Source organism: Corallococcus sp. CA047B (assembly GCF_003612065.1).
In the GTDB taxonomy this organism is placed as follows: domain Bacteria; phylum Myxococcota; class Myxococcia; order Myxococcales; family Myxococcaceae; genus Corallococcus; species Corallococcus praedator.
In genome coordinates, this window is record NZ_RAWD01000017.1 from 1 (window position 1) to 57671 (window position 57671).

General features: G+C 70.4%; 20 protein-coding genes (1 of these 20 running past the window's edge). 11 read left to right on the plus strand and 9 right to left on the minus strand.

What is annotated here, in order from left to right:
• From D7X74_RS05030 to D7X74_RS05040, 3 genes are all read right to left on the minus strand, one after another.
• A partial coding sequence (locus D7X74_RS05030; protein ID WP_199741765.1) for a peptidylprolyl isomerase occupies window positions 1-522 on the minus strand: 522 nt, incomplete at its 3' end.
• A gap of 119 nt (window positions 523-641) precedes the next feature.
• Window positions 642-32849 (minus strand): Ig-like domain-containing protein, encoded by a 32208-nt coding sequence (locus D7X74_RS05035; protein ID WP_147446478.1) that lies wholly within the window; start codon window positions 32847-32849, stop codon window positions 642-644.
• Window positions 32850-32896: 47 nt separating this feature from the next.
• Window positions 32897-33802 carry a peptidylprolyl isomerase gene (locus tag D7X74_RS05040; RefSeq protein ID WP_120531769.1) on the minus strand — a complete coding sequence of 302 codons (906 nt, stop codon included), beginning with the start codon at window positions 33800-33802 and terminating at the stop codon, window positions 32897-32899.
• Window positions 33803-34104: 302 nt separating this feature from the next.
• Between D7X74_RS05040 and D7X74_RS05045 the strand changes: the two genes are divergently transcribed.
• A complete protein-coding gene (locus D7X74_RS05045) occupies window positions 34105-34992 on the plus strand; it encodes a peptidyl-prolyl cis-trans isomerase (RefSeq protein WP_158622185.1) in 888 nt (295 codons plus the stop codon).
• Window positions 34993-35080: 88 nt separating this feature from the next.
• Window positions 35081-35512: a hypothetical protein gene (locus tag D7X74_RS05050; protein ID WP_120531771.1), complete on the plus strand. Its 432-nt coding sequence runs from the start codon at window positions 35081-35083 to the stop codon at window positions 35510-35512.
• An 8-nt stretch (window positions 35513-35520) separates the two neighbouring features.
• On the opposite strand, the gene D7X74_RS05055 is transcribed toward D7X74_RS05050, so the two are convergent.
• Window positions 35521-36138, minus strand: a complete 618-nt coding sequence (locus tag D7X74_RS05055; protein WP_120531772.1) for a hypothetical protein — start codon at window positions 36136-36138, stop codon at window positions 35521-35523.
• Window positions 36139-36142: 4 nt separating this feature from the next.
• A complete protein-coding gene (locus D7X74_RS05060) occupies window positions 36143-36730 on the minus strand; it encodes a hypothetical protein (RefSeq protein WP_120531773.1) in 588 nt (195 codons plus the stop codon).
• A 144-nt stretch (window positions 36731-36874) separates the two neighbouring features.
• On the opposite strand from D7X74_RS05060, the gene D7X74_RS05065 reads away from it, so the two are divergent.
• Window positions 36875-37360 (plus strand): hypothetical protein, encoded by a 486-nt coding sequence (locus tag D7X74_RS05065; protein WP_147446479.1) that lies wholly within the window; start codon window positions 36875-36877, stop codon window positions 37358-37360.
• Window positions 37361-37431: 71 nt separating this feature from the next.
• Here D7X74_RS05065 and D7X74_RS05070 read toward each other — a convergent pair whose 3' ends face one another.
• On the minus strand, window positions 37432-39177 hold the full coding sequence (locus D7X74_RS05070) for a hypothetical protein (RefSeq protein WP_158622186.1): 1746 nt from the start codon (window positions 39175-39177) through the stop codon (window positions 37432-37434).
• Window positions 39178-39429: 252 nt separating this feature from the next.
• Between D7X74_RS05070 and D7X74_RS05075 the strand changes: the two genes are divergently transcribed.
• From D7X74_RS05075 to D7X74_RS42930, 4 genes are all read left to right on the plus strand, one after another.
• On the plus strand, window positions 39430-40314 hold the full coding sequence (locus D7X74_RS05075) for a sigma-70 family RNA polymerase sigma factor (RefSeq protein WP_158620249.1): 885 nt from the start codon (window positions 39430-39432) through the stop codon (window positions 40312-40314).
• 91 nt (window positions 40315-40405) lie between these two features.
• Complete coding sequence (locus D7X74_RS05080; protein ID WP_120531777.1) at window positions 40406-41377, plus strand: hypothetical protein; 972 nt, start codon at window positions 40406-40408, stop codon at window positions 41375-41377.
• Window positions 41378-41408: 31 nt separating this feature from the next.
• A complete protein-coding gene (locus D7X74_RS05085; protein WP_120531778.1) occupies window positions 41409-43322 on the plus strand; it encodes a serine/threonine-protein kinase in 1914 nt (637 codons plus the stop codon).
• Window positions 43323-43374: 52 nt separating this feature from the next.
• Window positions 43375-43539 (plus strand): hypothetical protein, encoded by a 165-nt coding sequence (locus D7X74_RS42930; protein WP_158622187.1) that lies wholly within the window; start codon window positions 43375-43377, stop codon window positions 43537-43539.
• A gap of 10 nt (window positions 43540-43549) precedes the next feature.
• Here D7X74_RS42930 and D7X74_RS05090 read toward each other — a convergent pair whose 3' ends face one another.
• The 3 genes from D7X74_RS05090 to D7X74_RS05100 all read right to left on the minus strand — a co-directional run bounded on the left by D7X74_RS05090 (window position 43550) and on the right by D7X74_RS05100 (window position 46532).
• Window positions 43550-45256 (minus strand): phospholipase D-like domain-containing protein, encoded by a 1707-nt coding sequence (locus D7X74_RS05090; RefSeq protein WP_120531779.1) that lies wholly within the window; start codon window positions 45254-45256, stop codon window positions 43550-43552.
• Between the two features lie 120 nt (window positions 45257-45376).
• Entirely contained in the window at window positions 45377-45985 is a 609-nt protein-coding gene (locus tag D7X74_RS05095) for a superoxide dismutase (RefSeq protein ID WP_120531780.1), read from the minus strand.
• A gap of 46 nt (window positions 45986-46031) precedes the next feature.
• Window positions 46032-46532 (minus strand): flavin reductase family protein, encoded by a 501-nt coding sequence (locus tag D7X74_RS05100; protein ID WP_120531781.1) that lies wholly within the window; start codon window positions 46530-46532, stop codon window positions 46032-46034.
• A 118-nt stretch (window positions 46533-46650) separates the two neighbouring features.
• On the opposite strand from D7X74_RS05100, the gene D7X74_RS05105 reads away from it, so the two are divergent.
• The 4 genes in view from D7X74_RS05105 to D7X74_RS05120 are tightly spaced (at most 30 nt apart) and all read left to right on the plus strand, a layout consistent with a single transcriptional unit that may run on beyond the window.
• A complete protein-coding gene (locus D7X74_RS05105) occupies window positions 46651-49008 on the plus strand; it encodes an AAA family ATPase (RefSeq protein ID WP_158622188.1) in 2358 nt (785 codons plus the stop codon).
• A gap of 30 nt (window positions 49009-49038) precedes the next feature.
• Window positions 49039-57078, plus strand: a complete 8040-nt coding sequence (locus D7X74_RS05110; protein WP_120531783.1) for a hypothetical protein — start codon at window positions 49039-49041, stop codon at window positions 57076-57078.
• A gap of 12 nt (window positions 57079-57090) precedes the next feature.
• Window positions 57091-57618 carry a hypothetical protein gene (locus D7X74_RS05115; protein ID WP_147444150.1) on the plus strand — a complete coding sequence of 176 codons (528 nt, stop codon included), beginning with the start codon at window positions 57091-57093 and terminating at the stop codon, window positions 57616-57618.
• 17 nt (window positions 57619-57635) lie between these two features.
• On the plus strand, window positions 57636-57671 hold the beginning of the coding sequence (locus D7X74_RS05120; protein WP_120531785.1) for a hypothetical protein. It continues 732 nt past the right edge of the window; the window shows 36 of its 768 coding nt (coding positions 1-36); its start codon is at window positions 57636-57638; the stop codon falls past the right edge of the window.

Below are 57671 nucleotides of genomic sequence, written 5' to 3' on the forward strand. Positions count from 1 at the left end.
GTCCCCGCCCCGCCCCGCGCTCACCGGATCCTCCGAGGCTTCGCGCGCCACCTTCTCGAAGTCCTCGCCCCCAGCGAGCCGCGCCTGGAGCGCGTTCATCCGGGACCACGCCCGGTTGCGCGTGGCTTCGTCATTCGCCGGGACCTTCACGAAGAGCTGCCGGACGCGCACCTGCCGGCGGGACAGCGCGTCGCGTGAAGACTCATAGCGCTTGCGGAGCGCCGACTCGGTGACCACCGACGCCAGGCGCTTTTCGAGCAGCGCCTGGGCCAGCACCTCGCGCTCCGCGGTCGCCACCCGCGCCTTCACGGCCTCGTCGTCCGCGAGGCCCTCGCGGCGCGCCTGCTCCGCCAACAGGGAGCGGGACACCAACGCGTCCAACGCCTGGGCGGGTGTGGGCCGCTCCCGCGCGCTCTGCGCGTCCACGTACGCGGCGACCTCCGCGCGCGTCACCTTCTGCTTGCCCACCTCCGCCACCACCTTCGGGTCTCCGCAGGCAACGAGCAGCAGCCCGGTCCCCATGAGCACCCACCCACGAAACCGACGCGGGGACGGAAGGGACGGCGACGAAGGCTGGGAGGAGTGACGGCGGTTCATGGGCTCGGAGAAGTCAGGAAGGAGGAACGGTGCCGTGCGGGAGGTCATGGGGCGGACACCTCACGGATGTTGAGGACGAAGTCGCCGCTCTCGCTGTCGCCGTCCACGACGATGACGACCCTTTCGTGCGCTTCCAGGTTCCACTCGATGCTTCGCGAACCCGGTGTGGTTCCGGAGGAGCCGCACGTCAGCAGATCATTCACACCGCAGGCAGGTGCCACGAGGGACAGCTCTGTTCCGACCCGAGAGTTGTTGGTGTTGAACTCGTAGCGGCCCTTCGCAGGTGCGGCCCAGAGGAACACCTTCTCGGGAGAGGTGCTGGAGGCATCACCACAGGTAGACGCGGTGAACGCGCTGACTCCGGAGATGACATCCGGTCTGCGCAGGGGAAGCGGTCCCGAAGGCAGGTCCGTCGTGGTGACCCCCCCGCAAGAGAAGGTCTCGCTGAACACTCCCGGGCCGAAGCAGGCCGGGTCCTCCGCATCCTCGAGCCCATCGCCGTCGTCGTCCTGCTGGTTGGAGCAGAGCACCGGCCCCGGAGGATCCGTCTCGTCGTCATCCTCGGGAGACATACACCCCGGGTCGTTCGGGAAGTCGACGAGCGCGTCCTCGTTTCCGTCGTCGTTCAGGCCGTTGGAGCAGGCCGTCGGCGGATGGATGGAGAGGCTGAAGTCCGCCGGACCGTTGGTCTCCACGACCATCACGACGTGGTCCCCCGCTTCCAACCAGATGGATCTGTCGAGCGGCTCCAACGAGTAGGTCTGGTAGCACTGCCCATCCAACGACGGGCCCAGGCATGAGTCGCGTCGCAGGGTGAGCGTCATGTCCTCCTCGCCCACGAGCCGCAGGCGATAGAGGCCTCGGACAGGCGCGATCAGGTCGTAGACGCGCTCCGGAGCGCTATAGCCAGAGCAGCTCTCCAGGGCATCCCCTGCGCCCCGGGTCGAACCCTGGATCTCCGTGGGCTGCGAAATGCTTGCCACGAGGGCGCCGCAGTAGAGCTCGCTCGTGTCCGCGGCGTCGAGGCACTCGGGGTCTTCGCCCTGGTCCCTCAGCGCATCACCGTCGTTGTCCTTGTCGTCACCGCACTCCGGGAGTTGCGGCGGATTGGACTCGTCGTCGCTCTCCGGGGAATCACAGCCCGGGTCGTTCGGATAGTCGATCGCAGCATCCTCGTCGGGATCGTTGTTCACCCCGTCGCTGCACCGTGGAGTCTTGCACCTGTAGCCCTCCGCCCCTCTGTTGGAGCAGAGCTGGTCGGACGAACACGCGAACCAGGGCTGCGCGGGATCGCAGCGCTCATCATCATAGATGCGGCCCCCGACCTTGAGCAGGCCGGTCCCGGTGCCCTCCACGACCAGGTAGAAGGGAGGATTGGTCGGATCGTCGTACGGAGGGCTGAGCTCGATCTTCAGGGGCCACTCTGGCGCATTCGAAGCCTTGGGCTGTGCGCAAGTCCGGCTGTTGTCAGGATGCGCGTCCGCACAGGTCCGTCGCACCCCGACCGCGGTGATGTGGGAATCGCCGTAGACGTCCAACCGCCCCCTTCCGGGCATCTTGACCCCCACCACCCGGTCCGTGGAGTCAGGGCTGCCACAGAAGAGGGCTTCGTCCTTCTCCGCGCCCGTGAAGTCGAGGGTGAGCGTGGAGCCCGCCATTCGCGCGGCGGCGTTGAAGTCGATGGGCGCGGCGCAGCTCTCCCCATCTCCACCGTCCTCGGAATCGCCGCTGGCGCTGGAGCAACCCGGATCATCCGGCCAGTTCTTCAGACCATCCTGATCATCGTCCTCGGTGTCCGTGGGAGCGCATGCCGGGAGCACGGTCGGCATCTCCTCGCTGTCGTCCCAGGGGAAATCACAGCCGGGGTGATTCGGATAGTCGAAGACGGGGTCTTCCGGGTCCGTGTTGTTGATGCCGTCATTGCACTGCGACAGATGGCACCGGTATTCGGGCTGGCCGGTGGAGAGGACCTGTCCCGTGGGCAAACAGCCACCCGTCGCGCACGTGAGGGTGGACTGATCGTCTGGGACACACCGAGCCCCTTCGCCCAAGGACGCGCCCGTGATGACCAATCCGTGACCGGCCGGCACGCCTTCGACGAAGACGCGGGCGTGTTTCGAGAACGCACCGGAGAACTCCCGCTCGTAGGCGCCTCCTGTCAAAACCCCATCGCTCGTGAAATTGCACGTGGGTGCACCCACGGGAGTGCATGAAGCCGGTTCCATGTCCTGGACCGCGATGCGTGGCAGTCGCGCGGTCCCATCCACTTCCCATGCAGCATGAAGCCTGAGTTCCGCCACGGGCCCGTCGAAGGGCAGCTCGTGCCACGATCCCGAGGTGAAGCTCCTGCCGCAGACCTCGTGGGCGGGCGCAAGGGCTTGCGACACGGGCCGCAGCTCGGTGGTCATCGGGATGGGAACCGGCGCGGCGCACGTCATTGCCGCGTCCTCCAGGTACACGGGAACCGTCAGGACAGCCTTGGCCTGACGCCCCCCGACGGCCTGCGCGCTCGCCCGAGCCGTCAGCACACCGGTGGTGGCGGGTGTGTAGGAGCCAGACAGCAGGATGTCCCCATACTCGGGCACCGGCGTCCCATCCTGCGAAGCGAGCGGAGTGCTCAGCCCATCCAATGCGAGCCGCAGCCAGTCGAACTTCGGTGCGTCGCTGAAGGTCGCCGTGAGCACGACAGGCATGCCTCGCAGCACATAGGACGTCGGCGTAACGATGCTCGCCGTCGGACCGGAGTTCGTGGTCACAGTCAGTGGGATCTTGAAATCACGACGGGCGCCCAGACCATCGACGGCGGTGCCCACCGCATACCAGGTGCCCGTGCGCGTCGGCGCCACGTTGGCGACGGACCTCGAACACGTGGGTTCGGTCACCGCCTCGCGACACGTGAGCGACGTGGTCGCGGGAATCAAGACGCCGTCGGGTGTCCTGACGCTCAAGTCCATGGACGCGATTCCATCCGGATCGCGTGCCGTCACGGTGACCGTGACGGGATAGCCCTCGGGGCTCCTGTTGGTGTTCGGGTATTCATCAAGGGTCTTGCCGATGGAGCGAACGGTGTTGATCTTGAAGCTCTTGAAGAACGCCCGCGTCGCGCTCAAGTCGCCGTCATCCACCGCGGTCACCAGGAAGCCGACGTAGTCGTGACCTTCCAGCGCAACGTCCGTCAGTTGCGGGAAGGTGTAGGAGGCCGTGAGTGTCCCGCCGTCGGTGACCGAGCCCAGGAGTTGGGAAGTACCGCCCGTCACGTGGGAGTCGTCGAGCCACTGGCCACCGACGATGGCCCGGGCCTCGAGGTGGCGGATTGCGCCAGCGCTCGGGCTTGCCGTGAAGGACAGACTGTAGGGCTGCCCGGGCTCCGCTTCGGACTGATAGCCCGCATCGTTGTACATGGACATGGACAAGTCAGGAGGATCGCGCTCCGGACCGACCACGTAGTCCCAGGTCCGCACGAACGGAGCTCCGCCCATGAAGTCCTCGACCACGGCCTTGAGCTGGACCCGGTGCCCCAGCATCTCCGGGGGCAGGGTCAGCGTGATGGGGAGCGAGTAGCTGCTCGGGTAGCTGCCAAGCTTCGACCCGGTGCCCAGCAATTGCCCATCCAGATACATCCGGAGGATGGAAGGCCCCGAGTCATTGACGTAGACGATGAAGGCATTCACCGCCGGGCTGATGCGCAGGACCGCGGGTACTCCCGACAGGCTCGGGGTGTCAGACGTGTCCGACTTCAGCTCCACCTCAAGGGTGGTGCTGACCGGCACGCCCCGGCTGTCCACGGCGGTGACGACGAGCTTGCCGGGCGGATTCGGCGACCGGAACACCGGCAGGCGGAAATCACCGACGAAGAAGCCCTGTTCGTAGAGCGGCGAATAGGGGTCCGTGCTGGCCGCGACCGACAGCGCTCCGAGCAACACGCCATCCAGGCTGGCGGTGACCGTATAGGGTGGCTCCCCATTGTCGACCTTCGCCTCCAGGCGGATGGGCTGGCCCGAATAGAGGGGCTCCGACCAACCGGCGCCCGTGAGGCTGGCCTCAAGCGTCATCTCCTCTGAAGTCACGGGGGTGCGAACGCGCACCGTCACCGCCGGGGACAACGCTTCAACTCCTTCCGGGCCACGAGCCCGCGCCTGGAGTTTGAAGCGCGTCGCCGCGCTCGCGGCCGACGGTACCTGCCACGCGACCCGGGGACGCTCCGCGTCGAGCCGCGACCACGGCCGTCCGTCGACGAGCAGCTCCGCGTCGTCCACCCGCAGGCCCGCCACGAGCGCATCGATGAGGACCCACTCTCCCGCATCCGCATCGACCACCGCCGAGGCCGTCATCAACCGCGCGGAGGCGGCGACCGGCATGTGCGGCGCCGGGAACACCTGGACGCCTTCCACCCCCGACGCCACCACCACGGTGGAGCCCACCAACGAGGCATCCCTGGCACCCGGGGCGGCCATCGTCGTGCGCCGCACGGGGGCCGAAAGGGTGCTCACATCCCAGGCCTCCACGCCTCCCTCCGTCACGACCAGCGCGAGCCGACCGAACAGCCGGATCCTCCGAATCTGTCCTCCGGCCGTAGCACCACCACCGCGCAACGCTGGCGTCGCCCCCGCCAGGTCGTAGACCCGGAAGGCCGTCCCTGCGCCGGCCACGACGACGTCACCGTCGAGCACCACCGCGTCCGCCGCACCCGGCACCGACGCGCGCATTTCCAGCCCGCCCTCTGCGTCCACGCCCACCACCGTGAAGCCCTGGGCGCCCAGCGCCACCGCCGCCCGGCGCTCATCGCCCGAGAGATCCACGGGCGCCGAAGTCAGCTCCAGCGTGCCCAGGTTCTGCGCGTCCGCGGTCGTCACCGTGAAGAGCCGATCGGGCCCCAGCGCCCAGAGCCGCTTCGGTGACACGTCGAAGCGCGACAACGCCCCCAGCGCGGCCAGCCGGCCCCCTCGGGTGGTCGTTCCCGCCCCTTCGAACGAGAAGAAACCCTGGGTGTCTTCGACCCAGACCGACAGCTTCTCCGGTCCCAGGATGAAGACATCGCGTCCGACCTGCACCGTCTGGCGCGCCACCGCCAGCGTGGAGAGCGGATTCGCGGCCGTCGGCGCGGTGGGGCGCTCCAGATCCATCAGGCGCGGTCCGTCCACGCTCGAGAGCCACCCACCCCGGCGCGAGGCCGACACCGACGAGACATCGAGCGACAACGTTCCCAGCGCGGTCGGAGCAGCGCCCACGCCCGGCACGGGGAGCGCGCGCACCCGCACGCCCGCGTCGGTGGCGGCCAGCAGCACCCCACCCGACACGGTGAGCGCCGTGGCGTCCAGGGGCTCCATGGCCACGAACGTCGGCCGCCATGGATCCCTCACATCCACGGACCGCAGCCAGCCATCCTCACAGGCCAGCCACGCCGTGCCCCCCGCGACCGCGACCGCACGGACCCCCGTGCCCAGCACGAGGCCAGGTCGCGCCAGCGTCTGCGGGCCATCGAGCAGGACCATCTCCAGGCCCTGATCCGTGCCCACCACCAGCCAGCCGCCCATCTGCTCCGCGGCCTTCGCGACGCCAGTCAATCTCCACAGCTTCGTTTGCGCGCTGTCATGCGCGACGTTGCCACGGATGTAGTTCACCCCCAGGTCGCGGTACGCCGCGAAGACATGATCCGCGGAGGCCGTCAGGATGGGCCCCTTGCCAAAAAGGTACGAGCTGGCGAAGACCGGGATGCCGGGCTCCCGCAGGTCCACGGTGTAGATCAGCTCATCGGTGCTCGCGAAGGCACGGTTCAAGCCGCCCACGGACACCACGGGATTGCGGGAGTAGTTCCTCGCGTTGCCCCGGAAGCGCGGCTGCTCCGGAACAGAGACGTCCACCACGTCCAGGCCCACGGCGCCACGCGCGATGAGCAGGTACTGCTCCATGAACGCGATGCTGGCCGGCTCCGACCCCAGGGTCAGCGTCGCCAGGGGCTGGAGCGTCGGCGCGGTGCCGTGCGACAGCCGCCCCAGGCTCACACCCGTGGGCGTCGTCACCGCGACCAGGTCTCCTCGAAGCACGAGCTTGCGTGCGTGGGCGAAGATGCCCGCGGAATCCGTCGACGGGCCGGGCAGCGACGGGGCCACCACCCTGCGCTCCTTCTCCTTGTGAACCGCCGGATTGCCAGCACGGTCCATCGCCGTCGCCACCACCTTGAGGAGGCTGCCGGCCGGAGTGCCCGCGGGCACCGTGTAGACCAGCGACGAGCCACCCGTGGCCACGGGCTGTCCCTCCAGGAGGATCTGAAGCCCCTGGGACTCCACCGCCACGTTGTCGGTGGCCGACATGCGCGCCACGACCGTGGATCCGGCCGCCACCGTCGAACCCGACGGCTCGACGATGAAGTTCGACTCGACGATGACCGGAAGGGTGCTGTCCGGCATCACCGTCACGTTGGCGCCCTCGGGCGTGCGGAAGAACCGCCCATCCTGCGTGATGGCGAGCGCCGACAACGGAACCGGCGCGTTGGAGCCAGCGCCGCCATCCCGCTCGCGCAGGATCGGCATGCGCAGGGACGTCGTGAACGGCGGGCCCTGGATGACCTGCTGCTCTTCTCCATCCACCGAGAAGTGGACCTCGACGCTTCCGGTCACCGGGGGGGAGAAGACCGCCGCGACGGGGAGGAGGCTCCCCTCCTGGACGGATCCCCCATTGTATTGGAGGCTGAAGGCCGGGGTCGCGCTTCCGACGAGCAGCTCCACGTCCTTCACGAAGGGCACACCCGGAACACCGCCCGAGTTCGCCACGGCCTTCAACTGGTAGTGGCCATCCAGACGCCGCGCGGCGCCCAGCACCGGCATCTCCAGCGCTGCCGTGAACACGGGCGGCATCGCCGTGGCGGTCGCGAGCACCGTGTCCAGGTCATCCGGATCCAGGAGCGTGATGACGACCGCGTCCACGCGGGCTGGAGATTCGGGCACCGCCACCACGGACAACAGGCCCCCTTCGACGCCCTGCGCGGGCGCCTGGAGAGCCACCAGGAGGGGCCCCCCCTCCGTCGCGGTCAGGGACACCGGGGTCCCATCACTGTCGCGGTTGCCCGCGTGGTCGCTCACGTGCAGCGACAACAACGTGCTTCCCGCGTCACGCGGCAGGTCCACCCGGGTGGGCAACCGGCTGTCGAGCACCTCGACGGTGCGCCCATCCACCCGCAGCTCCGCCGTGTAGGCGTTGAAGGGGTCCGCCTCGTCCGTCAGCGAAGGCGTCAGCGTGAGACGTCCGCCCGACACCGCCACCACGCCCCCATCCGGCGTACCGAGTGACACGTCCGGCGTGAGAGGCCCTCGCGCCAGGCCCAGGCGCGACACGGCCCGGGCGTCCGCCGCCAGCAGGTCGCCGCCCGCCACGGCCACGGTTCCCGCCACGGCCGGGAACTCGCCCACGCCGAAGGGGTGGCCCGCGTCCGGCACCGCGGCCGACCGCGCGTCGAACACGCGCGCCCCCTTCGCGGTGCCCACCACCAGCCACGAGCCGTAGCCCGAGGCGGACAACGCCGGCACATCCAGCGGCATCGCCCCCGTAGGCTCCAGCACCTTCGGATCCGCCTGCGCGGCGCGGAAGCACTTCACGAACGCCGGCCCCACCGCGCACGGCTCTCCGCCCACGAGCGCCACCCGGGTGGCTCCCGTCGCGGTCTGCGTCGAGCGCAGACGGTCAGGCGCCTGGAAGACACCCACCTCCAGCACCTCCAGCCGTCCTGCCTCACCCAGCACCGCGGCCACGTCGCCGTTCGCCGCGAGCGCGAGGACGGGCCCCATGGGCCTGCGCGAAGCGAGCTCGCCCCGCGCGGTCCAGGTCTCCACGCCCTCGTCCGTTCCCACCATCAGGCCGCCCCGCACCGGCACCACCGCCGAAGGGGCACGCCGCAGCGTCGCGGTCGTCGCATCGGACAGGTCCGACAGTTTCAGGAACGCCAGCGCGCCCTTGCCGGAGCGGCGCAGCGCCACGGCCAGCCGGTCCTCCACGAACGCGAGGCCCACCGCCTGGCCTGTGAGCGCCCGCGTCGCCGTCACCTCCAGCGTGGAGCGTGAGCGCAGCTCGACGCTGGACCCCGCGGAGTCCACGCGCAGCACCGCCCAGGTATCGCCGCGAACCGCCACGCCCGCCACCGCGGCCCCCGTCGCTGGCCGCACCGTGGCGGCTTCCCGGGCGAACACCGCCAGTTGACCCATGCGCTGGCCCACCAGGTTGCCCGCGCCGTAGTCCGTGGCCTCCGCCGAGGCGACCACCGAGGCCCCCTCCCCGCCCAGGGGCAGTTCGAAGGCATTCACGCCCACGGTGGGCACGGAAGCATCCGCGACCCTCACGGCGGTGGCCATCGCCACGCCCCCGTCCGTCCCGACGCCCGACACGTGCAGCGTCGAGCCACCCAGCCACAGGGGACCCACGGGCAGCGTTTCCGCGGTCAACAGGGGATCGCCCCAGGAGTTCCTCACTTCGACTTCCTGGAGGGCAGGCTCGCTCTCCTGGCCGTCGACGTCCACGGCCACGGCCCGCAGCCAGATGCGGCGCGATGTCCCCCGCGTCTCCGGCACCGTCACGGTCCGGATCCACGGAGGCTGGACGAGGACCTGCTCCTGTCCGTCGATGGACAGCCGCACCCGATCGATGGCCACGCGCGACGTCGCGGTCAGTTCCACCTTCAGGGTCTGCCGCTCATAGGCGTAGGCGTTGGTACCCGCGGGGCTCAGGAAGGCGACGAACGGCCGCGCCAGTCCCTCTGGCTTCGTCACCGTGAGGTTCACGTGGCGGGACTCCACGTTGCCTCGCGAGTCCTTCGCCGCCACGGTGAACCGCACCGACGTGTTCGACGACACGGTGGGCGCCACCCACCGCACCGTCGACGCGGGACCCTGGAAGGACGCGATCTGCCGGGGGGCCTCCGTGCCCACCGCCTGCGTGAAGACCACGGAGGACAAGGCGTTGCTGTCGGTGATGGACGCGCGCAGGTCCACCACCGTGCCCGAAGCGATGCGCTGACCCTCCACCGGCGACAGCCAGGACACCTGGGGCGCCTGGGTGTCCGGCGTCACCGTCACCTGGATGACCGCCGGGTCCGAGTACGAACCGTTGTTGTCCACCGCGCGCGCGACCACATCGCGCACCTCCGGCCCCTGCGCGACCGGCTCCATCACGAGCATCGTGGGTCCGGAGACGACGGGCCCGGGCGTGGACGTGAAGGTCTGCCGTTTGAAGATCGAGCCGTTCAGGCTCAGCTCCAGATTCTTCACCCAGCCGGTGTTCGGAGACCGCCCATCGGTGTCCGAAGCCTGGACCTCCAGCGCGAGCGCCTCGCCCTCCACCAGACTGACCATGCGCTGGGTGGGCTGCAGGAAGCTGACGGAAGGGGGCGGATCCGACGCGAGATCCACGAGATAGTCCGGACTGCGCCCCACGTTGCCCGAACTGTCCGTCGCCGTGGCGACGAGCTTCACCCGGGTGTTGCCCGCTGACGACAGCCACCGGTAGTGGAAGCCATCCGCGGACGCGGACACCTGCTCGGTGCCAATCGTGAGTCCAGGGTTCGTCGTCGGCTCGCCGCTGTCGTCCACCGCGGACACCAGGAAGACATGCTCGACGCCCACTGGCAGCGGGCCCGAGCCGAGCGCCACGGAGGCTCCCTTGAGCTTCAGCGTCACCGTGGGCCCCGTGGTGTCCTTGACCGTGAAGGCCCGGGACTCCACGGTGGACGGGTTGCCATCCAGGTCCTTCACGCCCGACACCTCCAGCGTGTACCGACCCCGTGGCGTCAGCGCCGGGGCTCCCGCGCTCAGCACCAGCGTCACGGTGCGACCCGCCACATCCACCTGGGTGGTTCCAGCCACCGACTGACCGGCGCTGTCACGCAGGCGCATGACGGCGGCGGTCTGACTGCCAATGACCGCCAGCGGTTCATCGAAGGTCGCGGTGAAGACCTTGCGCTGGGCCTCCACCAACGTGCCCGACTCCACGCTCCAGGACGCCACCCGGGGCGCCCGCTTGTCGCTTCGCAGCAGCACTCCGTCGAGGGAGAGCGTCTCCCGCTGCTGCTGGAGACGGATGGCGATCAGCTTGCGCGGGCCCGGGGGCATCCACGCCTGCACAGTTGTCGCGGTGAGCGCGCGGGTCTCCGCGAGCCCATCGTCGAAGAAGACCTGGAGGCCGCGCGTGAAACCGCTGCCCGTGAGCGTCACCCACTCACCCTGGAGATCCGCCGGATTGGGCGCGACCGACAGGAGTTCCAGCTTCGCCAGGTAGATGAAGCCGCCCGGCACCTCCAGCGACGTGCCGGCACCGGACTGGATGCGGACGCGCACCGGCCCCGCGACCTGGGCGGCGGGCACCCGGACCCGCAGCTCGGTGGAGGTCGGCGGCTCCACGTTCACCAACGGCTGCTGGCCGAAGAACACCTGGCTGTCCACGGGGATGCCCGTGCCCGACACCAGCACGTCGTAGCCGCCCTCAATGGCGCCATACCCTGGCAGGAGCGGTCCCACCGAGAAGCCCGGACCCGGCTCGCCGCCGCGCAGGAAGAACGACCACGGCTGCAGGACCGTCCCACCGTGGAACTCCGTCTTGCCGAAGGTCACCGTCGCCGTGACTTCCACACCCGGCGTGAGATCCCCGTCGGGCTTGAGCCGAACCGTGGACGCCATGCGCGTCAGCCCTTCCAGAGCGACCACGTTGCCCTGCGAGTCCATCAGCGAACCGGTGCTGGCGGCCGCTACCGACAGTGGCAGCTCGCTGGAGAGCGCGAGGCTGACCGTCCCGCCCCGCGCCAACGTCCCACCGGGCAGCGGCGAAGCGGAGGCGACGGTGGGGTATGGCAACGTGTCGAACAGGTACGTCGCCGGCGCGCCGCCAATCACCGCCATGCCGTTGCCCAGCAGGGCGCGCGGAGACGTCACGGCCGCGTAGCTCGCGAACGTGCGCTCCACCAGGTTCTCCCCGGCCGTGGTGTCCAGCCAGGCCGCGCGCGTCCTGCCCGCCGCCAGCACCCAGGGGCCGGAGAGCGCCACGGAGCGCACCGCGTCCTCCGACGCATCCGCGGAGGTCCACGACCCCACGAGCAGCGGACTGGCCGGATGGAAGACATCGTAGAGGTGCACGGACGCACCCGTGGCCACGGCCACGCGCGAGCCCTCCGCCGCCAGCCCCCGCGCCGCGCCGGGCAAGCCGATGACGACGCCGAGCAACCCGAGCTGTCCGTCCTCGATGCCACGCAGCTCCAGCCGCGAGGACGTACCCTCGTCGATCAACACCGCGAGCGCGCCTCCGGCCACCATGCCCAGACCCCGGACCGTGCCCGGCGCCACGGAGATCTGCGCCACCACGTCCAACGGCGGCTGGGCGGCGTTGACTTCACGCAGCTCCCCCAACAGCAACAGGTCGCTGCCGCCCGCGAGCGCCACGGTCGTCGCATCCGCGTTCGCGGCCGCCTCCGACATGGGCACGCCCGGCACCAGCAGCACGCGATCGCGCTCCTGGGGCACACAGGGCGCCCCCGGCCCCATGCCGCACCCGCCCAGGTCGTAGCGCACCGCAGCGCCGCTACCGACCAGGACCGCACGGCTCCCCGCGACCGTCAGGGCGGTGGGCACCGCGACGCCAGGGACCTGGGACGCCGTGGCCGTGCTGCCCGGAGAGGACAGATCGAGCGCCACCAACTGGTCGCCTCGCGCCGTCAGCAGCGCGTAGCCCACGTTCGCGGCCACGTGCCCATCCGCCACGAGCGTTTCCCGCGCGGGCAGCGTGAAGGTGAAGCCCCAGGGCTCCGCTCCGGGCGAAGCCTCCTGTGACGTCTCCAGCGTGATGCTCGCGGCACCGACGATTCCGTCCGGCACCGTTACCTGGAGCGCCCCCGACGCATCCAGCACCACGGCGCGCGCCGGGATGCGCAGTGAGGTACCCGCGGGTGTGAAGATGACGCGCGAGCCGCTGAACACGCCTTTGCCAGAGAGCGTGATCACCGCCCGGCTGTTCGCCGGCGCGAACGCCGGACTCACCTGGGTGATGCTCGGCGGCAGCAGGTAGCGGAAGGCCCCCAGCCGCATCGCGGACAGGCCATCCGGGTTGGCGATCCGCACCGCCGCGGCGCCCTCGACGCCCCGGGGGCTCAGCACCGTCGCCACCGTGCCCGCGTCATTCTCCAGCTCGCAGCCCTGCGCGAGCTCACCGCCGATGGACACCTTGCAGCCCGCCAGGAAGCCAGTGCCCTGGACCCGCACCACCGTGCCCCCATCCTGCAGGCCGTAGGCGGGCAACACCTCGCCCAGGAGCGGAGCCTCCGGGGTCGCCTGGGAGGCCGTGCGGAAGCGCACTTCCGTGTCCGTCCCGAGGCCGCCATCGCGCAGGTCGCTCAGGTTCCTGCCGATGCGCAGGACGTACTCCGACGACACCGCCAGCGCCGTGTCCGGCACCACCTGGATGCTCATGCCCGCGTCGGTCGCGAGCGCGGACACCGCCGCGCCCACCGCGCCGCCATCCGCCTTCTCCAGGTACACCTCCGACAGCGTCGTCGAGCGGGGCACCTCGCTCACCCGCACCTCGGGCCAGGTGTGCACGGACACCGTTTCTCCCGCGGACGGACGCGTCCCCCACAGCTCCAGGTGCGGCAGCGGCGCGGTGGCGATCATGCCCGCGAGCGGATACCCGGCCTCGCCCGCGTGATGCACGGGCAGCTCCACCACCCGGCCCGCGCCATCCAGCACGAGCGTGCCCACCAGCAGGTGCTGCTCCAGGTCCCACAGCGTCGTCGCGTCACCGGTGACGGACACCCGCTCCAGCGGCGCGGCCGTCCCCACGGAGGGGACGCGGAAGCGCTGCACCTTGCCGCCACCGGCGGCCACCCAGGCGATGCCCGCCGTCACCCGCGTCTGCTCCGCGGAGACATGCCCATCACCCAGCGGATCCTCCAGCGCCAGCGTCGCGACGGACGACGGATGCGCCACGTCCGCGAGGTTGATGACCGCCACCTGCTTCAGCGCTCCGAGCGAGACAAAGGCCCGGCTGCCCTCGCGGCTGATTTGCCGTGCACGTGCCGCCAGCGGCATCCAGCCCACCACCGGAAGGTCTCCGCGCCGCGCGTCCAGCACGTACAGCCGGGAGTTGCCCGTGCTGCCGCCCGCGGCCAGCAGGTAGCCGTCATGGAGCGCGAGCGCCGTGACACCGCCCTCGATGGCGCGCTGCCCCGTCTGCCGCGGACGGCTGCCCTCGGTGGTGCGCCATGCGCGCACGCCCTCGGAGTCCGCGGTGAACACCAATTCGCCTCCGGCCACCACGTCCACCGTGGGGCCGGTCCCCGCCAGGGACATCTCCAGCACGGGCGCGACGGGTCGCGAAATGTCCACGACCTTCAGGCCGCCCGTTCCGGCCGCCACGTACAGCCGTCCGCCCAGCGACGCCAGACGCCACGCACCGCCCTGCGAGCTGTCCGAGAAGGTCAGCCGGGTGATCTCCCGGATGGCGGTGGGCTCGGAGACGTCCGCCACCAGCAACCCGCCCGGCGACCACGTCCGCAAGCCCCCGCCCTGGACCGGCACGTTGCCGGGAAGCGTGATGTCCGCCTCGCCGCCAATGGCGCCGAACAGCACCCCGCGCTCCATCAACAGATGCCGCAGCGGCGGCGTCCCCAGCCTCGCCATGGCGCCCGCGCCATAGAGGAAGGCCTGCGTCTTCGTGACCGGAGCCGTGTCCGACAGCCCCACGACCACGTCCACCACCCCGGGCGCATGCGGCGGCGCCGTGGCCACCGCGCGCGTCGGAGACAGCACGCGCACGTCGAAGGAGTGCTGATCGCCGAACCGCACCGTCAGCCCGCGCGCGAAGCCCGTCCCGGTCAGCGTCACCGGGATGCCTCCGCGCTGCTCGGCACGGTCCGGGGTGAGCGTGGCCACCCCCAACGCATCCCGGTACGTGAAGCCCGCCACCCTCAGCGCGGACAGTCCGTTCTCGTACCGCACTTCCACCGAGACCGGCCCCGCGACGTCGGTCGGCCCGTTCGCGCTGGGAATGCTCAGCGAGACACTCTTGCCATCCAGGGCGATGGTCAGGGGCGTCGTCACCTGCGTGCCACCGACCCACACCTGGAGACCCGTCTTGTAGTTCAGGCCCCGGATGGTCACCGGCGTGTCCTGGGTCCGCACGCCGCTGGAAGGCTCGATGCTTTCGAGGGTGGGCTGCACGGCGTCCGCCAAAGTGGCGATGCCGAAGCGCACGTCCACGCCCGCCGCAAGACGGAGCGGGCTGGCGCCCACCGTCTTCAGGCTGCCCTTCTTCACGGAGACGTGGACCTGTTCGCCCGCGTTGAACGGCGGCACGTTCGGAGGAACGGGCTTGAATTGCAGCGAGGCACCGCGCACGCGCTGGACGACCTCCCACGTGCCATCCACCACGCGGTCCACGTTGTCCGTGCCCCTGGCCGTCACGGTCCCCGCATCGACGATGGAGTCCGGCGCGATGGCCAGGTTGAAGTCAACGCTCACCAACGCGTCCACCGGCGCCAGCGAGCCGTGCGCGGGCGTGGAGCCCGTCGCCAGCAGCTCCGTGGGCGGCACCTCCACCACCGTCTCCGTCCGGCCCTGGGTCGCCACCCACAGGCTGCCTCCGGCCCAGGTCAGGCCGGCGCCGTTGTTGTCGAGCTCGGCGCCCTGCAACCGCACCGGCGCGGCCTCGTTCGCCTCGCTGACGTCGAACACGTGCACGCGGCGTCCCACCGTCACGTAGGCCCGGCCCGAGCGCACAGACACCCGGCTGCGCACCAGCGCGTCCAGGCTCGTGAGCGTGTTGTCCACGCGCACGTCGCCCTTGCGGACGCCCTGCCGATCGTAGATGGCCAGTCGCAGCCCGTCACCCACGGTGCCCTGGATGCGCGACGTGAGCACGTAGAAGCGCTCCGGCCCCAGGTCCAGCGCCAGGCCGTCCTCCGGGTACAGACTCACCGCCGCGGCCGGCACCATCTGGAGCGGCGGCTTCGTCAGATCCAGCACCTGGATCTGTCCGCTGCCCGCGCTCGGTTCGACGACGCTGACGTACGCGCGCGCGCCTTCGATGCGCACGCCCGTGGCGAGGCCGGAGGTGGCCACCTGGCCCAACTGGAACGGCGCTTCAGGCACGGAGACGTCCACCGCGGTGATGGCCGAGCCTTCCGCCAGCAGCGCCAGCGGACCGCTGACATCCAGGCCCCGCACCGGGTGGTCCGTGCGCAGGTTCCCCTTCGCGATGGGGCGCTCCTGGAGGAACACGTCGAAGAGGTACAGGCCCGGGGCGCTCGTCGAGGACGCACCGACGTACAGCAGATCGCCCACCAGCTTCAGCTCGGAGGCTTCGAGCGGGGGGAAGCCCGGCAACGACAGGCTCTCACCGAACGGCATGTCGTAGGCGAAGACGCCCACGGCCACGCCCGCCTGCGCGACGCCGCCATCCGACGCGACTCCGCCGTCCGACACGACACCGCCGTCCGCGTTCTCCTGGAAGGGCACCAGCCGGACGGAGGCAAGTCCCGCCCGTCCTTCCGGCAACGTGAACTTGAGCCGCGTCAGGTCGATGACGTCGACATCCTCCGCCGCCTTGTCCCCGACGATGACCTGCATCCCCGGCGTCAGCGCGGGGCGATCCAGCGTCAGCGTGACGCGCGTGCCACCGTTCACGGGACCATGGTCCGGCGACAGCGTCGCCACCGACTGCTCCAGGTCATCGCGGTAGAACACGCCCGAGGGCAGCTCCGAGGAGGGGCCCCCCGGATCCATGACCACCACGTCGGCAGGGCCCGCCTGGTCCGCCGAGGGTGCCTTCAACCGGAGCTGCGTGCCGTCTTCCAGCATGCTGCATTCGCTGGCCGGCAGGGTGCAATCCACCGTCTTCGTACCGATGCGCACGCGCTCCACGCCGGTGAAGCCACTGCCCGACAGCGTGAGCATTCCACCGAGCTGCCGGGACAGGGACCGCGGGCTCGCCGCGACCACACGGGGCATGCCGCTCGTGTCGGAGCCCGTCTTGAAGTGGGCCTTGAAGGGAATCAGCAGGCCGCCACCGCGGTCGTCCGTGATGCCCTCGATGTGCAGCGTGTAATCCGTGTTCGCGACCAGGTCCGCCTGCGGCTCGATCTTCAGGCCATAGCGAAGCTGCGCGTCCGAATTGATCACCACCACCGGCTTCAAGGGCACGCGCGCGTCCCCCGGGCCCAGCAACTCCACGGTGGCCGCCCCGTGCGCGCCTGCTTCGGTGTGCACGCTGCCGGGATTGATGGGCCGGCTCATCAGCACTTCGAGCACGGTCGCCTTCGGGGCCACAGTCGAGTCACGCGCTGGCGTCATGCCCGTCACGTAGGTAAAGGGCACCGCCAGTTCGGTGACGCGGTCGCGGCCCGCCACCAGCAGCCGGTCCCCCACGGCCGCCGAGTCCATGGCCACCTCGGTGTTGCCAGCGCTCACCCACCGGGGCACGCGAGGATCCGCCACGTTCACCAGCACCACACCGCCCTCGTTGGCGGAGACGAAGAGCATGTCCCCCAACAGGCGCAACCTCTGCGGCTGGCCCGGCGTGTTCGACAGATCCGAATCGAAGGCGAGCCGCGCCGACGTGATCTCGGCCGGGTGTGCCGGATCCGACACGTCGATGAAGATCAGACCCAGCTCCGCCGCCGCGACGATGGCCACGTCCCGCACCACCACCACGTCGGTCAGGTTCGCCGCGAAGGCGAGCGACCCCAGCACCGTATTGGGTTCGGCCGGGTTGACGATGGACAGCCGTCCCTGGGGATGCGTCTGCGCGCCTTCCTTCGCATGGTACGTCGTACGCTGGCCGCCCCTGCTGCCGCCGCGCAGCGAGAACTCGGGCGGCGGAGGCGCGGTGGGCGACGGGCAGAAGTAGACGCCCTCGTGCTGGCCTTCAGCGATGAAGAGCAGCCCGTCATGCACGGCCAGGCCGTAGGGCTCGCCCTCCAGTGACACCGTGCGGACCAACAGCGGATCCGACGGGAAGCGCGTGTCCAGCAGCCGCACCTTGCCGCTCATGCCCGCGGCCGGCTGCGTGCTGAGGCAGGACCCGTTGCCCGGGGGCGGATTCTGCACCATGCCGTTGAAGGCCACCCAGCCGCCAATGGGCGTAGGCAACACGCGCGTCGCGTACTCGGACTCTCCGTAGACGCCGAACTTCGCCGCGCCCAGCCGCTTCGGGCCCGGCGAGCCGAACACGGTGAGGCCCGCCTCGCCGTTCGCCACGAGCCATTGGCCCTGGCTCGCCGCGATGTCCATGGAGTCCGGGGTGAGGGCGTAATCCGGCAGCGGGCTGCCTTCCGGCAGGTAGCGGCCCAGCACGCCGAACAGCCGGTCCACGTACTTCAGGTCCTCGACGGGGGTCGCGAATGCGCTCGGGGTGGCCCCCTTGGGGAGCCCCTGCGTGGTGGTGTCGTAGCTCACCAGCACGGTCGAATTGAAGAAGACGCCCGCGTGGGTGATGGCCCCCGTGTAGCTGTTCAGTGAGCGGTTGCCTTCGCCCGAAGCGCCCGCGGACGCATAGACGAGGCGGGGCTGCTGGGGATCCACGAAGAGCGACTTCGGGAAGACCTTGTCGATGCGCTCCTCACCCGACGTGGCCGTGGGGGGCGTGTTGTTGGCGAGGCTGCGCTCCAGGCCGTAGCCCACCTGGCCATCCAGGTGCTTGTCCTCGGAGAGGACCGTGGAGCCGAAGTTCTGGGCGTTCGGCAGCGTCGAGCGGACGCGCACCCTGGCCCGGCCGTCGCTTCCGAACGAGCCCACCGGAGCTTCCACCCTCAACAGCTCCGGAGACACGACCGACACCGAGCGCGCGGGAGTGCCGCCCACCTCCACGGTGGGGGCCCCCAGGGCGCCATACGCCCACGCGGGCAGGAAGCCCGTGCCCACGATCTCCATCTCACTGCCACCGCGCGGATTCAGGAACTTCGGCGTCGCGCGGCTGAGCTTCATCTCCTCCTTGTAGAGGAAGCCTCCGGCCCTCCGGTCGGACAGGCCCGTGCTCACGTTCGTGACGACCACGTCCGCGAGCCCGGGATTCGCGCCGGGCGGGACGACCGCGCTCAGCCGCGTCGAATCATGGAAGAGCGTCGTCGGCGCGGTCACGCCGCCAATGCTCACGAGTGCGTCCGGCGCGAAGTCCTGTCCGAGGATCTGCACCTGGGAGCCGCCATCCTGCGGACCAACGCGCGGCACCACCTGGGCGATGCGCGGGCGCAGCCCATTCCCGGACGCGGCCTGGAAGTCCACCGCGAAGGGCGCCAGCAGCTTCTTGCCATCCGGCGTGGCGAGCTGCTCGGACACCGCGAGCCGCACGTTCGCCGCCGCGGGCAGGGGGAGCTCCGGACGGAAGCGCACCACCACCGTGCTCACCGGCTGCTGCGCGCTGCCCGCCTCCAGGTCCACCTTCGGCGTGCCCGTCTGGAGCCACTCCTCGCCAGCCACCTTCAAGGACACCGCCTGCTTCGCGCTCTCCGGCGTCAGCGTGGTGGAGAACGTCAGGAGCAGCGACGACAGGTCGCGCGGCACGCGCTCCCCGTGCGAAACGCTGGACGACACGAGCACCAGCTCCGCCGCGGGACCGAACTCCAGCGACCAGCCGGTCGCGCCCCGCTGACGCACGCTGATGACGCGGCCTCCCGCCACCGCCACCGTCCGCGCCGCCCCGCCCCGCGCTCCGCCCACGTGGTGGAGCAGCCGCGGAGACTCCGGATTGCTCAGGTCCACCACCGCGACGCCCGCTTCGCCCACCGCCACGTACGCGAGGCTGCCCACCATCCGCACGTCGGACGCGAAGCCTCCCAGCACGGCCTTGCTGACCTTGCCCGGCAACACCTGGAGCGAGTCCAGCCCCACCATCCGCACCAGCACGAGCCCCTCGTCACCGGCCGCCACCACCGCCAGGTCACGGAACAGCCGCACCCGCTGGACGCTGACCGCCACGGAGGCCTTCGCCACCGGCGCCTGCTGCACGTCCACCAGATGCAGCTGGCCCTGCGTGAAGACATGCCCCGGCTGCCACACGCCGGTGCCCATCACCGCCCTGCCCTGCTCCACCGCCAACGCCATCGCCTGCGTGGACAGCGGATCCGAGGACGGGAAGTCCTTGAGCGTGTGCAGGAGGAACGGCGCGTGCGAGATGTCGTAGCCCCGCAGGCCGTCCGCGCCCATCGCGCCCAGCATCCGGTCGTCGCGCGCGTCCAGGGCGAAGGCCGCCGCCCCACCCGCGCGGGTGGAGTTCACCTCGAACGGGCGGGCCGGATTGGAGATGTCCAGCTCCACCACGGTGGCGCTGACGTACTTGCCCGACCTGTCACGCTGACCACCGCCGACGAAGAGCCGGTCCCCACCCTCCGGGGGATACGACACGGACAGCAGCTCCAGGCCCCCGGAGCTCCACTGACCGAGGATGCGGTCGTCCACGCGATCCTTGTCCTCGTCGATGAGCTCCGTGCGGCGCTCGGGCGGAATGGGCGTCCCCGCCAGCAACCCGCGCGTGTAGAGGTTGGACAGGTCCACCACGCTCAGGCCGCCAGCGCCCACCGTGTAGAGCGCGTCACCGATGACGACCAGGTCGCGGATCTCCCCCCCGAAGGCCACCGCGGAATCCGTGGGCTGATCGTAGGTGAAGGCACCCGACTTCGTGGCGAAGGTGCCCGGCTGATCCGACCGCACGACCTTCACGGTCACCGGGCCGCGAGGTCCGTTGGGCGTATAGGCTTCCAGGCGGCCCATGCCGAGCGTGCGCACCCGCAGGGCGCGCTGGTCTCCGAAGTAGACCTCCATGGGGCGGTCCGTGGAGAAGCCCGTGCCCTGCAGCACCACGCGCGTACCGCCCGACGTGGGACCGCGATCCGGCGTGACGGAGGCCAGGGTCAACGCTTCCGTGTAGAGGAACGCGCCCACCCGCGTGAGCGTGCCGCCGGAGGGATTGCGCACCTCGATTGTCGCCGCGCCCGCCGCGCCCTTCGGCGTCGTCAGGGTCACCGTCGTCCGGTCGAGGGACACGACGACGTCCGTCGCCGGAGTGCCCGCGAAGCGGACCTCCAGCCCGGTTTCGAAGCCGGTGCCCTTCAGCGTGACCACGGTGCCGCCGTTGACGGAACCCTCGCGCGGACTGATGCAGTCGGTTCCCCCCGCGCCCGGCGCCGGGCAGGCGAGCGTCACCGGCACCTGGGCCTCGGGCGAGCCGGTCTCGAACTCGGCCACGAAGCGGCCCGGCATCACCGCGTTGTTCGCCGCGACGAGGCCCTGGGCCACCACGCGGTAGGAGGTCCTCCCCTTCAGGAGGCCCGTCGGCTGGAGGGTGATGAGCCGCCCCGCCGTGTCCACGCTCCACGTCGCCTGCACGAGCGACCCTTCGGCGGATCCGTCCAGCTCCATCAGCCGGACCGACGCGTTCGGGGACGCCTTCAAGGGCGTGCTCAACGACAGCTCGATGGACGTCGTGACGAGCACGCCGGTGTCACCTGCGCGCGGCTGGCTCTTCACCACGACAGGGAACGGCACCTCGATGAGTGCCAGGCCATCCAACGCCTTGGAGTACGGCCGCACCGCGTCGATGGAGGCGGCGATGACGGAGCCTTCGACCGCCACGTCGGCGATGGAGGTGCCGGGGTGCAGGTCCACCGCGTCCACCGGGAACGGCGCGGTCAGGTCCGACACGAGGCCGAGCTGCACCAGCCCTCCGCCCGCGCTGACACCCAGGTGGGGCCCCAGGTCCGCGAGCGTCTGCGGCACCGGCACCAGCGAGGGCACCGTCGCCAGCACGCGCGGCTGGGTCGGCCGGGCGAGCGAGACCGTCCTCACCCCGCTCGCGCCAGCGGCCAGCGCGGACACACCGGAGATGCCCAGGTCGCCAAAGCCCGGGGACACCTCGCCCACCACCGGGAAGCCCGGCCGGGCCAGGTCCACCACGAGCGTCGCCACGCTGCTGTTGCGCAGCGCGGAGAGGACGGCATGGCGTCCCAGCACGCGCACCCGGGTGATGGAGGAAGGCGCCTGCACGCCGCCCTGGAGGAAGGAGCGCACGGAGTCGAGCAGCATCGGCTTGAGGGGGTCCCTCAGGGAGAAGACGGCGAGGCCGCCCTCGCCGGCCGCCACCAGCGCCAGGTCATCCACCACGTCCACGCCCAGCGCCGTGCCCTCGAAAGGCAGCGCGTACGCGAAGCGGGGCTCGGTGGGCACCGTCGCATCCACCACCAGGAGTGACGGTCCTCCCTCGCCCTGCAGCTCCACCCCGTCCAGCTCCTGCGCGTCGGCGACGACGTACGCCGTCGTCCCCCGCACCGCGAGCGCTCGCGGCAGATACGGCGGCGGGAACGACACGCCGCCCGTCACGCTCGCCTGCTTTGGAACGCGGACGTCCACCAGCGACAGCGCGCCCTGGACGCTCTTCTTCAACACCTCCACCGCCGTCGCGCCCGACGCCACGGTGGCCCGGGACAGCATCCACACCCGCTGGTCGGACATCACCAGCGCTCCGGGCATGCCCTGCGGCAGGCTGTTATTCGGCCGTCCCGTGCCGTCCCCCAACCGCAGGTCGTAGCGGTTCAGCACCATCGCCGTGTCCAGGTCGCTGTACAGGAAGGCCCCGGGCGCCTCCGCGCGCTGGCCATCCGGGTTCTCCACCAGGAGATCCGCCGGGCCGAAGTCCCCGCGGGGCGTCTTCAGGCTGATGCGCCCGGGTGACAGCACCCGGACCTCCGTCGCGGCGCGCACCGTCGCCACGCCCCGGAACGACACGGTGGCCCCCACCTGGAAGCCCGCGCCGGACAGCTCCACGACGTCGCCACCCGCGAGCTTGCCGGTGGCCGGGCTCACGGTGGTGACCTGCAACGTGGGCAGGTACACGAAGCCACCCAGCAGGCTGGACTGGAGGCCCTCCGGGTTCACCACCTGGACGCGCACCGGGCCCCGGGACTGGGGCGGCGTCAGGGCGGTCAGGAAGCTTCCCGTGGGATCGAGCCCGACCTCGGTGGCCTCCTCGCTGGAGAAGAACACGCGCGCGCCGGCGCGCAGCCCGGTGCCGTGGATGCGCACCCGCGTGCCGCCCTGCTCCGGGCCGCTCGGGGGTTCCACGCGCACGATCGCGGGCGGGACACCCGCGGAGGAGCGCGTGCGGAAGCGCGACGCGAAGCCGCTTTCCAGAACGGCGCCGGCCTCGGACTTCAGCGCATCCGCCGGGGCCGAGGAGATGACGACGTGGATGTCGGTGTTGAGCGGCAGGCTCGGGCTGCTGCCCGTCAACGTGAAGACGAGCTGGCGGGGGTTGCGCTGATTCTCATCGGCGATGTCCGGATCCCCGACGGTGACCGTCGCGGGAATCACCGCGCCATCCATCTGTCGGCCCGCGCGCAGCACCGCCGTGGTGGGCAGGATGGACGTGGCATCGATGGGCGACGTGAACGTCACCACGACCTTCGGATCGCGCCCCGACGGCGCGACCTGATCCGCGCCGTCCGCGGGCAGCACGTCCGTGACGAGGAAGCGCGGCAGGTTGAAGTCCACCACGCCCTGGTCTCCGAAGAGCGCGAAGGGGCGGCTGTCGTGCAGGGCCACGTCCCGGGCCGCCGGCAGGTTGGCGCGCACGAACGTCTTCGCGAAGCCATCCGGCGGAATCACGGAGGCCGACAACATGCCCTTCTGCGGCTCGGAGGACGGGTTCACGAGCTGCACGGTGGACACGGCCAGTCCCCCGGTGACGGCCAGCGAGCGCTGCCCCGTGGCCAGCAGATCCTGCCGGGCGGGTGCGTGCGACAGGACCGACTGCAACCGGGGCGGGCTGACGCCCACGTCCACCACCGCCAGCGCGGCCATCGGGCCCTGGCAGCCCACCAGCGCCCGCGCTCCCACCACGGACACCTGCTCCGCGCCCCCGGGCACCGGGACGAAGCCCTGCTCCCCGAGCGACGGATCCAACAGATCATGCACGCGCAGGCCCCCGGCCCCCGCGGCCACCAGGAGGCGGTCCCCCGCGACGGACACGTCGCGCGCGTCGCCGGCCACCGGCACCACCGTCAGCCGCTGCGGCTGGGACGGCTCCTTCAGGTCCACCACCACGACACCGGACTCACCGTTGGCCACGAAGGCCAGGTGCCCCTCCGTCGTCACCGCGTGGGCCCGGGGGCCCGCCAGGTCGACGGAGCCCAGCACCTTCGGCATGGACAGGTTCGTCACGTCGAGGACCACCAGCTCGGGCAGGCGCCCGGACACGAGGTCCCCCGTCACCACCACCAGCGCCAGGTTCCCGTGGAAGACGGACGCCAGGGGCGCGGCCTGCAGGGGCACCTTGGCGGCGAGCACCACGCCCTCCGCGCCCAGGGTGAAGAAGTGGACGCCGTGGCGCGCATCATCCGGCAGCGCGCCCCGCGGCAGGTTGGTGCCGCCCACCATGCCGCGCGAGGTCCGCGAATCCAGCGCGAACGCCGACAACAGCGCGTTGCTCGCGGTCCCCACGCCGAAGAACGGGGCGGGTGCATGGCCCGGCCTCATGCCGACCTCCACCTCGACCGTCTGGGAGATGGCCTCCAGCGACGACAGATCGCGGGCCCGGGCGTCCAGGGTGCGCATCTGGCCCGCGGCGGAGTTGGGCACCAGCCACGTGAAGGGGTACAGCGGACGGCCCGCGCGCCCTTCCACGGGCACCACCGACGTGCCCACCTTCACACCGTCCACGTAGAACGAGACGCTGTCGACGACGCCGTTGTCCTCCGCGGCCGCTGCCAGCACGAGCGGCTCCGCCTCCGTGACGACGTCGAATGCGGGGGGATCCACCAGCTCCACCTGGGGCGCCACCGAGTCCGGGATGACGCTGACGGTGTGCTCCTCGGACACCACCTCCTGCCCCGCCGAGTCCACGCCCACCGCCATGAAGTGCAGCGAGGCGGGGCCGTTCACCGGCACGGTGTAGCTGGCCACGTAGGCATTGGGACGACCGGGGATGCCGGCCGCAGCGGTGCTCGTGGCCACCTTGCGGCCGTCCACGAAGAACGTCACCGACGCGAGCGCGCCCTCGGCGTCCTCGACGTTCGCCTCCATGCGGACCCGGCTGCCCTCCAGCAGGGTGGCGCCGTCCACGGGCTTGAGCATCTTCACGGACGGAGGCAGGTCCTCCACCACCGGGAAGGACACCTTGCGGGACGCGGTCTCCTGACCCGCGCTGTCCACCACCTTCGCCTGCATCCACAGCGTCTGGCCCACCTGTTCGGGCAGCGCGACGTAGCGGAAGTCGTAGGGCAACAGGAAGCGCCGGCCCACCTCCACCAGCGCGTTCTCGCTCGGGCCCACCAGGAAGGTGACGTGGGCCACGGCCACGTCGTCGCTCGCCGTCGCGGAAAGCAGGGCGGGCTGTCCCACCACGGCCCGCGCGGGCGCCACCACGTCCACGGAAGGCTTCGCGTCCGCGATGGCCTCCACGCGCACCTGGGCGGTGCTCCGGTTGTCGCTGGAGTCGATGGCCTGCGCCGTGAACACCAGCGGCACCGGCCCCTGCGTCGCGAGCCCCTTCGGGATGGCGTACGAGAAGCGGAACGGCGGCGCGGGCAGCCGGGCCACCTCCACCTCCGCGGCGTTCCCCACCTTCACCCGGATGACGACGGCCGCGACGCTGACGTTGTCCTCGGCGCGGGCCTCCACGTCCAGCCGAAGGCCCTCCACCCGGCGGGAGTTGTTCACCGGCGACGCGAAGGAGACGGTGGGCGGCGTCTTGTCCTGCACGACCCGCACGCGGGCCTCCGGCGCGGAGACCTCATGGCGCGCCGAGTCCCAGGCCTTCGCGCGGATCACCAGCTCGCGGCCCGCGGAGCCGTAGGGCAGCGGAACGCGGAAGGAATACGGGCGCGCCGTGCCCACGAAGTGCAGCGTCCCATCCACCGTCCCCTCGACGGAGACCTCCACCGAGTCCACCCGCACGTCATCCTGCGCCGCCACCAGCACGGCGAAGTCCTGCCCCTCCACCACGTCCGCGCCGTTGCGCGGCTGGGCGAGCGCCACCGTCGGCACCGCGTCCCCCTTCACCACCACCTTCAACGTCTGCGACCACACCGCGTGGTCGAAGCCGAAGCTGTCGATGGCCTTGCCCCGCAGGGCGATTTCCGTGCCCGGCAGCGTTCCGGCCGGCGGCACGTAGGCGAAGACATACGGCGGCTGGTGGAGCACCGGCCCCACCGGCTCATTGTCCGCGAAGAGCTGCACGCTGGTGACGCCGACGTCGTCCTCCGCCGCCATCACCACCGTCACGGGGTTGCCCACCACCACGGGTGTCGCGTCCGCGGGTGACACGATGGCGAGCGCGGGTTCGCGGTCGCGCACGATGTCGATCTGCTGGAACTCCAGGTCCCCCCAGTTGCCGGACACGTCGCGGGCCCGGACCGCCACGAAGTACGGCACCGTGTCCAGGCCGCCCAGCGCCGCGAGCTTCGGGACGATGTGCTGGAAGGTGATGAAGGGCGAGTAGACGGCGAAGTCGGAGCCCGGGACCGCGTTCTCCGGCGGGAAGTCGCCCGCGGTGTGGATGAGCTGCAGCGCGCCCGCGCTGGGGCCCGCGTACAACTCCACCCGGTCCACGAAGGCGTTGTCGGAGGCCTGCGCCTGGATGAGGACCGGCGTCCCTTCGACCAGGTCCTGGCCGAGCGTGGGACGCAGGAAGCTGGCCATGGGCAGCCCCGTGTCCTGCACGACGCGCACGCGCCGCTCCACGGACGCGCGGTGACCTTCCAGGTCCACCGCGTCCACCCGCACCTGGAGGAAGGCCTCCGTGCGGTTCGGATCCAACTTCACGAACCCCGGAGGCAGCGACAGCTTCGTGCGGTACGTGCGGAAGCGGTCGTAGTCCTCCGGCGCCGTCCGCAGGGTCGCCAGCGCCAGGCGCACCGAGGCATCCGACGCGATGGGCACCCCGTCGTCGTCGCGGAAGGTCTCGATGGGGCGGCCCACGCTCTCCGCCTGGTCGATGGCGCGGTTGCCGTTGATCCACCACTCCACGTGGTGGATGCGCGTGTCGTCTCCCGCGAGCGCGCCCAACTGGAGCTGGATGCTGCCCTCCACCAGGACCGCGTCGGTGGCGGGCGCCAGCATGGCCAGGTCCGGCGCACGGGGCGCGCGCGGTTCAATGATGAGCCGGCTCTGGGTCTCCACGTCCCGGTCATCCCGGACGGTGATGGTCAGCACCGAAGGGGCACCGTTGGGCCCCGCCGGGGGCCGGAAGGTGACGTTGACGGTGCGGCCGGACTGTCCAACGGGAGTCCAACCCGTGGGCAACCCCGAAACGGGATCCAGGCCGCCCGGGCCTTCGCAGGCGCTGGCGGCGAACCCGATGCAGTACTCCTTCACGAGCACGTCGTCGGAGAGTTCGAAGCGCAGCTCCGCGTTGGCGCCCTGGATGAGGCGGACGAAGCCGCTGCGCAGCTCCGTGCGCGTCAGCGACTCCCCGGCCGACGTCAGGCCCAGCAGCTCCACTGCCGGGGGAGCATCCGGCCGCACCTGCACGAACACGGGGTTGGACGTGGCGGACTGGCCCGCCCGATCCTCCACCGTCGCGGACAGCTCCACCGTGCCTGCGGTGACGAGCGCCGCGGGGACGGTGAAGTCCACCACCTGGCCCACGCCCGCCAGCAACTGCTCCCCCACCTCCACGCCCCGCGCGGACAGCCGCACCTTCGCGAGGCCCGCGTTGTCCGACACGGTCACCTGGGCCTGGAACCCGCGGCCCGCGACCGCGGTGTTGTTCCTGCCCGCGGAGGTGATGGCGACGCGCGGAAGCTGCACGTCCGTCTGGCGCGAGAAGCCGCGCTCCGCCCGGGTCACCACGTCGCGCGTGTCCACCGCGACCGCCGTGGCCGAAACGAGGCTCGCGCCCCAGTTCGCCGGCAGGCGGAGCTTCACCGGACGGGGGGTGACCTGACCCGCGACCAGCGTCGCATCGAGCCACTCCACCGCTGCCTGCACCCCCGAGGCCTCCACGCGCAACTGGGGCGGCGACGAGGGCTCGCCGACCTGGTAGCGCAGGCCCAGGCGCGACACGAGGGGCGAGCTGCCCGCCGCGTCCGCCTCCAGTTCAACGACGACCTCCTCCAGGTCCATCAGGGCCGAGGGGAAGTCGAGGTGGGCGATGCGCTGGCCGGCGGACTCGACGAGCGTCACCGGGGTCGCGACGCCGCTCGGGTGCGCCAGGAAGAAGGGGTCGTCCGTGGTGTTCTTCCGGCGGTACACATACTTCACCTTCGCGAGCGCCCCCGGTCCCGAGTTCCAGGAGGGGACTTCGAGCCGCAGCGCACCGGGCTGTCGGTTGCCACGCGGCCGCACGGGCGGGGTGAGCGTGAGCGCGTCCTGCGACACGGTGGCGGTGAAGCGCGACCCCGCGTGGGGTGCCTCGGTGTCCTCACCGAACACGAGCGTCGCGGCGGGCACGGGGCGGGTCCCCGGCACGAGCTCCGTCTCGAAGGGGATTTGGAGCGTGGTGGCGGTCGCGGCCGTCACCTTGCGGGAGGACAGCGCGAGCCACAGGGCCTTCAGCCCTACGTCCTCGCGCAGCTCCAGGGAGCCGGGGGTGAGCTGCTCCTCGACGAGCACCGACGAGGCGTCGGGCGTCACCCACGCCACGAAGGGCGCGGTGTCCGCCACCAGCTCGCAGGAGAGGGTCGCCAGCGTGACGCGGTGAGCGGAGTCCTCCGCCCTCGCCTCCAGGACCACGGTGCGCGGGCCCGACGCATCCAGCGCGGGCATGGGCAGGGGGCCGGCGATCTGGACGCTGGCACCGCCGCGCGTCAGGACGAGTCCGGCGCCAAGACGGGGATCGCCGGGAGTCACCTCCTCGCCATCGACGTAGAGTTTGAGCGGCTCGAGCGGGTCGAGCGGGTCGAACGGAATGTCGTCCGTCGCTTGCACCAACAGCACGGGCTCCGAGCCCGCGACGCACGTGCGCGCATCCGGGGTGCCCGCCAGCGAGATGCGCACCACCGGGGGCAGCTTGTCCTGCCGCGCGACAATCTCGAAGGGCACCGCGGGCTCGCTCAACCGGCGGTGCCCGGCGGCGTCATAGCCCACGAGCTGGAGGGTGTGGGCACCGGGCCTCAGCCGCGAATCCGACGAAGGGAACGCCACGGTGCCGGCCCAACTGCCGACGTAGCGACGGCTGAGCAGGATGTCGCCCGGGCCCTGCGGGTTGGGCGTACGCACCTCCTCGAAGTCCTCGCGTGAGACGCGCAGCCGCGCGTCACCGGCCACCTCCGCCAGCTCGTAGGTGCCATCCACCACCACGCCCATGCGCGTGACGCGAACGTCGTCGGACACCTCCGCGCGCAGGCCCAGGCTTCCCCCCACCGCGACCTCCAGCGTGCCTTCACGCGGAGGCAGCGGCGAGGCCAGCAGCACGGTGGGCGCTTCGAGATCCGGCGCCACGTCCAACACCACGTCGGTGAAGCTGCCCGCGTCGTGCGCATCCACGACGGCGATGCCCACCGTGGGCGGCAATCCAGCGTCGCCGCTGATGACCGGCGCGCGCACCACCACCCGCTGCAACTTCGACAGGTCCTGCGTCGCCGGAATCGGCGGGAAGGCGCCCGGCACGCCGCCGGAGCGGCCCGTCCACGACACCGGTCCGTCGTCATTGGCCACCGTGAAGGTGATGGCGATGTCCTCGCCCTCCTTCACCGGGGTGCGCGCGGCGGGCGTGTACAGCGTCACCTGGGGCGGGGCGTTGGCCACCACCGGCAACTCGATGGAGCGCTCGGCCTTGTTGTGGGCGGCGTCCTCCACCTTCGCGAGCAGCGTCATCGCGGTGCCGGTCGCGGCCGCCTGGGCGTGCGGCACGCGGAAGAGGAACACCCGGTACAGGCCCCCGTCCGTGCCACCGACGGGCTGCGCGGAGAGCGGATGGGCCGCGTCCCCGTTGACGATGAGCGTGGCCTGCGTGACGGCCACGTTGTCCGCGGCCACCACCTCCACGTCGACCGGGTCTCCCGTGAAGAGGCGGCTGCCCTCCAGGGGCTTGCGGAAGGCCACCATGGGCCGCTCCGTGTCCTCGACGACGTTCACGGAGAGCACCGGCTCCACCACGGCATGCGTCCCCGAGGAGTCCCGGACCGTCGCCCGCAGCGTCATCCGCCCGGGGGTGCCCGGCACCTCCACCAGGAAGCGGTAGGGCGGCGAGGTGAGCTCGGTCTGGGGCACACCATTGACGCTGAGCCCGACCCCCGCGACCGCGATGTCGTCCTGGGCCTTGAGCAGCACCTGGAGCGTGGACCCCACGGTGACGGTGTCCTCAGGCGACGGGGAGACGAACTCCACGGTCGGCGGCTGATCGGAGCCCAGAACCATCTTGTACTCGGCCGTGCCGGGCACGCCGGTGGCGTCGAAGGCCTCCACGAAGAGCTTCCAGCCGTCGATCACCTGGGCGGCCGGCACCACCACGTGGGTGATGAACGAGCCCCGGATGCCGTTGTTCTCCAGGGGGGACAGGTCCTCGTGGATCAGCTCCGGAGCGCCGTAGACGGTGGGGCCGTCCGGGCCATCGTTCTTCATGATGGAGAGCCGCACCCGCGTCGTGTCGACGTTGTCGGTGCCCACCACCGTGACGAGCAGTGGCTGGCCTGGAGCCACCTTCGCTCCCGGCCTCGGAGCAAGGAACGAGGCCGTGGGCTTCTGGGTGTCCGGCTCGACATGCACCGTGACGCCGCCGTCGGGCGAATGTCCGACCTGGCCGCGCGAGTCGCGCGCGAGGGCCGTCACCGACAGCGTCCCGCCCTCCCCCGGCGTCACGTAGCGCACGAGGAACGGAGGCGTGGCGGACTGGCCCACGCCCGCGTCGTTGACGTACCAGGAGACGCTGACCGGGTCCGCCTTGTCGTCAATCACCTTCGCCGTGAGCTGGAGGGTGGAGCCCGCCACCACGTTGGCGTTGTGGGTGGGGGTCTGGATGGCGATCTGCGGCGCCGCGTCCTTCAGCACCGCCAGGTCGAAGCCGGTTCGGCGCTCCAGCCCCGCGTTGTCGATGGCCTGCACCTCGATGCGGTGCCGCCGGTCCACGCTGGTCGCCGGAGGCGTCCAGGTGAAGGCGTAGTCCTTGGACGCGGTGGAGGAGCCCGCGAGTCCGTCCGCGGTGAGCGTGGTGGTGGCCACCGCGTTGCCATCCACCAGCAGCGCGGTCCTCACGCCGAACGACAGCGCGTCGTCAGCCACGATGCCGCTGATGGTGAGCGGCAGCTCGGCGCGCGCCTCCACCAGCGTGCCCAGCGGCTGACGGATGGACACCAGCGGCGGAGCATTCTTCACGATGCTGACGAGCAGCGTGGGACCCTGCGCCAGCGCGCCTCCCGAATCCACGCCCACGGCACGCAGCGCCGCGCTGCTGCCCGCGCTGCCGGGAGGCGGCACGTAGGTCACCTCCCAGAGCGGGACGGCCACGTGCTTCACGGGCTTCGAGTCGGGGACGGCGCGGATCTCCACGCGCGGTGTCTGGGCGACGCCCAGGGGGGCGCCGTCCACGGTGAAGCGCACGGACTGGAAGTCCTGCACGGACAGCGCGCCGCCCGTCCAGTCGCCGCTCGTCACCCGGAGGACCTGGGGCTGTCCCTCGATGAGGTTCGCCCCCGTGGAGGGCGTTTCGTACACGAGCGTCCTGGTGCTGGGGCCCGCCACCGGAACGACCTTCACCTCCACGGGCGCGGCATCGGTCGGGGTGCCGCTCAGGTCCTTCACCCGCGCATGGATGATCAGCGTCGTCCCCGCCACGGGGGGCGCCTGGACCTGGAGCACGTAGGGCGATTGCAGATCCGTGGCCACGGGCACGCGGTCCCGGCCCAGCATGAACTGGACCTCCTGGATGCCGTGGTCGTCGCTGGCGAGCGCCTTCACCTCGAAGGAGGTGCCCGCCGTCACCGAACCCGGGGCCGCGAGGCGGATCTCCGGCGCTGCATTGACTGCACGGACGCTGCGGGAGGGGGCGGACAGGCTCCCGCCCGGGCAGTCGCCACAGACATAGGTGGCTTCGATGCTGGCGCTGCCCGGCCGCAGGGAGGTCACGCGTCCATCGGTCACCTTGAGGACGCCCTCATCGGAGGAGCGCCAGGTGATGCGGTCCTTGAAGACCGTCAGGTCCACCTTCCGTGCGTCCGGCGTGTCCAGGACGCCCATCAGCCTGAGCTGGAGGGTGGCGCCCACCCGGGGAACGGCAGGATCCGTCAGCTCCGGGGAGATCACCACGCTGTCGATGTGCGCGGTGTCCGTGACGCTGACGGGCACCGTCTTTGTCTGGTTGGCGTACGTGACCCGCAGCGTGGTCTCGCCATGCGAAAGCGCCGTGGCCCGGCCCTCCCGGGTCACGAAGACGATGTCGGGGTTGTCGGAGGCATAGGAGACACCGTGGCGCGCGCCCGACAGGTCCACGTCGCCAGCGACGGCGAAGCGGCCGGTGACCTGGAGGTTCGCGAAATCGCCCACGGACCGCAGCAGCAGGAAGTCCGGCGCGACCGTCAGGTCCACCAGCGGATCAAAGGTGGTGGCGCTGGTGAACTCGACCGCGGAGGTGTGGACGCTGCGGCCGAAGGCGTCCCGGAGCACCACGTCCGCGATGATCACCCCGTCCGGGGGAAGGGTTCCCCCCACCGTGGGGATGGAGAAGCTGACGCGGCCAGGAGCGCTGGCCCGGGGCCTGGCGGACACGCCGCGCGCGAGCGCGAAGGCCTTGGGCTCCACGTCGGACAGGTCGCCGTGGACGGTGCGCAGCGCGAGCGCGGACGCGCCCAGCACGGACACCTCCGCCGAACTCACGCTCCCCTTGTAGTTCACCTCCAGCACGATGCGCCCGGAGTCCGGCGTCGCCCGCACGGTCATCGGCGTGGGCCCGAAGGCCGGCGCGCCCGCGAGGGCGTCGAACTTCGTGACCAGCGGCGTGCCCGAGGCCCCCTCCAGGTTCACCGGCGTGGCGGTGACCGTGAGGAAGCCGTCCTCCGGGAAGGCGGCCTTCAGCGGCACGAGCAGGTGGAAGGGCACCGCCCCCGCGAAGTCGCGCTCCACCACCACATCGGTCAGCGCGGGGACCGGCGTCTGCCCCGGAGAGCCCACGGCGACGGACACCTTCAGGCGGGACACCTGCCCGGCGATGTCGAACCCCAGCTCCGCGCGCACCGCGCCCGGGCGCAGCGGCGAGAGCGGATAGGTCGCGGAGACCTCCGGCGAGGAGGCCCCTGACTGGGCACCCGCGGAGAGGGCGAAGCCCAGGCAGAGAGCCACGAGCACCATGCGCCCGACGGATGACACGGACCTGTTCACAGCCCCCTCCAGACCACTGATGACGCCCAGCCCCGTCAGGGATGGGGTTGAACGTCGACCTCGACCGATGCCGCCTGCCGCAACCGCGTGAGCAGGTCCTCGAAATGCTTGCGCTTGCGTCCCGGAAGCATCCGCGTCTCCACCTCGCCGCGGATTTCTTCGTAGGGAGGCACGCGCGCGGGCCGGCGCTCCAGCAACTGGAGCACGCTGAAGCCACCCGGCTCCGCCACCACGGGACTGACCTCGCCCGGCTTCGACAGGGCGAAGGCCGCCCGCTCCACGGCCGGCTCCCCCCGCCACTGCCCCCGTGCCAGCACCGACAGCTCCCCGCCTTGCGCCCGCTCGGGACCGTCCCCCTGGGCCGCCACCTTCGCCAGCGGGGTTCCCGCCTGGAGCTGCTTCGCGAGCCGCTCCACCCGGTTCCGGGCCTGGGTGCGCTGGGCCGGCGTGGCGCCCGGAGGCACCGCCGCGAACACCCGTCCCAGGCGCAGGCGCTCGGGCTGAGCGAAGTCCGCCTTGTGCCCTTCGTACCAGGCGCGCTGCTCGGTCTCCGTGGGAGCGGGGGCGCCACGCTCCTCCGCCGCCAGGAGCGCCTGGATGATCAACCGCTCCTCCAGCGCCTGGACCTGCCGCTGGATTTCCGGGGTTCCATCGAGTCCCCGGCGGCGTGCCTCCTGGGCGAGCAACCGCTTGTCGATCATCGAGCGGACGAACTCGCGCTGTCCGGCGGGGCTCTCGAACTGCTCGCGCAGGGGGGAGACCAGCTTGGAGGACTCGTCCCGGAGTTGCTCCTCGGTGATGACGCCCCCGTCGTAGCGCCCCACCACCCGGCCCCCATCAACGGCGTGGGAATCCTGCGCGGGCGTCCCGGAAGGGGACCGCGAGCAGGCGACCATCACGGACATGAGGAGGGCGGAGAAGAAGACTCTGAAGGGCGGCATGGCTCGCGGCGTACGGACGGGTCCTGCGATGGGCCGGCCACCCGATGTTGGGTTTTACACTTTCATCGATCTCTTGCGTATAGTGCAAGGGCTCCTTTCAATCCGTTGCGCCCCACTCCCACCTCAATCACTGACAGACAGGGTTGACCCAGACCCAAGGGCAGGAATTGCCCGAGGCGCCGGGTTCCCACCGTACCGTTCACGCCATGAGCAAGCCTCTTCCGTCCCTGCGTCCCCTGCTGTTGACCGCCCTTCTCGCCGTGGGGTGTTCGGGAGGAAGCCGCTCTCCAGAAGGACAGGGCGTGAAGAAGGCGGGGCCGGTGGTGGCCCAGGTGAATGGCCAGCCGGTGACGGCGCCGGAGCTGGAGGCACGGCTCAATGAGCAGCCTCCCTTCGTTCGCGCCCGGTACGCCTCCCCGGAGAAGAAGCGCGAGTTCCTGGACAACCTCATCCGCTTCGAGCTGCTGGCGCAGGAGGCGAAGAAGCGGGGCCTGGAGCAGGATCCGGAAATCCAGACAACCTTGCAGAAGGTGATGGTGCAGAAGCTGCTGCGCCAGCAACAGGATGCAACAGGCACGTTGTCTGAATCCGAGCTGCGCAAGTACTACGACGAGCACGTGACGGAGTTCGTCCGGCCCGAACGCGTGCGGCTGGGGCATCTGTTCCTGGCGGCCCCGAAGGAGAACGCGGGCAAACGCAATCAGGTCCGGGCCGCGGCCACGAAGCTGCTGGCGGAGGTGAAGGCGCAGTCAGCGGGGGCGAACAAGAGTGCCTTCGAGCTGAAGGCAGCGGAGCAGTCCGCGGACACGGCCACCCGGAGCGCCGGAGGCGATCTGGGCTTCCTCACCCGTGAGGAATTGACGAAGGCGTGGGGAGCGCCGCTGGCGGAGGCGGCCTTCGCGCTGGCGAACGCGTCCGACCTGGGGCCGGTGGTGGAGACGGACCAGGGCTTCCATCTGGTGAAGCTCCTGGGGCGTCAGGTCGGGACGAACCAGGAGTTCGAGGCGGTCAAGTCGCGCATCGAGGGGCGGCTGATGGCGGAGCGCCGGGCCAAGGCGCTGGAGGACTTCATCACCAGCCTGAAGGCGCAGGCGAAGATTGAAGTCCACGCCGACGTCCTGGAGAAGGTCAAGGTGGACATCGAAGGGGCCCCTGCCCTGCCGCCCACCACGGGCACGCCGACGCCCTGAGACGTCACCTGGGGCCTGGGCCTACAGTCTGAACGCGTGGCTCGCCAGCAGCACCGTCGGCCTCTTCGAGCCGGACACCGGAGAGATCATGCTCTGGAGGGGACTCCAGGCGGCCGTCAATCAATCCCTGTCGCAGGTGAGCGGCGGACAGGCCTCGCTCGACAACCTCGACGCCCTGCCCGCCGATTGGGAGTTCGCCCGTCCGTATTGCGAAGAGGCGGAGTTCTTCGAGGACTACCTCGTCAAGCTGGCCGGGCTGGAGGTGTACTTCCGCCAGAATGACCACCTGGGGACGCCGTTCCCGGCGGAGGTGTGGAGCACGTGGATTGAACTGTATGCGTCACCCAACGTGCTCCACTTCCCGGGGCTCCCGAACAACACCCTCACGGACATGCTGCTGGCGGGCCGCGACTACCGGTTGGAGATCCTGGAGGTCGTCCTTCCGGGAGATGACAACGCCGTGAAGGCGGCGTGCGCGGAGAACGCACGCATCCTCGGCGCGTCCCTCACGGGACCGTGACCGCTTCGCTACTCCGCCAGCCGCGACAGGTCATCGAACAACGGGTCGTCGATGCGGTGGATGTCCATGTTGGGAGGCTCGGCCCGCAGGCCGGGCCAGGCGCCCACCGACTGCTGGGGCATGAGCCAGACCGAGCGGGTCGTGGGGTCCAGGCGAAGCCCGCCCACCAGGCCGCCCTTGCTCAACTTCAGGTTCACGCGCGCCACCCGCAGCGTCCCCTGGGAGCGTGACCCCAGCAGCGCTCCCGCGGGGTCGCGCAGGGTCAATTCGTGCTCGAAGCGCTCGATGCGCACCACCGGCACCTTGCAGTAGGTGGAGCCGCGCGCATCCACCCTGAGGACCAGGGGAAGCAGTGCGGCCAGGGCCACGAAGAACCCGATCCCAAGAAACGCACCCTTGAAGACGGCGAAGCTGAAGCCGGGCCAGGCCGTCCACGCTGTCACCCCCGCCGAGGCCACGATCGTCAGCGGCACGGTCATCTTCACCAGCGCCATCAGGAACTGCTCGTGACTCAGCTTCCACAGGGTGACGTCCGCCAGGAGCCGGCCCCTCTCGTCGTCCGCCGGTTCCGGGATGCGCGCGTGCGTTGAGTCCATGCCGCCACGATAGACGAACTGCCTCGTCACCCCGTCACTCCGCGAGTCGCAACAACGCATCGAACTGGGAGTTATCGAGGATGTGGAGCGTCTCGTGGAAGGACTCGGCCTGCAGGCCCGACCACGCGCCCACCTGCGGGAGCGGGCTGAGCCAGAACGAGCGCTTCGCATGATCCAGTCGAAGCGCGCCCACCAGCCCGCGCTTTCCCTGATTCACGTTCACGCGCAGCACCCGCAGGGTGCCCCGCGAGACCTCCCCCAACAGCGTTCCGGACGCATCCCGCGCGATCAAGTCGTGCGCGGAAAGCTCCAGGTGCACCGCGGGATCCTTGCAATAGGTCGACCCCCGAGCATCCACCTTGAAGACCAGGTAGAGCGTTCCAAACAACGAAAAGAAGAGGCCGAAGAGGAACAACAAGCCCGCGAGCCCCCCCATGCTGAAGCTCGGCCAGGAGCTCCACGCCTCGACGCCCACGGAGCACACGAGGGTCAGCGGAACGATGATCTTGAAGAGCGCCATGGCGAAGCGCGTGCCGTTCAACTCCCACAGGGTGAAGCTCTCCAGGGGGCGGCCCTTGCCCCGGCCCGTGCGGTCCGCGAGGCGCTCGTGCGTGGATTCCATACCGCTACGATGAATGAATTCCGGCCCTGGGCGAAGCATCAATGGGCCCGTGGCCGGTGCGGGGCCCTGGGGGTCTTCATCGTGGAGGCGCTGCTCCCTGGGAAGGGGGCGTCGCTTCCGCTTCATTCCCCCTGGAGGATGCCCATGCGAAAGATCCCTGCTGCGTCACCCGTGGTGTGGCTGGCCCTGTGCACACTGCTGGCCGCCGGGTGTGGCGGCACCGAGAACTCCGACCCCACGCTCAACACGGGAGGCGACAACCTGGGCGCGGACACGACGGACCCTTCCGAGCCGGACGCGGCTGCAGGCGGCACCGGGAAGATCACCCTCTGTCACATTCCCCCTGGCAACCCCGCCAATGCCCACACCGTGACCGTGGGGCTTCCCGCCATGTCGGCCCACCTGCGCCACGGCGACACGCTGGGCGCCTGCGGCAACGACGGTGGCACCCCCAGTGACGGTGGCACGTGTGAATCGGATGGCGGCAGCGCGGACGCGGGCACCGGAGGCGATGTGGATGCCGGTCCTGTCTGCAGCCCCGAAGGCGCGGATTGCTCCGTCGAGGGACCGGACTCCTGCTGCACCGGCCTGTCGTGTCTCGAAGGCCGGTGCTGGACCGACATCGGCTGAGTGTTCCGTCCTGGAGTCCGCGATGGGGGAGGGCCCGGGAGCAGGCCGTCCCTCCCCCACCGCGTTCAACCTCAGGGAGACGAGGGCACGCCAGCGCCGATGTAGCCCCAGCACCGGGCAAGGCCCCGGCTCGTCAACGCGCAGGTGTGGTTCGCCCCGGCGGTGACCTGGGTGAACTCCTCCCCCCAGGGCGGGCGGGCCTGGTAGGAGTTGTCATCCCCCCAGCACTCGATGCCAGGGCCGCCGCTGACGATGGCGCAAACGTGGGCGGCGCCCGCGCTCACCTGGAGGAACTGGATGGGCAGTCCCACGGGAGGCGACGACTGCCCAGCGTAGTTGGAACCCCAGCAGGACACGTTGCCCGCCGCCGTCACGACACACGCATGGGAGTTGCCCATGGTGAGTTGGGTGAACACCCCCGTGGGGGGCGTGGACGAACCGGCGAAGTCACGGCCCCAGCAGGACACGCTGCCATCCGTCCGCAGGCCACACGTGGACCCGCTCCCCGCCCCCACCTGGGTGAAGGTACCCGTCGGAGGTGAGGACTCCCCATGCGTGTTGTCGCCCCAGCAGGCCACCGTGCCGTCGGCCCGGATGCCGCATGAATGCCACTCACCCAGGCCGAGCGCGGTGAAGGCGCCGGTGGGCGGCGTGGACTGTCCAAGGTGGTCGAGCCCCCAGCACGCCACGCTGCCGTCCAACTGGAGCCCACAGGAGTGCACGACGCCCAGCTCCAGCAGGGTGAAGGTGCCCGGGGGCGGCGAGGCCTGGTTGTACGAGTCGTCCCCGAAGCACGCGACGGTGCCGTCGAAGTGCAGGCCACACGTGTGTGAATAGCCTGCCGCGAGCGCCCGGTAGCGCCGGGGGGGCGAGGACTCCCCGGCGAAATCACTCCCCCAGCAGGAGAAGTCGCCGGCCATGGTCACCGCGCACGTGTTCGCCCCGCCCGCGCTGACCTGCCGGAAGGTGCCCGTGGGAGGCGAGCTTTGTCCGACGGAGTCGTCCCCCCAGCACGACAAGGTGCCCACGGCGGTGAGGGCGCAGGCGTGAGAGTAACCCACGCTCACCTGCGTGAAGGAGCCCGTGGGAGGCGGGCTTTGTCCGAGGAAGGAGTCCCCCCAGCACGTCAGGGAGCCCGTGTCGGTGATGGCGCAGGAGTGATCTCCCGCCGCGCTGACCTGGGTGAAGCTGCCCGTGGGGGGCGTGGATTGGCCGTAGGAGTCTTCGCCCCAGCACGCCAGCGCGCCCGAGGTGGTGACGGCGCAGGCATGGAAGTGCCCCGCGTCGAGCCGGGTGAAGCTGCCCGTGGGGGGCGTGGCCTGTCCCCGGTCGTTGTTGCCCCAGCACTCCAGGCTCGCGTCCGCCTTGAGGCCGCAACTGAAGCGCTCGCCCACGCTGACCTGGGTGAAGGTGCCCGTGGGAGGCGTGGACTGGCCATGGCTGTCCAGCCCCCAGCACGCCACGCCGCCGTCCGGACGGACGCCGCAGACGTGGTGCAGGCCGACGCTGAGCTGGGTGAAGGCGCCCTCGGGGGGCGTGGCCTTGCCATCGTCGTTGTTGCCCCAGCAGATGGCCAGGCCGCTGTCGGTCAGCCCGCAGCCATGGACAACACCGGCGCTGACGGACGGCGGTGATTGCAGGAGTGTCTGTGATGCGATTGAGAAGTCCTTGTCCTTGCTGGCGGAGGCCTCGGGCGGCTCCGCCCCGGTGCACCCGAACAAAGGCAGTGCGGCGAGGAGCGCCCAGGCCCATTGGACCCGGGAGGTGCTGGTGTGAGAGGAACGGCGCGGCGGATGGGAACGTCGTCGTTGCGTCATGCGGTACCTGTTGTCGATGAGGAACCGGACCGGCCCAGACTCATCCGGATTCCTCTCCCAGACGTGATGGGGCATCGCCGGACCGACGCGGCTGCGTCGTTGCGCTGCAATGACTTGCAAGCGCGTGCCTGGAATTTCCTCACCGTCGGGTAAGCGCTCCTGACGGCGGGGCCGAGGGGATATTCAGCACCTCTACAATCTTCTCCCGGGGCACTGACGGGCGGAGACCCGGGCGGTGGTAGCCTTCGGCCCGTGACTGGTCCGACCCTTCCGCTCGCTTCCGCGTTTCGCGAGCACACCTCGGAAGCCGTTCCCGAGCTGGAGCGACTCGAAGCGCTCCTCGCCAGGGCCCTTGAGCACGCGCGCGGCCGGTGGCCCGGCGTCACGGTGGATCCGGTGCCGTTCGTCCGGTTCATCGCGGAGCGGCTTCCAGCCGGTGCCTCCGGAGGGGCGGCACTGGAAAGCACCTCCGTCACCGATGAGCTGTATCTGGCCTTCGGGTGTCTGCGGCATCACCCCGTCGCGCTGCGACTGTTCGAGCACACCTACCTGCGGGAGGTCGGCGCGTTCGTGTCCGGCGTGGATCGCTCGCCCGCGTTCGTGGACGAGGTGCGGCAGCACCTGCGCGAGAAGCTGTTCACGGGCTCCGAGCCGAAGATCGCGGAGTTCACGGGCAGCGGCGCGCTGGGCGGATGGGTGCGGGTGGCGGCGCTGCGGATCGCCCTCAACCTCAAGCGCTCCGAGGCCCGCGCGGAGTCCACCGCCCGCGAGCCCATCGAGTCCGCGATGGGCGACGACCTGGGGCCGGAGCTGAACCACCTCCGCTCGCGCTACCGGGAGGCCTTCGCGGAGGCCGTGCGCGCGGCCCTGGGACAGCTCACGGACCGGGACCGCACCCTGCTGCGCCTGTACCACGTGGAGTCACTGTCACTGGACGCCATCGCGGCGCTCTACCGCGTGCACCTGTCCACCGTCTCGCGCTGGCTCAGCCGCGCCCGCGAGCAGGTGGCGGAGTCCACCACCCGGCACCTGTGCGAACGCCTGGGCGTGGGCGCGTCGTCGGTGGACAGCATCGCCGCCCTGGTGGTGAGCCAGGTCGATCTCAGCCTGACGCGCCTGCTCGGAACCGGGGGCTGAACTTTCGCTGCAAAGGTTTTTCCGGCCGGTGTCAGTGCGTCGGGAGCCCCGTTCCGGGTCCCTCCCCCAACGCCGCACCGAGGAGAACCCCATGCGCCCCACCCGATGGCTGTCCCTGCTCACGCTCGCCACCACCGTCACCGCGTGCGAACCCCTTCCGCGGGACGCCGACCCCGGGCAGACGGAGGTCCAGTTGCCCGGCGAGGACTTCTATCCCGAGGGCCTCGCGGCCGCGTCCGACGGCACCCTCTACGCCGGAAGCCTGGGCACGGGGGCCATCGCCCGTGCACGGCCGGGGGAGCTGGGGGCCCACGTCTTCGTGCCGGGGCGTGCCGCGTTCGGCGTCTACGGCCTCGCGGTGGACGAAGCGCATGGCACGCTCTGGGCCTGCACCTACGATGACACCCTGCCCCCCGCGCAGCCGGCGCACCTCGCCGCGTATGCGCTGGCCACCGGGGAGCTGCTGGCGAGCCATCCCCTCCCCGGCCCCAGCGGCTTCTGCAACGACGTCACGCTCGACGCCGCGGGCAACGTGTACGCGACCGACTCCTTCGCGAACTCCATCGTCCGACTGGCGTTGGGCGGCAAGGAGCTCACCACGTGGGCCACGGATGAGGCGTTCGACCCTGTCACCCCGGGCGACATCACCCTCAACGGCATCGCCTACGACGGGGCCGGCGGGCTCCATGTCGTGAAGAGCGACACGGGGACGCTGTTCTCCATCGCGATCCAGGCGGACGGCAGTGCCGGGGTCCCAGTGGCGATCCCCGTGACGCCGGCCATCGAATCACCGGATGGGTTGGAGTGGCTGGATGCGCAGCGGCTGCTGGTGGTGGAGAACGCGCCCGGCCGGGCGTCCATCGTGACGCTCAGCGGGGGCACCGCGACGAAGGCGGTCCTGGCCAACGGCTTCGTGGAGCCGACCGCCGCCGCGCTCACGGAGGGCGGCGCCTGGGTGCTGGAGGGACAGCTCGGGTTCCTCTTCGGCAGTCCGGGCGTCCCGTCCCTGCCGTTCCGCGTGCACCGGCTCGTGGTGCCTCCGGCGGCGCCCCTTCTGCCCTGAGCGGGCCCACCGCTAGAGTCCTCGTCCGACCATGACGGGATGCCCCACCGAGGAAACGATTCTCGCCTTCGTGGAGGGCCGGCTCCAGCCCCCGCAGCGCGCCCTCATCGAGGCCCACGTCTCCCGGTGCGACGCCTGTGGCGAGCTGCTGGCCGCGGTCGCCAGGACCTGGCACGCGGAGGGCCGGCTTCAGCCCGTGGAGCCAGCGCCCCCACGTCCGTTCAGCGATGGCGAACAGGTGGGCCCGTACACGGTCGTCGGACACGCCGCCAGCGGCGCGATGGGCGACGTGTACCGGGCGCATGATGGACGGCTCGGGCGCGACGTGGCGCTCAAGGTGCTTCCGGCGCGGTTCGTCCAGGACCCCGAGCGACTGGCCCGCTTCCACCAGGAGGCACGCGCGGCGGGAGCCCTGTCCCACCCGCACCTGCTCACGCTGTTCGACGTGGGGACCCATGAGGGCCTGCCCTATCTGGTCACCGAGTGGCTGGAGGGCGTCACGCTGCGAGAGCGATTGCTACGGGGCCCACTGCAGCGGGAGCACGTCCTGCGGCTGGGCATCCAGTACTCGCGCGGGCTCGCGGCCGCGCACGCTCGCGGAATCATCCATCGCGACCTCAAGCCGACGAACCTCTTCATCGGTCCGGATGGCAACGGCCGGATCCTCGACTTCGGGCTCGCGCGACTCACCGAAAACCTCCAGGACGCCGCGTTGACCCAGAGCGGCGCGGTGATGGGCACCGCTGGCTACATGGCGCCGGAACAGATTCGCGGACAGCCCGTGGACGCGCGCGCGGACATCTTCGCGCTGGGCGCGGTGCTCCATGAGGCCGTGAGCGGACAGCTCCCCTTCGGCGGTGACAGTCCGGTGGAGCGGATGAGCGCCGCGCTCCGCGATGATCCGCCGACGCTGCCGGGCGAGCTGGGAAAGGTCATCGCACGGTGTCTGGCGAAGTCGCCGGGGGACCGGTTCCAGTCCGCGCAGGACCTGGCGTTCGCGTTGGAGTCCATCGCCGCGCGCGCACCCGAGCGTCGAGCTCCGCTTGCGCGCCCTGCCCTGCTCCCGGTCGCGGGGGGCGCGCTGCTGCTGTGCGTGCTCGGGGGCCTGTTCGTCTTCAGCCGCGCGTGGGAGGAGCCCGCTCCGGCACGGGAGGTGGTGGATTTGAACTACCGCCCGGTCACCTTCCGCCGGGGACATGTGCTCAACGCGCGGTTCTCCGCGGATGGGCACACGTTGTTCTACGGCGCGGCGTGGGAGGGCGGACGCGCGGAGCTCTACAGCGCACGCACCGAGCGGCCCCTGTCGCAGGCCCTGGGACACCCCGCCGACGTGCTCGCCGCCTCGCCCCTGGGCGAGCTGGCGGTGTTGCTCGAACCCCGGTTCTTCGACGCCGACCATGGCAGTGGGACGCTCGGGTTGATGCCGCTGTCGGGGGGCGCTCCTCGCGCCGTGCTCGATGGGGTGCTGGAGGCAGACTGGGGACGCAGGGACGGGCCGCTCATGGTGGTGCGGCGGGTCGGGGAGAAGTTCCGCCTGGAACAGCCTCCGGGGACGGTGCGGTTCGAATCCCAGGGGTGGATCAGCAACGCCCGGGTGTCTCCCGACGGTGCGCGGATCGCCTTCCTGTTCCATGAACATCCCAAGGATGACCGTGGCGGGGTGTGGGTGCTGGAGAAGGAGGGAGCCCCCCGGCAGCTCTCCGGTGAGTGGGGAAGCATCCGGGGGCTGGCGTGGGCACCGGACGGTTCCGAGGTGTGGTTCACCGCCTCGCGCACGGATGCCGACTCCGCGCTGTTCGCCGTGGACCTGGGTGGGAAGACGCGGCTCGTGGATCGGATCGCCGGGCGGATGGTGCTTCACGACATCGCGAGCAATGGCTCGGTGCTCGTCGACCATCCGGTCATCCGGACCGGCCTCGCCTTCGGGCTGGCACGTCAGCGGTGACGCCCTCTATCTGCGGAGCGTCTCGCTGCCCGTCCAGGTTTCACGGGTCGACGTGCGCACGGGCGCAAGCGTGCCGCACCTGACCGTGCCGGCCCGGGGAACGCCTCCGGGACTCGTCTCCATCATGACGCTGGCCCTCTCCGAGGACGGCAGCGCCCACACGTACAGCTACAGCGAGGCGCTCTCCCGGCTGTTCCTCCTGGAGCGGGAGCGGTGACAGCCCCTGGTCAGAACCAGCTGTAGTCCAGCGGGTAGGGCGGCAGCTTCTCCTTATCCACCTTGAGGTCCCCCGGACTCCGGGGAATCAGCCGCACCTGGTTGTACTGGCCATGGGCGTCGTCACGAAGCGCCGCGGGCACTTCCTTCTGGGAGTGCACGTTGTAGTGCGGAAAGAGCTTCCGTTTCACCTCGATCGCGAAGGCATCGCTCTGGACGTGAAGGCTCATCTCCCCGTCATACTCCATGCTGCGATGGCCAAAGTTCGCGCTGCCCACGATGACGTGGCGCGAGTCGATGAGCATCAGCTTGGAATGGACATAGATCTTGATGCTGTCACCGTATTGGTCGCTGTCCGCCGGGAACCGCACGGGGCAGTAGAACTGGACACGGGGCGTCTCGCCGTCCACCAAGTCCACACCTTCAATCAACTCCAGGGCCACCTCCAGCGGCTTGCTCGCGGTCTTCTGGCCCTCCACCGGGGCGGGACGCTTCTGGAGTTTCGCGCCTTCCATCCAGCTCTTCGGCGTCTTCGCGCCGAGGACCTTGTAATACACGCCGTTCTCGTGGTTCACCGGCTCGAGGACATCGTTGATCCGCAGGCCGCGCAGGGCGTCATCAAGCTTCCCCTTGGTCCCCTGTTTGTCCTTGAAGCTCGCCACCAACATCCGCGTGTACGCGATGCGTGACAACTGGGTGTTCGCCTGTGCCGGGTCGCAGGCCTGATCCGGAATCACCACACAGACGTGGAACTGCTTCTGCGTCTTCAGCTTCCGGCAGATCTCCGAGACGATTTCCGGTTCGAAGAACTGGTAGTTCTCCGCATAGACATACGAGGTAGCGCCCTTGAGCAGCGCCTTGATTTCATCCCGGATGCTGTGTTCGGTGCTGAAGGCGGAAACACCCGTTGTCAGCACGGAGATCGCCAGATCGCCGGTCTGGGGCTGGTCCTTCAGGAGCCCCTTGATGGCACCCCGGACCTTGTAGCGCGGTGGCCCGTTCCAGATCATGAACGAGTCGGACGAGACCTGTCGGTCCCAGCGGCGCAGCCACTCCGCCTCGACATCCAACGTCACGGGCCCCTTCACCAGCAGCGCGGTGTCGTGGAGGGTGTGGACTTTGTCGGAAGGCGTGATGGGATGTTTCCCGGTGTGAAAGGGCGTGTCCCAGTACTCCGCCTCCATGTTGAAGCCACCCACCATCGCCTTGAGCCGCCCCCGCACGGAGAAGAGGGACATCTTCTGGTGCAGCCCCAGGCCCACGCCCTTCAGCCGGGCCGGATGGCTCTCCAGATAGACAAGGATCTTGTCCTTGTAGCCGTGCAGGACCTTCGCCACCAACTGGTTCCCGTGGGCCACCTTCGCCGCGAAGTTCCCTTCGCCGGTGTAGTTCCCCGACACGACGTCCGGATCCCACAGGATGATCTCCACGTGGACGCCCAGGTCCGCCAGCGCCTTCAGCTCCACCTCGAGTGTTTGCGAGGGCTTGTCCTTGCGCAGGGGGACGCCCAGCTCCATCGCCCAGTAGGCCAGCCGGACGTAGGTGTTCGCGGGCACGGCCTCGGGGACGTTCGACGTGTCCTCCGGCTTCGACAGGACATCCGCCCCGTCGGTGACGCTGCGCTTCACCTCGTCCAGACACTTGACGAAGGTGGCGAAGAATTCTTCGCCATCCATCAGGAACTTCGCGCTGTTGTTGACGCTCTCCCGCTTGCTCATCAACGGACACTACAGGAGCCCCCAGGGATTTCGACCACCCGGCGGGTTGCTACACCCGTGGAGAACCGCGCCACACCGGACCGTGCCGACCGGGCCGCGCGGTTCTCTTCAACGGTTGAGTTAGCGGTCGCCCTTGAAGATTTCCGTGCCCTTGAGGTTCTGGGTCACGAAGTCCCAGTTCACCAGGCTCGTGAGGAACGTCTCGATGTACTTGGGGCGCAGGTTCCGGTAGTCGATATAGTAGGCGTGCTCCCAGACGTCGATGGTGAGCAGCGCCTTCTGGCCGTGCTTCATCGGCAGGTCCGCGTTGCCCGTCTTCGCGATGCCCAGCTTGCCGTCCTTCTCCTGCACCAGCCACGCCCAGCCGGAGCCGAACTGCGTCGCGGCGGCGTTGGCGAACTCCTCCTTGAACTTCGCGAAGGTGCCGAAGGCGCCGTTGATCGCGTCCGCCAGCTCGCCCCGGGGCTCGCCGCCACCGTTGGGCGCCATGCAGTGCCAGTAGAAGGTGTGGTTCCACACCTGGGCGGAGTTGTTGAACACGCCCCCGTCGCTGCTCAGGATGATGTCGATGAGCGACTTGCTCGCCTCCGGCTTGCCGTCGATGAGCTTGTTCAGGTTCGTCACATACGCGTTGTGATGCTTGCCGTGGTGGTACTCCAGCGTCTCCGCGCTGATGTGAGGGGCCAGCGCGTCCTTCTTGTACGGAAGCTCGGGCAACGTGAACGGCATCGGGTACGTCCTTTCGGTATGTGGTGAATGTGCTGCTGTTCGTCTGCTACTTCCGCGTCGGTTCCAAATCCGGATGCGCCGTCACCGCGCGATAACCCCGGTTCCAGTAGACCAGCGGATCCCCTTCCACACCCCGCTGGATGCCCACCACGCGTCCCACCAGCAACAGGTGATCGCCGTAACGGTGCACATCCAACACATCGCAGCCCAGGCCTGCCAGGCTGTCCTGCACGAAGGCCCGCTCGTCGAACGCCAGCCCCTCCGCGTCTCCCTTCGCGCAGCGGACCGAAATCTCCCGTTGGGCGGTGGACAGGACGCTCACGCTGAAGCGGCCAGCGGCCTCCACGCGCTTCAGGGTCCGGGACGTCTGCTGGAGGGCCAGCGCCACCAGCGGCGGGCTCAGCGACAGCGAGCTGAAGGAGCTGACTGTCGTCGCCGCGACACCTTCCGCGTCACGGACCGACACCACCGCCACCCCGCTTGCCCACCGGGACATCGCCTCCCGGAAGTCCAGGGCCGACACCCCTTCAGGACCGCTTTGACTCATGTGCTGGTCTCTACCACCTGCACCGCCACCGGGTCAGCAGTTCCTCCAATCCATTGGAGGAATACCAATGGGGTGGCAGGCCGCGTCCCGCCGTATGCTCGCGGGTTGGAGGCGCCCGATGGGATCATCGTGGGGGGAGACGCTCACGCGTCTGGATGCGCTGCTGGTCCAGGTCTGTGACCTGGAGGAAGCACGTGCCTCGAAGCTCCGGGGTGAGGCGGAGGGGGGCTGGGACGCGGTTCGCGCCACCGTGCGGACGCCCTCCGCCGAGCTTGCCTTCAGCACGGCGCTCCCGGAGACGCCGCTGTTGGGGACCTCGCCTCCCCTGCCCTTCGCTCGGCTGCGGGCGTCGCTGCGGCTGGAGGCCGTGGAGGAGGAGGCGCTGCTCGTCCTGCTCGCGGCGCACCTGGAGCCGCGCTACCCGCGCCTGTTCGCCGTGCTCCAGGACGACACCGCCCAGGGATGGAACGTGGAGCGGTTGCTCTTCACCGTCCTGGGTCGCACGCCCGCCCGCGCGCAGCGGCTGCACACGTCGCTGACCGAGAGCGGCCTGCTCGTCGGCGGGGGGCTGTTGCAGACGGGCCTGGGCGCCTTTCCTCCCCTGCTCCGCCCCGTGGACCTGGCGCCGGAGGTACTCGAAGCGCTGCTGGAATTGCCCCGGCCCTCCGTCCTGGGCGACATGCCCCTGGAGTGGCACGACACGGAGCCCGTTCAACCACCGGATCCGCGTGGCGCCGGTTCCTTCGCCGTGGTGCATGGCGAAGGGGAACGCCTGGGCGTGGCGCTGGACTTCGCGTCCCACGCGGGCACCTCCCTGGTCGTCGCCCGCTGGGCCGGGGCCCTGGAGTCCACCGGGGCAGCGCGGGCCCTGTGGCGCATGGCCTGCGTGCGCGGGGCCGTGCTGGCCGTGGACCTGGCCGGGTGTGAGCGGAGTCTCGCGCTGTCCGTCACGGAAACCCTCTCAGGGCTGTGTTCACGCTTCGGGGGCCGGGCGCTGGTGATGTGTGATTCCGCCCAGCCCGTCGCCGTTCCCCACCATGAAGCGCCCGCCCTGGGCTTCACCCAGCGGCGCGCCCTGTGGCGCGAGGAGGCCCTGGCGCGGGGTCTGTCATTGGACGAGGCCGACGCCGGACGTCTGGCTTCCAGCTTCCGGGGGGGACGGCAGGAGGTTCGTGCCGCCTTCGAAGCGGCCCCCGGGGGGGAGGCGGAGGCGCTTCGTGCCGCCGCGTCCCGGCGGGTCCAGGTGCCGCTGCGCCATGGCTACCGGCTGGAGACGTCCCGGACGTTCGCGGACCTCGTGGTCCGGGACACCACCCGCGAGGCCCTGGAGCGGCTGCTGTTCTACGTGGCCCAGCGCGACCGCGTCGCCGAGGAGCGCGGGCTCCTGCGCCGCTTCCGGCTCCACACCGGGCCCGTGGCGCTGTTCTCCGGCCGCTCCGGCACGGGCAAGACGTTGGCCGCGGAGGTCATCGCGCACGCCGTGGGCCGGCCGCTCTACGTCGTGGACCTGTCCCGGCTCGTCAGCAAGTACGTGGGCGAGACGGAGAAGAACATCGACGAGGTCCTCACCCACGGAGAGCGCTCGGGCGCCGTGCTGTTCTTCGACGAGGCGGATTCACTCTTCTCCGCCCGCACCGAGGTCAGCAACGCCAATGACCGGTTCGCCAACCTGGAGGTGGGCTTCCTGCTCCAGCGCATCGAGCGACACGACGGCCTCATCATCCTGGCCACCAACCTGCAAACGGCCATCGACGAAGCCTTCCTGCGCCGCTTCCACGCGCGCATCGAGTTCCCCTTCCCCGAGGTCGACGAGCGCCGCCGCATCTGGGAGTTGATGCTTCCCCAAGGTGTGCCGCGCGAGGGAGCGCTCGACCTCGCGGGGCTCGCCCAGCGGCACCGGCTGGCGGGCGGGGACATCCGCAACGCCGCCCTCAAGGGCATCTTCCTCGCGGAGCAGGCCGGGGCGCCGCTGTGCCAGGACCACCTGGAGCGCGCCGTCGCGCTGGAGCTGTATGAGCTGGGCCGGCTGTCACGGCGCCCGGAGGCGGAGAGCCCCGGCGACGCGGGCACGCGCCTGCGCCGCGTGGCGGAGGTGTTCCAGGAGGCACTGGACACGCAGCTTCGCCAACACTTCCTCAAGGAGATCCACATCCTGCACGGCTCTCCCACCCGGGAGGCCCTGGCGGGAAAGCGGCCCGCGGTCTCGCTCGCGCTCTACCGGCTGGCCGTCACGCAGAGCGGGGCCCTGCGCCTGGGCGTCATCGTCTCCGCCTGGTCCAACCGCGCCGAGGAGGAACACGAGCTGCTGGGCGTCCTGCATGGACTGCTCACGCGCGGACTTCCCCATGAGCTGGATGGTCGCAAGCTCACCCCCCGCGTGCAGGAGAGCTACGACTTCGACCTCCTCCATCGCTTTTGGAGCAGTCACGGACATCCCATCCGGGCCTCCCTGGTGCTGGACGTGGAGATGACCTAGCGTTTTCTTCACTGATGGTGCGGGGGGACCGTGCGCATCCGTGAACAGGGTACGAGGGCGTCCATCAAGGCCGCGACCCGGAAGACTTCCGGACGCACCCCTTCGTCCCCGCTCCCCCGCAAGCCGGGCGTCGTTCCCCGGGGGCCCGCGTCCTCCAACCCCGCCCGGGAGCTGGCGTCCCGCCTCGCCTCGCTGAAGGGCACGGGCCCCGGTGTCTCCGGTCAGGTGCTGCGCGACACGGCGCGCGACCTGGGGCGCCGGGTGAATGATCCGGCGTGGCGGACGCTGAGCGGGCCCCGCTCCCACCTCTTCGACCCATGCCCCGCGCATCCTCCCGAAGTGGGCCTGCTGTCCGAGCCGGGCGCCCTGGATGCCGAGGCGGGCATCGCCGGACTCGCGCCCCAGCCGCACACCGGGCTCGCGGAGGCGGACGGTGCCGCCCAGGCCCCCACCGTCGCTGCGCAGGAGGAAGAGGCGCGACGGCGCGCGGCGGCCCGCACCGCCGTGCTACCTCCTGGCTCCGCGGAAGAACTCGCGGACACCGCCGCGTGGCTCGCCGAAGCCCGGGCCCGTGCCGACGTCTCCGCGAGCGGTGCGACGCTCGATGGCGCGACCGCCGTGACGGGGGCCGGTGCCGACGTCTCCGCGAGGGGTGCGACGCCCGGTGGCACGGACGCCGCGGGCCTGGGCGGCAGCACGTCACCGGCTGCCGCTTCGGACACGGACACCACCGTCGATACGCCGGGCGTGGGCGGAGAGGAGACCACTCCCGAGCCGCCCCCCACGCCCCTCGAAGCAGGACCCGAGCCCGGGAGCCTGGGCGAGGTCGCCAGGCTCGACACGGTCTTGAACGTGCTGGCGGGACGGGGCGACGTGCGCATCACGATCCGCCCGGCCGCACCGGGCACGAAGGGACCCACGCCCGCCACGAAGCCGCCCCTCCCCCAACCCGACGCCACCGCCGACACTGGCCGCACCGCCGAGACGCCTCCCGCCGTCTCCGCGGAAGTCCCCGCGGCGGTGGCGGCGACGAAGCAGCTGGCCGAGGCCCACGCCCAGGGCGTCCAGGGCGTCCAGAAGGGCCTCCAGACCGCGCCGGATACCAGCGGCGTCCTCCCCGCCGAAGCCACGACGCCCGCCGTGCTCCCGGCGCCTCCTCCCGAGCCCATCGCGGAGGCGCCCGCGACGGTCAGCCCCGCGCCGGGGCCGGGCCCCAGCGCGGACGAGGGCGCCCTGGCGGCATGGAAGGGCCGCATCACCAGCACCACCGAGAAGGTCCCCCAACCCCAACTGCCTCCGGCGCCCCGCTATACCTTCAAGGTCCAACAGGCCGCGGTGGACCCGAACGCGGTCCGCGCCGCGCGGCTCAAGCAGCTTGAGGACGAAGGCAAGAAGGCCATCACCCCGGCGAAGCAGCCGAAGGACCTGCCGGCCATCCCGGATGATCCCACCGGCAAGGCCTCCTCCCTCGTCGACGCGAAATGCGACCGCAAGCTGGAGGTCCGCGAAGCCACGCTCCCCGACCTTCAGAAGAGTCCGCTGGGCCACGTGCCGGAGATTGGCGCGCAGCTCATCCGCGACGACGGAGGGCACCTGCTCATCAAGGGCCCGCTGGGGGACCTCGTCTACAAGCCCGGCGGTCCCAAGCCCACCGACCCGGAGAAGCTCAAGGACTGGACGCTCCTCGAGAAGAAGATCACCGACGCGGCCGAAAAGCAGAAGAAGGCGAAGGTCGCCCCCAAGGAGCCCGCGAAGGGCGTCACCGTCATCGAAGAGGCCGCGCCCGCGCCCATCAACGTCCCCGACTTCGCCCGCGTGGACATTGGCGATGTGCTGGCACGCCTGCTCGCCGCCCCGGACCGGTACGCCGACGCCTCCGTCCAGAAAGCCCGCGAGGCGTATGTCACCGGTGGGCTGGACACGTCCTGGGGCGTGGGCCTCATCGCCGCGGAGCGTCCCCTCTTCGCCGCTGAACTCCAGCGCATCGCCGACGCCGCGCAGATCAAGAAGGAGGACCTGGACGCCAAGGTCGAGGCCCGCCGCAAGACGCTCGTCGATTCCCACGAGGCCACCACCGCCACGCTCAGCAAGGCCCACGAGGAGGCGAAGCAGAGCCTGGAGGAGAGCGGAAAGACATTCAACGATTCGCTCGCCCGCGTGCGCGCCTCGCTGGATGCCCAGGCGGAGGCCAAGGCCGCCGCCATCAAGGGCGGCGTCGACCTGACCGAGGCCCGCCGCAAGCGCGACGCGCTGCTCGCCGCCGTCGACACCAAGGTGGACAGCTGGGTCGTCCGGTACGACCAGAACGGCAAGCGCTTCAAGGAAGCCTTCGTCAAGGCCGCGAGCGACCAGATGCGCGCGTACGAGCTCGCCGCCCTCCAGGACGAATGGCAGCTCAAGAAGGACGCCGGTGAGGATCCGGCGAAGCTCAAGGCCGCCACGGAGCTGTACCGCCCGACGAAGAAGTGGCTCGACGACCGCCGCAAGGAGATTGGCGCCGTCGTCAGCAAGGCCAAACGCGACATCGACCAGAGCGTGGAGCGCTACCAGGACGAGCTGCGCCGGGCGGGCAAGGAGGCCAAGGAGGTCATCCGCGACTGGCACGCGAAGCAGATCGGCTACGAGCGAGGGTTCTGGGACCGGCTGCTCGGCTGGATCATCGACTGGCTCGACTCCGCCCACGACGAGAGCAAGGCGTGGGAGGCCGCGGTCTCCGCCGAGAACAAGACGTCGCTCGACAAGAACATGCTGTTCCTCGCGGAGGTGCGCCTGCGCCAGGGCGAGGAGCTGGACGCCGAAGCCCTCAAGAAGCGCCAGGACCTGAGCGAGGAGCAGAAGGCCATCCTCGTCACCTACTACGGCAAGGGCGGCAAGGACGCCGTCCAGGCGCTCGCGGAGGGGCTGGCGGTGCGCATCGCCGGCCAGCGGCGCAAGCCGCTCATGGAGGCGCTGGAGAAGGAGATCCTCGCCGCCACCGACCTGGACCGCGTCCGCACGGTGGTGGAGGCGCAGAAGCCGCAGTTCAGCAGCGACGCCCTCAACATCGTCGGGAAGGTGGAACAGGGCGTCAACCACACGTGGGGCACCGAAGAGAAGAAGATCTTCGACGCGCTCGCCAACCTCACCCCCATCCAGGGCCACTACGTCGAGCTGCTCTACGCGTCCCGCAACGGCGGGGAGAACCTGCGCGAGCGCCTGAAGAGCGAGCTGGACGACTTCTTCAGCACCAGCACGCACGACTGGGACAAGGCGGAGGCCCTGCTCTCCGGCAACGCCGCCAAGGCCGCCGCCGTGGAGCTGGACGACGCGATGCACGGCACGTTCCTGGGCACCGGCCTGGGCACGGACGAAGCCGCGATCCTCACCCTGCTGCGCGGCAAGACGCCCGAGCAGGTCGACGCCATCAAGAAGGCCTACAAGGAGAAGTACGGCCTCGACCTCATCACCCAGTTGGACGACGAGCTGCGCAGCGGCTCGCTGAAGACCCACGACGCCGACGAGATGCACGCCCTGGTGGAGGGCCGCACCGAGGACGCGCGCGCCATCGAGCTGGACCGCGCCATGCGCGGCTCGTGGTTCTTCGGCCTGGGCACGGACCGCGCGGGCATCGAGGCGGTCTACGACCGCGTCCGCAAGGAGACGGAGGCCGACGCGCAGCAGTACGGCTGGGACTCCAAGACGCTGAAGGCGGAGCTGCTCAAGCGCAACAAGGACATCGACGCGGCCTACGAGCGCCAGTACGGCAAGGACTGGACCGGGCGCGCCTCGGGCGAGAGCGCGCTCAGCGCCGCGTACCGCGACGAGATGGGCGGCGATGAGCTCAAGCTCATCGAGGGCCTGCGGGACGACAAGGGCCTGCAGGTCGATGCCGCGCGCATCCACATCGAGCACACCAGCTTCTTCTACGCGGACGACACGATCATCCGCACCGCGATGTCCGCGGAGGGCCGCCGGCAGATCGCCGACGAGCGCCGCGACGGCTACCTGGACATCCAGGAGCGGATCGACATCGAGCGCGGGCTGGACGAGGCGAAGGTCAAACCCGCGAGCGAGGGCCCGCTCACGGACGCGGACCGCAAGAAGGGGCTCATCAGCGAGCTGGAGTTCCTGGAGAAGTGGAGCCCGGAGAAGCTGCAGGCGCGCCTCGCGAAGGAGCGCAAGAACGTCGACCTCGCGGCGAAGGCCCATGCACAGGAGCACGCCCAGGCGAACATGAAGGCGCTGGCGGCGGAGTACGACGCCAGCTACGTGACCGCCGGCTCCGGCCAGATGACGTTCGAGCAGGCCGTCCGCTTCGACACGTCCGGCGCGGACCGGGACGCGGTCGACGCGCTGCTCGCCAAGGGCTACCTCACGGACGCGGAGGTCGTGCAGTTCGCGGTCCAGGGCGTCGGCACCGACGAGGACGCCCTCAAGGAGGTGCTCGCGGGCAAGAGCCGCGAGGAGATCAACGCCATCGCGGAGCAATGGGCGAAGAACAACCCGCCCGACGCCGGCGACACGCGCACCCCGTTCGAGCGCTTCCGCGCACGCATCGAGTCGGAGCTGAGCGGGCGCGAGGCCTTCGACATCCTCGACGTGGTGGACTACGGCGAGGCCGTCACGCCCCGGGAGAAGCTGGCCCGGGCGAAGCGCCGGGAAGGCTTCGAGTTGGATTCGTCCAACATCTTCTCGCGCTCGGCGCTCAAGATTTTGCGCGACCAGACGGCCACGCTCGACGCCGAGGTGGCGGCGCTGGAGCTGCACGAGTCGCGGCGGCCGAAGCCGGGGGACAAGGACTACAACGCGGACACGCTGCGCAAGTGGCAGGACGACTGGGAGAAGAAGGCCGCCCGCATCGACCACCAGGCGGAGCTCTCCGACGAAGCGGTGACGATGCACCGCGAGCACGTGGACACCGTCACCGACTTCGTCGTGACCATCGCCACGGCGGCGGTGATGGCGATCGCGGTCGTCATCGGCGTGCTGCTGAGCATCTTCGCCCCACCGGCGGGCGTGGGGTTCTGGGCGGCGTTCGGCTCGTTCATGGCCAGCTCCACGGTGCTGGTGGGCACGGCGCTGGCCACCGTCGCCGTGACGATGCTCGCGAAGGCGGCACTGAAGGGCTCCGCCTACGGCTGGGAGGAGGCGGCCACCGACGCGGGCGTGGGCGCCGTGGACGTCCTCACCTCCGTGGCGACGGCGGGCATGGGCTCCCGGCTGCTCAAGATGGGGTTCCTGGCGCGCATGGCCGGCGAAGGCGGAGTGATGGCGCGCATGACGGCGCACGGCCTGGCGCAGGGCGCCGAGGGCCTGGTGCAGTCGGTGCCCTCCGCGTTCCTGGGCAACGTCCTCAACGATGAGAACTACAAGGGCGGCAACGCGCTGCTCAACGTGCTCGCGGGCACCGCGATGCAGGCGGCGCCGGGCGCTCTCATCTCCGGAGGCCTGGGCGCGCTGGGAGGCATCTCCAAGCCCCGGGCGCCCCCGCCGCGCACCCACGATCTGCTCGCCTTCCGGGGCACGCCCCAGGAGCGCCTGACGCTGTTCAAGAAGTGGAAGGTGGAGAACCCGGCGGGGGGGATGAAGGAGTTCCTGCGCGAGTTCGACGACGGCCTGCTCAAGCAGATGTCCGGCGACTTCGACAAGAAGCAGCTCCAGCGCACGATGCGCAAGGAGCTGCTGGAGCACGTGCCGCCCGCGCAGCGCAAGGCGTTCGCGAACACGCCCATCGAGATGCTCTCCAAGGAGGACTTCGAGGCGCTCACCGGCAGCAAGTCCGCCGAGGCCGTCACGATGTTCCGCCGGGGCAAGCCGACCATCGTCTTCAAGGCGGGCGCGGACCTGGCGGCGTTGGGCGAAGAGGGCCTGCACCTGCTCCAGCGCCACGACAAGGCGACGCGCGAACTGGTCCAAGCGCTGGACGAAACGGCGCTGCGGCACTGGGACCGGCTGCCCGTCGAAAAGCAGTTCGAGCTGTACCGCAAGAAGCTGCGGCTGGAGATCGACGCGCAGGAGTCACTGCTCGCCTCGCTGGAGGCGAAGCGCGGCGTGTCCATGGACCCGGGCGAGGCGGCGCGCCGCATCGAGCGGGGGGAACGGTCGCTCGGAAACCTGCGCAAGCGGCTGGGAGAGGTGGACGCCTTCACCCCGTCGGAACTCGCGGAGTTCGGACAGGGTACGCGCACGAAGCCCCAGTACCTGAACGAACCGCCGCGGCTGTTCAGCAAGAAGGAGCCCCCCGTCCCGCCCCAGGCTCCCGAGCTGCCCGAGGCCAAGGCGCCGGAGGTGAAGCCAGAAACATGGCCCCAGACCTCCCAGGTGCACCCGAACCAGGACGTGGGCGCGTACTCCCTCAAGCGCCCGGAGGTGGACGACCCGAACATCCAGACGCTGGAGCGCACGCCGCTTTCGAAGGAGCAACTCAAACGCACCACCACGCCGGTGGGAGCCGGGGAGTCCCTGGAACAAGTCGGCCCCGCGTGGGAGGAGCTGAAGTTCGACCGCAAGCGGCGGGTTTCAGAAAAGCGCTACTACCGACTGGTCGAGAAGACCAACGCGCAGGGGCAGAAGGAGCTGTTCGAGGAGATCCTCTCCGCGCGCAAGAGCCCGCGCTGGGAGAAGCGCGGCGGGTTCGTCAACAAGGAAGGAGGCGAGCTGGAGAAGGGCGCTTCGCGCCGGATGACGGAGGACATCCTGGGAGACCGGCTGGGGCCGGGCAAGGAGTTCCAGCGCGTCACCTTCAAACCCAAGGGGGAACAGGGCAGCGGCTTCGACGAGCTGTTGTTCCAATTCGATGACGGCGTCAACCCGACCCGCGCCGACATCCACATCGTGGAGGTCAAGGGAGGCAAGCAGGACCCCAAGTTCCGCAAGTTCACCTCGGTCGGAGAGAACCTGCTGAGCAACATGGAGCTGTTGCGCGAGGCGCTCGACAACGAGAACTGGACCCGTCTCCACCAGTTGAGCCCGACGCACGTCGCGAAGCTCAAGGATGCCATTGACCAGTGGCGGGTGCAGATTGAGCTGCGCATCGGTCCCAGGACGAAGATGCCTGGCAAGTCCCTGGCCGCCCGCATCGATCGCGTCGCGAACGCGTGGCGCAAGCTGGATCTCCTCGCCCAGAAACTTCCACCGGGGATCGAGGACCGGACGCTCGTCAAACAGCTCAAGCGCGACCTGAAGGCGTCCTTCAAGTCAGGACGTGTCCCGGAGGTGGAGAAGGCGCTCCAGGCCGTGGAGGACGCCCTGGACGGAACCACCCCGGGGACGGGGATGTTCTCGAAGCATGGCATCGACCCGGGGCCCCGGCCCCGCCTGGTGCGGGGCTTGGATCCCACTGCGACCGCGGGCGCCATCACGCGCATCGACGCGCGCTTCGAGCGCCCACCGCCCGTCGTCATGCCGCCGACGGGGAGCGACGTGGCGAACGCCGCGACGGGCCTGGGGGACGTGCACCGGGTGCGGACCGTCGTCCCGGGAGTCGGGGTGCTGGGCTGGGGCGGCTTCGACATCAGCCTGTCCCAGCAGTGGTCGGCGCGAAAGTTCATGGAGTTCGAGCGCGTGCAGCTGCGTGAGATCCGCGACCGGCTCAAGCAGATTCCCGAACTCGATCCGAGGAAGTTCAGCTCGCTGCGCCCGTTGGAAAGGGAACAGGCGCTGCGGGAAGCGGCGGAGATCACCCTGGACGCGTTGGGCATCCCCAAGTCGAGGCGGCCGGACATCCTCTTCAAGAACCTGCGCGGGGACTATGGCTACATGAGCTGGAACTTCCGGCGCCTCAGGAGTGGGCGGCTGAGGCCCTACCGGAAGCGGGGCCGGCTGGTCATCGCGACCGGGCTGTCGGTGGGCGACGCCGTTGGCACCATCGTCCACGAGAGCCGGCACTACTATCAGGCGTATCAGGCGTACCAGTTGTCGCTCGGGCGCTCCTCGCACCCGCTCGCGGGGGCGTGGGCCGGAAACCTCCCGGGCTCCGGAGGCGCGTACTTCCAGGCGGGCGCGCGCTATTATTCGCAGCCGATTGAAGCGGACGCGGAGACCTTTGGTCGGCGCCTCATCGACCTGCTCCCGGGGCGCTGGCCCCCATGAGGACGACTCGCCATGCGTGGTCAACCATCGAGAACAGTCACCTGCTACGTGTGCGGCTCGAAGTTCACCGTGCACCAGAAGCTGGTGGTGACCCGGCGTGAGACGCTCACGCTTCCGGACCCGGACAAGTGCCCGTTCTGCGACACGCCCCTGAAGACCATTGCCCCGCTGGACGAGGGCGTGGCCAAGGGGCTGGTGCTCACCGCGGCGGAGTTTCCGGAGGAGAAGAAGGCCTACGGAACGGCGGAGGACTACCTGGAGGAGTTCACGCTGACCGAGCAGGACATCGACGCGCTGGTGGAGCTGGCGCAAGGGTTGGACTGCGCGGAGTGGGCCCGGGACAACGAGGAGCGGCTCAAGCGGCGCAAGAACCCGAGCGTCCAGGCCGTGTCGCGCTTCCTGCCCAAACTCCAGGCCCAGGTGGAGAGCGGCGCGCTGCCGGAGCGGTTGCGACAGGCCTCGGAGCACGTCAAAGAGGAGTACCGCGCGCGACGGAAGCGGCACCTCGCGATCTTCGAGCGACGCAAGCAACAGGGATGACGGGCGAAGGAGGACGCATGGCGGGCCAGCCGAACGACAACCCCAGCACCTGG

Excerpts from the sequence above, each read along its gene's own strand:
- D7X74_RS05100 (WP_120531781.1), bottom strand. The coding sequence starts at position 46,532 with ATGAGTCAAAGCGGTCCTGAAGGGGTGTCGGCCCTGGACTTCCGGGAG.
- D7X74_RS05080 (WP_120531777.1), top strand. The coding sequence starts at position 40,406 with ATGCGCCCCACCCGATGGCTGTCCCTGCTCACGCTCGCCACCACCGTC.
- D7X74_RS05060 (WP_120531773.1), bottom strand. The coding sequence starts at position 36,730 with ATGGAATCCACGCACGAGCGCCTCGCGGACCGCACGGGCCGGGGCAAG.
- D7X74_RS05085 (WP_120531778.1), top strand. The coding sequence starts at position 41,409 with ATGACGGGATGCCCCACCGAGGAAACGATTCTCGCCTTCGTGGAGGGC.
- D7X74_RS05070 (WP_158622186.1), bottom strand. The coding sequence starts at position 39,177 with ATGACGCAACGACGACGTTCCCATCCGCCGCGCCGTTCCTCTCACACC.
- D7X74_RS05105 (WP_158622188.1), top strand. The coding sequence starts at position 46,651 with ATGGGATCATCGTGGGGGGAGACGCTCACGCGTCTGGATGCGCTGCTG.
- D7X74_RS05095 (WP_120531780.1), bottom strand. The coding sequence starts at position 45,985 with ATGCCGTTCACGTTGCCCGAGCTTCCGTACAAGAAGGACGCGCTGGCC.
- D7X74_RS05050 (WP_120531771.1), top strand. The coding sequence starts at position 35,081 with ATGCTCTGGAGGGGACTCCAGGCGGCCGTCAATCAATCCCTGTCGCAG.
- D7X74_RS05115 (WP_147444150.1), top strand. The coding sequence starts at position 57,091 with ATGCGTGGTCAACCATCGAGAACAGTCACCTGCTACGTGTGCGGCTCG.
- D7X74_RS05090 (WP_120531779.1), bottom strand. The coding sequence starts at position 45,256 with ATGAGCAAGCGGGAGAGCGTCAACAACAGCGCGAAGTTCCTGATGGAT.
- D7X74_RS05065 (WP_147446479.1), top strand. The coding sequence starts at position 36,875 with ATGCGAAAGATCCCTGCTGCGTCACCCGTGGTGTGGCTGGCCCTGTGC.
- D7X74_RS05040 (WP_120531769.1), bottom strand. The coding sequence starts at position 33,802 with ATGCCGCCCTTCAGAGTCTTCTTCTCCGCCCTCCTCATGTCCGTGATG.